The sequence below is a fragment of the Amycolatopsis pithecellobii genome (assembly GCF_009707865.1).
In the GTDB taxonomy this organism is placed as follows: Bacteria; Actinomycetota; Actinomycetes; order Mycobacteriales; family Pseudonocardiaceae; genus Amycolatopsis_E; species Amycolatopsis_E pithecellobii.
On the sequence record NZ_WMBA01000015.1, the window covers coordinates 57,672 to 114,115 of the forward strand.

Annotated in this window: 52 protein-coding genes, 2 tRNA genes and 4 pseudogenes (2 of these 58 cut by a window edge); 36 read left to right on the forward strand and 22 right to left on the reverse strand. The window is 67.0% G+C overall.

All coding sequences use genetic code 11. The features are described 5' to 3' along the window. Positions 1-518: the final stretch of a fatty acyl-AMP ligase gene (locus GKO32_RS12545; protein ID WP_154757011.1), read on the forward strand. Its footprint begins 1,171 nt before the window's first position; 518 of the gene's 1,689 nt are visible here — the last part of the coding sequence; its start codon lies beyond the left edge, outside the window; the stop codon is at positions 516-518. A 36-nt stretch (positions 519-554) separates the two neighbouring features. Here the strand turns inward: GKO32_RS12545 and GKO32_RS12550 are convergent, their stop codons facing one another. The 3 genes from GKO32_RS12550 to GKO32_RS12560 all read right to left on the reverse strand — a co-directional run bounded on the left by GKO32_RS12550 (position 555) and on the right by GKO32_RS12560 (position 2,243). Beyond that, complete coding sequence (locus GKO32_RS12550) at positions 555-917, reverse strand: DivIVA domain-containing protein (protein ID WP_154757012.1); 363 nt, start codon at positions 915-917, stop codon at positions 555-557. A gap of 127 nt (positions 918-1,044) precedes the next feature. Beyond that, positions 1,045-1,638 (reverse strand): aminoacyl-tRNA hydrolase, encoded by a 594-nt coding sequence (gene pth / locus GKO32_RS12555; RefSeq protein WP_312867831.1) that lies wholly within the window; start codon positions 1,636-1,638, stop codon positions 1,045-1,047. Then, positions 1,635-2,243: a 50S ribosomal protein L25/general stress protein Ctc gene (locus GKO32_RS12560; RefSeq protein WP_312867832.1), complete on the reverse strand. Its 609-nt coding sequence runs from the start codon at positions 2,241-2,243 to the stop codon at positions 1,635-1,637. Before GKO32_RS12560 ends, pth begins: the two co-directional genes overlap by 4 nt. 235 nt (positions 2,244-2,478) lie before the next feature. Between GKO32_RS12560 and GKO32_RS12565 the strand changes: the two genes are divergently transcribed. After that, a complete protein-coding gene (locus GKO32_RS12565) occupies positions 2,479-3,501 on the forward strand; it encodes a hypothetical protein (protein WP_246243573.1) in 1,023 nt (340 codons plus the stop codon). A gap of 27 nt (positions 3,502-3,528) precedes the next feature. Here GKO32_RS12565 and GKO32_RS12570 read toward each other — a convergent pair whose 3' ends face one another. The 4 genes from GKO32_RS12570 to GKO32_RS12585 form a co-directional block, all read right to left on the reverse strand. Then, positions 3,529-4,509 (reverse strand): ribose-phosphate diphosphokinase, encoded by a 981-nt coding sequence (locus GKO32_RS12570; protein WP_154757013.1) that lies wholly within the window; start codon positions 4,507-4,509, stop codon positions 3,529-3,531. After that, positions 4,499-5,977, reverse strand: coding sequence for a bifunctional UDP-N-acetylglucosamine diphosphorylase/glucosamine-1-phosphate N-acetyltransferase GlmU (gene glmU, locus GKO32_RS12575; protein WP_312867833.1), 1,479 nt, complete (start codon positions 5,975-5,977; stop codon positions 4,499-4,501). The genes GKO32_RS12570 and glmU overlap by 11 nt, the downstream gene beginning before the upstream one ends. A gap of 46 nt (positions 5,978-6,023) precedes the next feature. Beyond that, on the reverse strand, positions 6,024-7,706 hold the full coding sequence (locus GKO32_RS12580) for a GGDEF domain-containing protein (RefSeq protein WP_154757015.1): 1,683 nt from the start codon (positions 7,704-7,706) through the stop codon (positions 6,024-6,026). Positions 7,707-7,785: 79 nt separating this feature from the next. Beyond that, positions 7,786-7,857 (reverse strand) — tRNA-Gln (locus GKO32_RS12585). Between the two features lie 161 nt (positions 7,858-8,018). Between GKO32_RS12585 and GKO32_RS12590 the strand changes: the two genes are divergently transcribed. Together GKO32_RS12590 and GKO32_RS12595 are read left to right on the forward strand one after the other, a co-directional pair. Beyond that, positions 8,019-8,957 (forward strand): acyl-CoA desaturase, encoded by a 939-nt coding sequence (locus GKO32_RS12590; protein WP_154757016.1) that lies wholly within the window; start codon positions 8,019-8,021, stop codon positions 8,955-8,957. 84 nt (positions 8,958-9,041) lie between these two features. Then, positions 9,042-9,635, forward strand: coding sequence for a TetR/AcrR family transcriptional regulator (locus GKO32_RS12595; RefSeq protein ID WP_154757070.1), 594 nt, complete (start codon positions 9,042-9,044; stop codon positions 9,633-9,635). Positions 9,636-9,780: 145 nt separating this feature from the next. On the opposite strand, the gene GKO32_RS12600 is transcribed toward GKO32_RS12595, so the two are convergent. Continuing rightward, complete coding sequence (locus GKO32_RS12600; protein ID WP_154757017.1) at positions 9,781-10,929, reverse strand: PQQ-dependent sugar dehydrogenase; 1,149 nt, start codon at positions 10,927-10,929, stop codon at positions 9,781-9,783. A 136-nt stretch (positions 10,930-11,065) separates the two neighbouring features. On the opposite strand from GKO32_RS12600, the gene mfd reads away from it, so the two are divergent. The 3 genes from mfd to GKO32_RS12615 all read left to right on the forward strand — a co-directional run bounded on the left by mfd (position 11,066) and on the right by GKO32_RS12615 (position 17,103). Beyond that, positions 11,066-14,614, forward strand: coding sequence for a transcription-repair coupling factor (mfd, locus tag GKO32_RS12605; RefSeq protein ID WP_154757071.1), 3,549 nt, complete (start codon positions 11,066-11,068; stop codon positions 14,612-14,614). Positions 14,615-15,151: 537 nt separating this feature from the next. Continuing rightward, on the forward strand, positions 15,152-16,132 hold the full coding sequence (locus GKO32_RS12610; protein WP_154757072.1) for a hypothetical protein: 981 nt from the start codon (positions 15,152-15,154) through the stop codon (positions 16,130-16,132). Further along, positions 16,129-17,103 carry a nucleoside triphosphate pyrophosphohydrolase gene (locus GKO32_RS12615; protein WP_154757018.1) on the forward strand — a complete coding sequence of 325 codons (975 nt, stop codon included), beginning with the start codon at positions 16,129-16,131 and terminating at the stop codon, positions 17,101-17,103. The genes GKO32_RS12610 and GKO32_RS12615 overlap by 4 nt, the downstream gene beginning before the upstream one ends. Here GKO32_RS12615 and efeB read toward each other — a convergent pair. The 3 genes from efeB to efeU are packed head-to-tail and all read right to left on the reverse strand — an operon-like array spanning position 17,100 to position 20,310. Next, positions 17,100-18,347 (reverse strand): iron uptake transporter deferrochelatase/peroxidase subunit, encoded by a 1,248-nt coding sequence (gene efeB / locus GKO32_RS12620; protein WP_154757019.1) that lies wholly within the window; start codon positions 18,345-18,347, stop codon positions 17,100-17,102. The genes GKO32_RS12615 and efeB overlap by 4 nt on opposite strands. Beyond that, positions 18,344-19,480, reverse strand: a complete 1,137-nt coding sequence (efeO, locus tag GKO32_RS12625; RefSeq protein ID WP_376765951.1) for an iron uptake system protein EfeO — start codon at positions 19,478-19,480, stop codon at positions 18,344-18,346. Before efeO ends, efeB begins: the two co-directional genes overlap by 4 nt. Continuing rightward, positions 19,477-20,310: an iron uptake transporter permease EfeU gene (gene efeU / locus GKO32_RS12630; protein WP_154757021.1), complete on the reverse strand. Its 834-nt coding sequence runs from the start codon at positions 20,308-20,310 to the stop codon at positions 19,477-19,479. The genes efeO and efeU overlap by 4 nt, the downstream gene beginning before the upstream one ends. Positions 20,311-20,569: 259 nt before the next feature. Between efeU and GKO32_RS12635 the strand changes: the two genes are divergently transcribed. After that, positions 20,570-21,226, forward strand: a complete 657-nt coding sequence (locus GKO32_RS12635) for a lysozyme family protein (protein ID WP_154757022.1) — start codon at positions 20,570-20,572, stop codon at positions 21,224-21,226. Here the strand turns inward: GKO32_RS12635 and GKO32_RS12640 are convergent. Then, the gene (locus tag GKO32_RS12640) at positions 21,223-21,627 is read right to left on the reverse strand and encodes a tetratricopeptide repeat protein (RefSeq protein WP_154757023.1); all 405 of its coding nucleotides are present in this window, start codon (positions 21,625-21,627) and stop codon (positions 21,223-21,225) included. The genes GKO32_RS12635 and GKO32_RS12640 overlap by 4 nt on opposite strands. Before the next feature lie 86 nt (positions 21,628-21,713). On the opposite strand from GKO32_RS12640, the gene GKO32_RS12645 reads away from it, so the two are divergent. The 7 genes from GKO32_RS12645 to GKO32_RS12675 all read left to right on the forward strand — a co-directional run bounded on the left by GKO32_RS12645 (position 21,714) and on the right by GKO32_RS12675 (position 28,060). Further along, complete coding sequence (locus GKO32_RS12645; protein WP_154757024.1) at positions 21,714-22,193, forward strand: VOC family protein; 480 nt, start codon at positions 21,714-21,716, stop codon at positions 22,191-22,193. Between the two features lie 37 nt (positions 22,194-22,230). Then, positions 22,231-23,517: a phosphopyruvate hydratase gene (gene eno, locus GKO32_RS12650; protein WP_312867834.1), complete on the forward strand. Its 1,287-nt coding sequence runs from the start codon at positions 22,231-22,233 to the stop codon at positions 23,515-23,517. A gap of 10 nt (positions 23,518-23,527) precedes the next feature. After that, on the forward strand, positions 23,528-24,088 hold the full coding sequence (locus GKO32_RS37955; protein WP_166459512.1) for an FtsB family cell division protein: 561 nt from the start codon (positions 23,528-23,530) through the stop codon (positions 24,086-24,088). Positions 24,089-24,104: 16 nt separating this feature from the next. Continuing rightward, on the forward strand, positions 24,105-24,605 hold the full coding sequence (locus GKO32_RS12660) for a DUF501 domain-containing protein (RefSeq protein ID WP_154757025.1): 501 nt from the start codon (positions 24,105-24,107) through the stop codon (positions 24,603-24,605). A gap of 65 nt (positions 24,606-24,670) precedes the next feature. Next, the gene (locus tag GKO32_RS12665; RefSeq protein WP_154757026.1) at positions 24,671-25,627 is read left to right on the forward strand and encodes a Ppx/GppA phosphatase family protein; all 957 of its coding nucleotides are present in this window, start codon (positions 24,671-24,673) and stop codon (positions 25,625-25,627) included. A 309-nt stretch (positions 25,628-25,936) separates the two neighbouring features. Then, entirely contained in the window at positions 25,937-27,571 is a 1,635-nt protein-coding gene (locus GKO32_RS12670) for a S8 family serine peptidase (protein ID WP_246243598.1), read from the forward strand. A gap of 183 nt (positions 27,572-27,754) precedes the next feature. Further along, positions 27,755-28,060, forward strand: coding sequence for a hypothetical protein (locus GKO32_RS12675; RefSeq protein ID WP_154757028.1), 306 nt, complete (start codon positions 27,755-27,757; stop codon positions 28,058-28,060). Here the strand turns inward: GKO32_RS12675 and GKO32_RS12680 are convergent. Further along, on the reverse strand, positions 28,057-29,529 hold the full coding sequence (locus tag GKO32_RS12680) for a S10 family peptidase (protein ID WP_154757029.1): 1,473 nt from the start codon (positions 29,527-29,529) through the stop codon (positions 28,057-28,059). The genes GKO32_RS12675 and GKO32_RS12680 overlap by 4 nt on opposite strands. A 31-nt stretch (positions 29,530-29,560) precedes the next feature. Between GKO32_RS12680 and GKO32_RS12685 the strand changes: the two genes are divergently transcribed. The 7 genes from GKO32_RS12685 to GKO32_RS12715 all read left to right on the forward strand — a co-directional run bounded on the left by GKO32_RS12685 (position 29,561) and on the right by GKO32_RS12715 (position 37,791). Beyond that, on the forward strand, positions 29,561-30,259 hold the full coding sequence (locus tag GKO32_RS12685; protein WP_154757075.1) for a uracil-DNA glycosylase: 699 nt from the start codon (positions 29,561-29,563) through the stop codon (positions 30,257-30,259). A gap of 85 nt (positions 30,260-30,344) precedes the next feature. Then, the gene (locus GKO32_RS12690; RefSeq protein WP_154757030.1) at positions 30,345-31,670 is read left to right on the forward strand and encodes an NAD(P)/FAD-dependent oxidoreductase; all 1,326 of its coding nucleotides are present in this window, start codon (positions 30,345-30,347) and stop codon (positions 31,668-31,670) included. A gap of 30 nt (positions 31,671-31,700) precedes the next feature. Further along, positions 31,701-31,774: transfer RNA gene (locus tag GKO32_RS12695), tRNA-Leu, on the forward strand. Positions 31,775-32,055: 281 nt separating this feature from the next. Then, positions 32,056-32,382 (forward strand): DUF6247 family protein, encoded by a 327-nt coding sequence (locus GKO32_RS12700; protein ID WP_312867835.1) that lies wholly within the window; start codon positions 32,056-32,058, stop codon positions 32,380-32,382. 77 nt (positions 32,383-32,459) lie between these two features. Continuing rightward, complete coding sequence (locus tag GKO32_RS12705; RefSeq protein ID WP_246243575.1) at positions 32,460-32,642, forward strand: hypothetical protein; 183 nt, start codon at positions 32,460-32,462, stop codon at positions 32,640-32,642. A gap of 328 nt (positions 32,643-32,970) precedes the next feature. Beyond that, positions 32,971-33,735 carry a hypothetical protein gene (locus tag GKO32_RS12710; protein WP_312867841.1) on the forward strand — a complete coding sequence of 255 codons (765 nt, stop codon included), beginning with the start codon at positions 32,971-32,973 and terminating at the stop codon, positions 33,733-33,735. 285 nt (positions 33,736-34,020) lie between these two features. Next, positions 34,021-37,791, forward strand: a complete 3,771-nt coding sequence (locus GKO32_RS12715; RefSeq protein ID WP_154757032.1) for a hypothetical protein — start codon at positions 34,021-34,023, stop codon at positions 37,789-37,791. A gap of 436 nt (positions 37,792-38,227) precedes the next feature. Here GKO32_RS12715 and GKO32_RS38950 read toward each other — a convergent pair whose 3' ends face one another. The 3 genes and pseudogenes from GKO32_RS38950 to GKO32_RS38960 form a co-directional block, all read right to left on the reverse strand. Beyond that, positions 38,228-38,818 carry a hypothetical protein gene (locus GKO32_RS38950; RefSeq protein ID WP_246243611.1) on the reverse strand — a complete coding sequence of 197 codons (591 nt, stop codon included), beginning with the start codon at positions 38,816-38,818 and terminating at the stop codon, positions 38,228-38,230. A gap of 26 nt (positions 38,819-38,844) precedes the next feature. Further along, positions 38,845-38,976 (reverse strand): annotated as a pseudogene (locus GKO32_RS39765) (epoxide hydrolase N-terminal domain-containing protein); the annotation flags it as partial. A 560-nt stretch (positions 38,977-39,536) separates the two neighbouring features. Beyond that, a pseudogene (locus GKO32_RS38960) lies at positions 39,537-39,761 on the reverse strand (DDE-type integrase/transposase/recombinase); the annotation flags it as partial. Positions 39,762-39,812: 51 nt separating this feature from the next. Here GKO32_RS38960 and GKO32_RS38965 point away from each other — a divergent pair. Next, positions 39,813-39,956 (forward strand): annotated as a pseudogene (locus GKO32_RS38965) (IS256 family transposase); the annotation flags it as partial. 73 nt (positions 39,957-40,029) lie between these two features. Here the strand turns inward: GKO32_RS38965 and GKO32_RS40505 are convergent. Next, positions 40,030-40,173: pseudogene (locus GKO32_RS40505) on the reverse strand (IS5/IS1182 family transposase); the annotation flags it as partial. Positions 40,174-40,403: 230 nt separating this feature from the next. Between GKO32_RS40505 and GKO32_RS12740 the strand changes: the two are divergent. Beyond that, on the forward strand, positions 40,404-40,862 hold the full coding sequence (locus GKO32_RS12740) for a carboxymuconolactone decarboxylase family protein (protein ID WP_154757034.1): 459 nt from the start codon (positions 40,404-40,406) through the stop codon (positions 40,860-40,862). Next, positions 40,859-42,427, forward strand: a complete 1,569-nt coding sequence (locus GKO32_RS12745) for a phytoene desaturase family protein (RefSeq protein ID WP_166459513.1) — start codon at positions 40,859-40,861, stop codon at positions 42,425-42,427. Before GKO32_RS12740 ends, GKO32_RS12745 begins: the two co-directional genes overlap by 4 nt. A gap of 43 nt (positions 42,428-42,470) precedes the next feature. Here GKO32_RS12745 and GKO32_RS12750 read toward each other — a convergent pair whose 3' ends face one another. Continuing rightward, positions 42,471-43,400, reverse strand: a complete 930-nt coding sequence (locus tag GKO32_RS12750) for an IclR family transcriptional regulator (protein ID WP_166459514.1) — start codon at positions 43,398-43,400, stop codon at positions 42,471-42,473. Between the two features lie 146 nt (positions 43,401-43,546). Here GKO32_RS12750 and GKO32_RS12755 point away from each other — a divergent pair, with 146 nt between their 5' ends. The 7 genes from GKO32_RS12755 (at position 43,547) to GKO32_RS12785 (ending at position 51,453) form a co-directional block, all read left to right on the forward strand. Beyond that, the gene (locus GKO32_RS12755; RefSeq protein ID WP_166459515.1) at positions 43,547-44,437 is read left to right on the forward strand and encodes an alpha/beta fold hydrolase; all 891 of its coding nucleotides are present in this window, start codon (positions 43,547-43,549) and stop codon (positions 44,435-44,437) included. Further along, entirely contained in the window at positions 44,434-45,573 is a 1,140-nt protein-coding gene (locus GKO32_RS12760) for an FAD-dependent monooxygenase (protein ID WP_154757038.1), read from the forward strand. Before GKO32_RS12755 ends, GKO32_RS12760 begins: the two co-directional genes overlap by 4 nt. Before the next feature lie 22 nt (positions 45,574-45,595). Next, positions 45,596-47,134, forward strand: a complete 1,539-nt coding sequence (locus GKO32_RS12765; protein ID WP_154757039.1) for an NAD-dependent succinate-semialdehyde dehydrogenase — start codon at positions 45,596-45,598, stop codon at positions 47,132-47,134. 39 nt (positions 47,135-47,173) lie between these two features. Beyond that, the gene (locus tag GKO32_RS12770; protein ID WP_154757040.1) at positions 47,174-48,529 is read left to right on the forward strand and encodes an aminotransferase family protein; all 1,356 of its coding nucleotides are present in this window, start codon (positions 47,174-47,176) and stop codon (positions 48,527-48,529) included. A 62-nt stretch (positions 48,530-48,591) separates the two neighbouring features. Continuing rightward, a complete protein-coding gene (locus GKO32_RS12775) occupies positions 48,592-50,001 on the forward strand; it encodes a pyridoxal phosphate-dependent decarboxylase family protein (RefSeq protein WP_154757041.1) in 1,410 nt (469 codons plus the stop codon). A 17-nt stretch (positions 50,002-50,018) separates the two neighbouring features. Beyond that, complete coding sequence (ald, locus tag GKO32_RS12780; protein WP_154757042.1) at positions 50,019-51,134, forward strand: alanine dehydrogenase; 1,116 nt, start codon at positions 50,019-50,021, stop codon at positions 51,132-51,134. Positions 51,135-51,231: 97 nt separating this feature from the next. After that, a complete protein-coding gene (locus GKO32_RS12785) occupies positions 51,232-51,453 on the forward strand; it encodes a hypothetical protein (protein ID WP_154757043.1) in 222 nt (73 codons plus the stop codon). Positions 51,454-51,707: 254 nt separating this feature from the next. On the opposite strand, the gene GKO32_RS12790 is transcribed toward GKO32_RS12785, so the two are convergent. Further along, complete coding sequence (locus tag GKO32_RS12790; RefSeq protein ID WP_154757044.1) at positions 51,708-51,911, reverse strand: hypothetical protein; 204 nt, start codon at positions 51,909-51,911, stop codon at positions 51,708-51,710. Between the two features lie 362 nt (positions 51,912-52,273). Between GKO32_RS12790 and GKO32_RS12795 the strand changes: the two genes are divergently transcribed. Then, positions 52,274-54,421 (forward strand): recombinase family protein, encoded by a 2,148-nt coding sequence (locus GKO32_RS12795; RefSeq protein WP_154757045.1) that lies wholly within the window; start codon positions 52,274-52,276, stop codon positions 54,419-54,421. Here GKO32_RS12795 and GKO32_RS12800 read toward each other — a convergent pair. Next, entirely contained in the window at positions 54,404-54,544 is a 141-nt protein-coding gene (locus GKO32_RS12800; protein WP_154757046.1) for a hypothetical protein, read from the reverse strand. The two genes, GKO32_RS12795 and GKO32_RS12800, sit on opposite strands and share 18 nt — an antisense overlap. A gap of 163 nt (positions 54,545-54,707) precedes the next feature. Here GKO32_RS12800 and GKO32_RS12805 point away from each other — a divergent pair, with 163 nt between their 5' ends. Both GKO32_RS12805 and GKO32_RS40510 read left to right on the forward strand, forming a co-directional pair. Then, positions 54,708-54,884 (forward strand): hypothetical protein, encoded by a 177-nt coding sequence (locus tag GKO32_RS12805; RefSeq protein ID WP_154757047.1) that lies wholly within the window; start codon positions 54,708-54,710, stop codon positions 54,882-54,884. Next, on the forward strand, positions 54,820-55,083 hold the full coding sequence (locus GKO32_RS40510; protein WP_376765952.1) for a cupin domain-containing protein: 264 nt from the start codon (positions 54,820-54,822) through the stop codon (positions 55,081-55,083). Before GKO32_RS12805 ends, GKO32_RS40510 begins: the two co-directional genes overlap by 65 nt. Before the next feature lie 33 nt (positions 55,084-55,116). On the opposite strand, the gene GKO32_RS12815 is transcribed toward GKO32_RS40510, so the two are convergent. Continuing rightward, complete coding sequence (locus tag GKO32_RS12815; RefSeq protein WP_312867836.1) at positions 55,117-55,524, reverse strand: MerR family transcriptional regulator; 408 nt, start codon at positions 55,522-55,524, stop codon at positions 55,117-55,119. Between the two features lie 86 nt (positions 55,525-55,610). Between GKO32_RS12815 and GKO32_RS12820 the strand changes: the two genes are divergently transcribed. After that, complete coding sequence (locus GKO32_RS12820) at positions 55,611-56,345, forward strand: SDR family oxidoreductase (protein ID WP_312867837.1); 735 nt, start codon at positions 55,611-55,613, stop codon at positions 56,343-56,345. Between the two features lie 68 nt (positions 56,346-56,413). On the opposite strand, the gene GKO32_RS12825 is transcribed toward GKO32_RS12820, so the two are convergent. Then, positions 56,414-56,444: the 3' portion of a copper homeostasis protein CutC gene (locus GKO32_RS12825; RefSeq protein WP_312867842.1), read on the reverse strand. 341 nt of this gene lie beyond the right edge of the window; the window shows 31 of its 372 coding nt (coding positions 342-372); the start codon falls outside the window, past its right edge — the gene reads right to left on this strand; it ends in the stop codon at positions 56,414-56,416.

The window sequence follows — 56,444 nt, forward strand, 5'->3', positions numbered from 1 at the left end:
TCGGCGAGCGCGAAGTCGGCGAAATCCGGTTGCGTGGCGAGGCCGTGACCCCCGGGTACTTGACCGTCGACGGCCCGGTGCCGACGCAGGACGCCGACGGCTGGCTCGCGACGGGCGATCTCGGCTACCTGGTCGACGGCCAGATCATCATCTGCGGCCGGCAGAAGGACGTCATCATCATGGGCGGCCGCAACATCTACCCGACGGATATCGAACGCGCCGCGTCGTCGGTCGACGGGGTGCGGGCCGGTAACGCGGTGGCCGTCCGGATCGACGCGGGCACCCGCCGGGAGCGGTTCGCGGTGGTGCTGGAGTCGAAGCTCGCGGGCGACTCCGAGGCGGAGCGGACGCTGACGAAGGAGGTCGCGGCCCGGGTACGCGACGCCGTGGACCTGCGGCCCTTCGCGGTGGTCGTGCTGCCGAGCGGCAGCCTGCCGAAAACCCCGTCCGGCAAGGTCAAACGCGCCGCGACGGCCACCCAGTTCGCCGACCGGATCGAGCAGTCGGCGAGCAGTTGAGCCGGTGGGCACCTCGCGGAGGTGCCCACCCTCAGGTCACGACGTCGGAGTGTCCAGCGGAGCCTGCCGTAGATGGGACGACGGGGCGCGGCCGGCCGTCGCCTGGGCGTCGGTGCGGGCGGTGGGCAGCGGATGTGCCTCGCCGGACCGCTGCGCGAGTGTGTCTTCGGCCTGGTCGAGGAACTTGTCGACCTCGCGCTCGTCGTAGCCGCGCTTGCCCAGCAGCGGTCTGTTGAACTCGACGTGGTGCACTTCGGCGGCGGTCAGATCGTCTTCGTCTCCGAGGGTCTTCGCGATACGCCGGACGAACGCGTCGACCTCCTGCTTGGCGTAGCCACGCCGCCCGATCGGCGCATTGGCGAATTCGACGCGGTTGACGTCGTCAGCGGTCAGGGACATGCGGAGCTCCAGTCGGTCGGGGCCTTTCCCGTATCAGTCCTAGCCGCGGCACAACGCGCCTGGAAGATCCGGGGACAGCATCGAACTCGATGGAGGCTCCCCGCGCATGCCTTCGAGTGAAGATCCGCTACGCAGCGTGGAAGGTGTTCTGGGCCGCCGTCAGCCCTTTGCCGATGAGCGCCTCGATGGCGTCGGCACAGCGATCGACCTCCAGCGGGAGCTCCTTGCGCTCGACCGTGGAGAAATCCTTGAGCACGAAATCGGCCGGATCCATCCGGCCGGGCGGGCGGCCGATACCGAACCGGACCCGGTAGTAGTCCTTCGTGCCCAGCGATTTGGTGATCGACTTCAAGCCGTTGTGCCCGTTGTCCCCGCCGCCGAGTTTCAGCTTGAGGCCGCCGAACGGCAGGTCGAGCTCGTCGTGGACGACGACGATTCCGGACGTGTCGATCTTGTAGAACTTGGCGGTCGCCGACACCGGCCCGCCGGAGAGGTTCATGAACGAGCGCGGTTTGGCCAGTACGACACGGCGGTCGGCGAGACGGCCTTCGAGCACCTCGGCGCCACCGCGGTGGGCCTTGAACTTCCCGCCGATCCGCGCGGCGAGCTCGTCCAGCACCATGAACCCCACGTTGTGCCGGTTACCGGCGTAGCGGGGCCCGGGATTACCGAGGCCGGCGAGCAGCACCTGCTCACCGGCCCCGGGCAGATCAGCGGTCACTCCGCGGCGGCCTCGGCTTCGCCGTTCTCCGCGCCTTCTTCACCCTCGGTCTCCGCGGCCTCGGCCTGCGGCTCGCTGATCGCGACGACCAGGGCCTCCGGGTCGGTCAGCAGGGTGGAGCCGGTGGGCAGGGTGACCTGCGACGCGGTGATCTGGGTGCCGACCTCGGCGCCCTCGATCGACACCTCGACCTGGTCGGGGATGTGCAGCGCCTCGACCTCGATGGACAGCGTGTCCAGGTCCTGGTTGAGCAGGCCGCCGGGGGCCGGGGTGCCGGACACCACGACCGGCACGTCGACGGTGACCTTCTCGCCGCGCTTCACGACAAGCAGGTCGACGTGCTCGATGTAGTTCTTGAGCGGATGCACCGTGATGGTCTTGGTGAGCGCCAGCTCGGTGTTGTTCTCCACGTCGAGGGTGAGCACGGCGTTGCTGCCGTTCTCCCGGACGACGCGGGCGAACTCGATCGCCGGCAACGCGAGGTGCCGGGGGTCGGTGCCGTGGCCGTACAGCACGGCGGGGATCTTTCCGGCGCGACGGGTGCGGCGCGCGGCGCCCTTGCCGAACTCGGTGCGTGGTTCGACGGACAGACGTACCTCGGACACGGTCTTGCACTCCTTCAACACGGTGGAACTTGTTGCGCGGGAATCATGTTGGCGGTGTCTGCGGCGGCGAGCGGCATGTGGACAGCGCGTGGCTACTCAAGCCGCCGCGTCGATCACGTCGGGCTGATGCCCGCCTCGCCGAGACAACCTGTTCAGTGTAAGCAACACGCCGTGGGAAGGGTTGCGGCGGGTCGCTCCGCGCACTAGGAAACCGGGGGAGCCTGGGGGTGCCGGAATGCCGCGTTCGATCATGAATGGCTTTCTTGTGCTGCTGATGGTCCTGGTCGCGAGCGCCTGCGAGGCCGCGCCCGGGACCCGCGGCCCCGATTCACGCGCCGCCATCGACGGTGCGCTGGCCGCGTTGCGCACGGAGCCCGCGGTGGCCTACGACCTGGCCGGGGGCGCGGTGCTGAACGTGACCGGCAAGGGGCTCGCGCAGGGCACGCTGCCGTTGCGGGGTGAGCAGGCTCCGATCGTGCGCGCCGGCGGTGACCTGTATCTGCGGGCGCCCGCAACGTACTGGCAGGCGCAGGGCATGTCGGCCGATCGAGCGGCCGAGTACGGCGCACGCTGGGCGCGATCGACGCCGGGCGTCGATCCCGGCTGGCTACTGACGCCGGCGACGCTCGCGCAGGCGTTGCGGGCCGCGGTGCCGGACACGGTCCGCGCCTCACGGATCACCCTCGCCGGCGGGCTGGACGCGCTGGATGCGGCCGGTCTTCGAGTCACCGCCGTGCCGCCGTTCCGGGTGCTCGATTTCGAGCCCGCGTTGCTCGGCAGCGGTGTTTCCCAGACTCTCGGCGACCCGCGGATCGGAGTGCGCGCGTTCCGTCCGAGCGAACACCCGGCGCTGCGGACGGCCTTCGACAACGCCGTAGACAGCCTCGGTCAGCCCTTCGTCGCCGGGCCGGTGGTCGCGGCCACGGTCACCGGCAACACCTTGGCCTGCACCACGGCCGGTGCCTGCACCGACACCGTGCAGGTCGCGAACCGGCTGCTCGGGGAGGCACCCGAGGCGTCGGCGCGGCTCGTGCTGCGGTCGTCGGTCTCCGCGGACAGGCTCGGCGCGCAGGACTGTGGTCAGGAACTCGTGACGCCATTCGACGCGGCGACCACGATGTCCTGCTCGGTGAAGTTCGCCCTGCCGAAGGTGTCCGGCACCGCGCAGGTCTCCGCCCTGCCGGCGGTCACCGCGGAGCCGGTCGCCGACCTCGACCCGGCCGCCTTCAAACAGGCCGCGGCGGCCGAACTCGGTTGACGACCGGAACGTGGCGCGCCAGGCGGATCAGGCGTGGCCGTCGAACAGGCTCGTCACCGAGCCGTCCTCGAAGACCTGCTGGATCGCCTCGGCGAGCAGCGGAGCGATCGACAGCACCGTCAGCCGCGGGAAGCGCTTCTCCTCCGGGATCGGCAGCGAGTTCGTCACGACGACCTCGCGCGCCTTGCAGTTGGACAGCCGCTCGGTCGCCGGGTCGGACAGGATGCCGTGCGTGGATGCGATGACGACGTCCGCCGCGCCCTCGGCCAGCAGCGCGTCACACGCCTTCACGATCGTGCCACCGGTGTCGATCATGTCGTCGACCAGCACACAGAGCTTGCCCTCGACCTGGCCGACGACGCGGTTCGCCACGGCCTGGTTGGGCTTGTCGGGGTCACGGGTCTTGTGGATGAACGCGATCGGCCGGTCACCCAGCTGCTGCGCCCACTTCTCCGCCAGCCGCACCCGGCCCGAGTCCGGGGAGACCACCGCGATATCGGCGTCGCCGTAGGTCTTCTTGATGTGCTCGGCCAGCAGGTTCTGCGCGAACAGGTGGTCAACAGGGCCGTCGAAGAAGCCCTGGATCTGCGCGGTGTGCAGGTCGACCGTCATGATCCGGTCGGCACCAGCGGTCTTGAACAGGTCCGCGATCAGCCGTGCCGAGATCGGCTCGCGGCCCTTGTGCTTCTTGTCCTGCCGCGCATACGGGTAGAACGGGACGACCACGGTGATCCGCTTGGCGCTCGCGCGTTTGAGCGCGTCCACCATGATCAGCTGCTCCATCACCCACTCGTTGATCGGGTTGGTGTGGCTCTGGATCACGAAGGCATCCGTACCACGCACCGATTCCTCGAACCGCACGAACAGCTCGCCGTTGGCGAAGGTGTGCGCGGTCTGCGGGGTGATCGTCACGTGGAGGTGCTCGGCGACCTCCTCCGCGAGCTCCCGGTGTGCGCGGCCGGAGAAGAGCATCAGGTTCTTCTTCGGCGTCCCGGACTTAGAACTCATTCGACGACTCCCGCTCGGTTTCGTGATCTTGTTCAGCGGCGAGTGCGGCTTCCGCCGCCTCCGCCGCGGGTGTGCCCGCCCTGCGCCGGGCCACCCAGCCTTCAATGTTGCGCTGCGGTCCCGTGGAGACCGCGAGCGCCCCCGGTGGAACGTTGCGCCTGATCACGGTGCCCGCACCACTGTGGGCACCGTCGCCGACCTCGACCGGGGCGACGAATGTCGTGTCCGAGCCGGTGCGCACGTACGACCCGATGGTCGTGTGGTGCTTGCGGACCCCGTCGTAGTTCGCGAAGACGCTCGAGGCGCCGATGTTGCTGTGCTCACCGATCGTCGCATCACCGACGTAGGTCAGATGCGGCACCTTCGACCCTTTGCCGATGTTCGCCTTCTTCGTCTCGACGAACGCGCCGATCTTGCCCTGTTCGCCCAGCACCGTGCCGGGGCGCAGGTACGAGAACGGGCCGACGTTGGCGTGCTCGCCGATCTCCGATTCCGACCCGTGCGTGCGTACCACGTGCGCGCCCGCGCCGACGCGGACGTCGGTGAGCGTGGTGTCCGGCCCGATCAGCGCGCCTTCGCCGACCGAGGTCTCGCCGTGCAGCTGCACGCCGGGCTCGATCCGGACGTCGCGGGCCAGCGTCACGCCCGCGTCGAGCCACGTGGTGGCCGGGTCGACCACGGTGACGCCGGCCAGTTGCCAGCGGCGCACGATCCGGCGGTTGAGCTCGGCACCGAGCGCGGCCAGCTGCACGCGGTCGTTGACGCCTTCGGTGAGCCACGGGTCGTCGGTCACGAGGGCGCCGACCTTGCGGCCGTCGGCGCACGCGTTGGTGAGCACGTCGGTGAGGTACAGCTCGCCCTGGCTGTTATCCGTGGACAGCCGGGTCAGGCCCTCGATGAGGAGCTTCGCGTCGAACGCGTAGACGCCGGAGTTGATCTCGGTGATGGCGAGCTGGTCCTCGGTCCCGTCACGCTGCTCGACGATGCCACGCACGGCGCCGTCGTTGTCGCGGATGATGCGGCCGTAGCCGGTCGGGTCTTCGAGGACCGCGGTCAGCACCGTCACGGCGTTGCCGTGCTCATGATGCTCGGCCAGCAGCGCGGCCAGCGTTTCGGTGTCCAGCAGCGGCACGTCGCCGTAGCTGACGAGGACCGTGCCGGACGGCGCGGCGGGCAGGGCGTCGAGCGCGCACGAAACGGCGTGGCCGGTGCCGTGGCGGACCTCCTGTACCGCGGTGGTGACCGGTCGGCCGAGGGGCTTGCCGAGCTGGTCCAGATGGGCGGAGACGGCTTCGAGACCGTGCCCCACGACGACCACCAGGTCCTGCGGGTGCAGGCCGGCGACAGCACGGACCGCGTGCTCGACCAGTGGTCGGCCGGCGATGGGGTGCAGCACCTTCGGGGTATCGGAACGCATCCGGGTGCCCTCGCCCGCGGCGAGGACCAACGTGCTCAGCGAGCCGGTCACGGCACTCCCAAACTGCAGACGACGGTGTATGTGCGGGGCACCGATCCTACGGAAGCTCTTCCAAGCTTGGCGCCGGGTCGGCCTCCGCCCAGGCCGCCCCCGATTCTCCCGGGATCGCATTCGCGGTGGCCACTTGATCACCACCACCGCGTTTCGCCTGGTACATCGCGGCATCGGCACGCGAAAGCACCTGATCCGCCCGCTCCTGCGGACGGAGCGAAACCAGTCCGACAGACAGTGTCACCCCGTGCGACAGGTGATGTGGCAGGGATGACACGGCGTTCACCGCGCGGCCGAGCGCCTGCTTCGCGGCGGAGACCGGCGCGCCGGGCAGGAGTGCGACGAACTCGTCACCGCCGTACCTGGCGACGATGTCGTCGCCGCGCAAGGCATCACGCAAGGTACTGGCCACGACGCGGAGCACGTCGTCGCCCTCGGCGTGCGAATGCTCGTCGTTGACGCCCTTGAACCCGTCGAGATCGATCAGCGCGACGGCCAGCGGCTGAGCCGTGGTCGAAGCCGACAACGTGCGCAGATGCTCGTCGAGCGCGCGTCGGTTCGGCAGGCCGGTGAGGGGATCCTGGAGTGCCTGCTGGCTGATCGCGCCGTGCTGTGCGGACAGGCGCTCGTGTTCGCGGCGGGTGTTGAGCGTGGCGATCTGCGATTCGCGCAACGACCACAGCTCGATCTCCAGGGCCGTGGCGTACTCGATGGACGAGTTGAGCTGCTCGCTCTGCGGGCTGCCCTCGGCGTCCAGCTTGGCGAGCTCGCGGATCAGGTTGACCCGCATCGACGGCTGCGCGTTGTCCTCGTCGAGGTTCAGCCGCGTCGACTGCAACGCCTTGATCGCTTCGTCGCGGCGGCCCGCGACGTACAGGCAGCGGGAAAGGGCGATGGCCACCAGGACCTGCTCGTGCTGGTAACCCGGCTCGACGAGCAGTCGCTGCAACCGGTCCACGTGCGAAGGATCGGGGGCGGCGAAGGCAAGTGCCGCGGCCAGCACACCGACCTGGTCGATCGCGGAGACCCCGATCCGGCGTGGGAACAGAGATTCGGCGAACGGCGCCTCGACCGCGACGGCCATCGATGCGGCCGTCTCGAACTTCATGGCCGCGTCCCGGTCGCGTTCGACGCGTTCCAGCCGCAGCGCCCAGCCGAGCAGCATCCGGATCCGGTTCATCAACTGCAGGGTGATCTCGTGCGGTCCCGCGGTTTCCCGGATCGCCTGGTGTGCCCGGGCGATGACCTCCTCCGCGGCTTCGTACACGCCGAGCTGGTTGAGGACGAGCCAGCAGTCGATGAACGCGCTGGACTGCGTTTTCGCCCATTCCCGGCGCGGCATCTGCATGTCCGGGCGATCGGAGTCGTCGAGAATCGCCAGTGCGCGGGCGATTTCGGTGAGCGCCGCGTCTTCTTGCGCGGCGAGGACCAGCCGGCGCCCGCGCAGTGCGTGCGCGTCGGCGCGGTAGAGCGAAAGGCCGTGGCGGCGGGTGTGGGCGAGCATTTCGTCCAGCAGTGACTCGGATTCCGCCGCCATCCCGCGGGTCACGAGCCGGGCGAGTGCGGCCGCACGCAACAGTTGCGCGATGAGGATCGGCTCGCCACGGCGCTGGGTCTCGTCGAGAAGTTCGTCAATCGTGCGGACGATCTCGAGTTGCTCGTGGTGCTCCGTGTGCTGCACGGCGGCGATCAGTTCGCGGGCGCGCCCCACCAGCCAGGCGTCGGACAATTCGGCCAGCGCCGGCCTTCGGCTGGTCTCGCTTTCGCCTTGCAGCGGGGCACCCCCTCGCTCGGGTCGGGCACTGCAGCTCCGCCGCCAGGATTCGAACCTGAACTGTCAGAACCAAAATCTGAAGTGCTGCCAATTACACTACGGCGGATCGTGCCTGGTCAGGATACCGACGCCGGAAACCGTCCCTGGCTCGGGGTTCCGAGCACTTTTCGGCTCTGCACAGGGGCCGAAACCTCCTGTACCGTAACTTACGGAAACGTAGGTTAGGTGACCAATCCCAGGTCCACATACAGGAAGAAGTGGTTGCGCATGACGGTTACGTTGGAGCCGGCTCCCACCAAAGGTCCGAAACCGCTGACCAGCGGGCAACGCCCGTTCAGCGTCCATTTCTCGGTGTACCTGGGGGTGCTGTTCCCGCTAGCCGCACTCGCCGTCGCCGTGCCCTTCGCCTGGGGGTGGGGGCTGAGCTGGGTGGATGTAGGGCTGTTCGTAGGTTTCTACGCCCTGAGCGGCCTGGGTATCACAGTGTCTTTTCACCGCTACTTCACACACGGGTCCTTCAAAGCCAAGCGCTGGCTGCGGATCGCGCTCGCACTCGCGGGCAGCTTCGCTGTGCAGGGGCCCGTCATCACGTGGGTTGCCGATCACCGCAGGCATCACGCGTTCTCCGATCGGGACGGCGATCCGCACTCGCCGTGGGCCTTCGGCACTTCACCGCTGGCGATCGCGAAGGGCTTCTGGCACGCGCACATGGGCTGGCTGTTCGAGCGCGATGTCAGCAATGCCGAGCGGTTCGCGCCGGATCTGCTCAGGGACCCGGCGATCAAGAAGATCGACGAGTACTTCTGGCTGTGGACCTTGTTGACCCTGACGCTGCCCGGCCTTCTCGGCGGGCTCATCACGTTGTCGTGGTGGGGCGCGGTGACCGGTTTCTTCTGGGCCGGGTTGGTGCGTGTGTGCGTGCTGCACCATGTGACATGGTCGGTGAACTCGATCTGTCACATGATCGGTGAGCGCCCGTTCAACGCACGGGACAAGTCGGCGAACTTCTGGCCGCTGGCAATCCTTTCGTTCGGCGAGTCGTGGCACAACCTGCACCACGCGGACCCGACCTCGGCGCGGCACGGTGTGAAGCGCGGGCAGATCGATATTTCGGCGCGGGTGATCTGGCTGTTCGAGAAGTTCGGGTGGGTGCACGATGTGCGCTGGCCGACCCCGACGCGCCTGGCCCGGTTGAAGGCCGAATAACCTTTCCAGGTGGCGGGACGACGACGAGCAAAACGCGATGCGGCTACCGGCGCGCGGCCGCCGGAGCCGGTTGCGCGCGTCCGGATGACGGGTGCCGCACGGCGGCAGCAACTGCTGGACGTGGCTCGCTCGTTGTTCGCGGAAAAAGGTTTCGACGGAACTTCGATCGAAGAGATCGCGCACCGGGCGAGCGTTTCGAAGCCCGTGGTGTACGAACATTTCGGCGGTAAAGAAGGCATCTACGCCGTCGTCGTGGACCGGGAAACGCAGTCGTTGCTGGACCGCATGGTGTCCACTTTGCACGGTGGCCACCCGAAGGCGATGCTGGAGCAGGCCGCGAGCGCTTTACTGGGTTACGTTGAAGACTCGCACGATGGTTTCCGCATCCTGGTGCGCGATTCGCCGGTGGCGAGCTCCACGGGCACTTTCTCTACTTTGCTGAACGACATCGCCAGCCAGGTCGAGCACATCCTCGGACAACAGTTCGCCGCGCGTGGCTACGACGAGAAACTCGCGGCGTTGTACGCGCAAGCGCTGGTCGGGATGGTCGCGCTGACCGGGCAGTGGTGGCTGGACGCGCGGAAACCCAAGCGCGACGAGGTCGCCGCACACCTGGTGAACCTGGCGTGGAACGGCCTGTCGAATTTGGAGCACAAACCGAAGCTACGGCTGGGTTAGTGCTGGTGGTCGGTGGCCGGCTCACCCACGAACAAATCGCCGCACCGACCCACCGCCCACTCCCACTTCCGACGAGGCGGCACCCGTCCGGCGAGGACATCTTTTGACGGGCCGGCTCCGGGATGACCACCCAACTCTGGGGGTCTTATGGCTTTATCTTCAGTACTTTGTCGTTGTTGCCGTCTGAGGTGGTTACGTACAGGGCGCCGTCTGGGCCTGTGCGGGCGGCGCGCAGGCGTCCGTAGGTGTCGTTGAATTCTGCCGGCAACGTGACATCCGTGATTGTGCCGGCCTGGTCGAGGCTGAACAGCATCATTTTCTGGCCCTTCAAGGCGACCACGGCAAGGCGCCCTTCCAATGGGCCCCATTGTGAGCCCGTCAGGAAAGTGGCGCCGCAGATGGCTTCGGTGATCTGGCCGGATGTCCACAGTGGACGTACGGCGTCCGGGAAGCGGGTGGTGTCGGTCATCGGGACGCTCTCGTCATAAGACGTGTCCGTGCCGCCTTTTGACGGGTCCCAGCCGTAGTTTCCGCCCGGCCGGATCAGGTTCAGCTCATCGTCGAAAGTCGGGCCGTGCTCCGCGGTGAACACCTGACCCGTGCCCGGCCGCACGGCCACACCCTGCACGTTCCGGTGCCCGAACGACAGTATCCGCCGCTCGTTCGGATCAGTTGAGGAGATGAACGGGTTGTCCGGCAACGGTTCGCCGGTCCGCAGGTCGATTCGTAGCACCTTCCCGCCGAGGCTGTGCCGGTCCTGCGCGATCGACGCACGGGCGGTGTCCCCGGTGCCGACCAGTAACGCCCCATCGGCACCGATCGTCGGGCGGCAGCCGGAGTGGCGGCCACTGGGGTTCAATGGCAGGCCGGTCAGCAGATCATGCACCTTCGTCGCACTGCGTTCGTCTGGCGAGAGTGTCCACGTGGTCAGCCGGATATCGATCGGTTGCCCGCCGGCGCCGTGAGTTTGGCACATCGTGAACTGCCGGGTCTGCGCGAAGTCCGGGTGCACGACGAGGCCCATCAACCCGCCTTCGCCGCGCGCGTATACATCGGACAGGTCGGCGTTGACGTCGTGCGCACCGGTGGAATCCACCAGCGATAAGCGGCCGGGACGTTGCGTCACCAGCAGTTTCCCGTCCGGCAGGAACCCGACGTCCCAGCCGTGTTCGAGGCCGCCGGCGAGCACGTCGACATGCAGGGGCCCCGGCTGGGCGGGCTTCGGGACAGCCGCCGGAGCACCTGAACACGCGGTGAGAAGCAGGGCGAACAGGACGATTCCGATCCGGCGCATGCCGCCATTGTGGCCCGCCGCCCGCCACCGCGCTCTTACCGTAGGCTGGAAAGCGAGAGCTCTCTGCCCGGTCTCGTCCCGGGAAGAGCTCTGTCCGCATGTCCTCACCAGGGGAGTTTTCGTGACCGACGGGGTGTTGTCCGGTCTGCTGTCGTCCGTCCTCGCCGATTCCGCGCTGCGTGGCGTCCTCGAACGGGCCGGCTCGCCGTTGCTCGACCTGCAGGGGCCGACCGCCGCCCGCCAGCTCGTCGTCGCCACGCTCGCGGCCGACGAAGGGGCCGCGCGCCCCGTCCTCGCCGTGACCGCGACCGGCCGCGAGTCCGAGGAACTGACGGCCGCGCTGGCGTCGTTGCTCGGTCCCGACATGGTGGCGGAGTTCCCGTCGTGGGAAACGTTGCCGCACGAACGGCTGTCCCCGCGAGCTGACACCGTCGGCCGCCGCCTCGACGTGCTGCACCGGCTGCGTGGTGGCGAACCACCGCGAGTGGTGGTCGCGACGGTGCGCAGCCTGATCCAGCCGATGGCGCCCGGCCTCGGCGAGCTCAAGCCGATCGACCTGGTGGTCGGCGAGGAGAACGACTTCGAGGGCGTGCTGGACCGGCTGGTGGTGCTCGCGTACACGCGCGTGGACATGGTCGAGAAACGTGGCGAGTTCGCCGTGCGCGGCGGCATCCTCGACGTGTTCCCGCCCACCGCGGACCACCCGTACCGCGTCGAGTTCTGGGGTGACGAGGTCAGCGATATCCGCGCGTTCGCGGTGTCGGATCAGCGGTCGCTGCCAGGGGAGATCCAGGCCGTGCACGCACCGCCGTGCCGCGAGTTGCTGCTCACGCCGCTGGTCAAAGCGCGCGCCGGTGAGCTGGCCGAACAGTATGCGGCCGACGCGCAGCTCGCCGAGATGCTCACCAAGCTCGCCGGTGGCATCCCGTCCGAGGGCATGGAAGCGCTCATTCCCGTGCTGTGCGAGGGAGAGCTGGAGCTGCTGACCGACGCGATGCCCGAGGGCACGCACGTGTTGCTCGCCGATCCCGAGAAGATCCGCGCGCGGGCGCATGATCTGGTGCGCACCGGGCAGGAGTTCCTCGAAGCCTCCTGGCTGGCCGCGGCGGGTGGCGGGCAGGCGCCGATCGACCTCGGCGCGTCCGCGTACCGCGATCTTGCCGAAGTGGCAAGGCATGCCGGGGCGACGAACCGTCCATGGTGGACGATCTCGCAGCTGACCGCCGAGGACGTCTACCAGGTCCCCGTCGAGCCCGCGCCGGCGTACCGCGGCGATCTGGAGCACGCCATCACCGACCTGCGTGCGCATCTCGCGGCGAACGGCACCGGGGTGCTGGTGGTCGCCGGGCACGGCACGGCGAACCGTGCGGTCGAACAACTTTCCGGTGCCGAGGTGGCCGCGAAGCTCGCCGAGGACGGGCTGGCCCAGGAGCCCGCGCCGGGCGTCGTCACCGTCGTGTGCGGTGGGCTGACCGAGGGTTTCGTCGCGCCGGCGCTGGGCCTGGTCGTACTGACCGAGGCCGATCTCACCGGCCGCGGCGCGACGGTGGCATCGTCCACAAAGGACCTCGGCACGAAGATGCCGTCCCGGCGCCGCAACGCGGTCGACCCGCTTGCGTTGAAGAAGGGCGACTACGTCGTGCACGACCAGCACGGCATCGGCCGGTTTGTGGAAATGGTCCAGCGCACTATTTCCGGGGCCACGCGGGAATATCTCGTGCTCGAATACGCGTCGTCGAAGCGTGGCCAGCCGGGTGACCGGCTTTACGTGCCGACCGACCAGCTCGACGAGGTGTCGCGTTACGTCGGTGGTGAACTGCCCACCTTGAACAAGCTGGGCGGCTCGGACTGGAAGAACACGAAAGCCAAGGCGCGCAAGGCGGTCAAGGAGATCGCGGCCGAGCTGGTGCAGTTGTACGCCGCCCGTCAGGCCGCGCCGGGACACCCGTTCGGCACGGACACGCCGTGGCAACGCGAACTGGAAGACGCGTTCCCGTTCGTCGAAACCAACGACCAGCTCGCCGCGATCGACGAGGTCAAGACGGACATGGAACGTGGCGTCCCGATGGACCGGGTGATCTGTGGTGACGTCGGCTACGGCAAGACCGAGATCGCGGTGCGCGCGGCGTTCAAGGCGGTGCAGGACGGTAAGCAGGTCGCCGTGCTGGTGCCCACGACTTTGCTTGCGCAGCAACATCTCAACACGTTCGGCGAGCGCATGCGGTCGTTCCCGGTGGCGATCAAGGGGTTGTCCCGGTTCACCGACAAGTCCGAAGTGGACGGTGTGCTGGCGGGGCTGGCCGAGGGTGACGTCGACATTGTCATCGGGACGCACCGACTGCTGCAGACCGGTGTGCGGTACAAGGATCTCGGCCTCGTCATCGTGGACGAGGAGCAGCGTTTCGGGGTGGAACACAAGGAACACATCAAGGCGTTGCGTACGCACGTCGATGTGCTGACAATGTCGGCGACACCGATCCCGCGAACGCTGGAGATGTCGCTCGCGGGTATCCGTGAGATGTCCACAATCCTCACCCCACCCGAGGACCGGCACCCGATCCTGACCTACGTCGGCGCGTACGACGACAAGCAGGTGGGCGCCGCGATCCGCCGCGAGCTGCTGCGCGACGGCCAGGTTTTCTATGTGCACAACAGGGTTTCCTCGATCGAAAAGGCCGCGCGCCGGTTGCGTGAGCTGGTGCCGGAGGCGCGGGTCGTGACCGCGCACGGGCAGATGAACGAGGAAAAGCTCGAAAAGATCATCCAGGGTTTCTGGGAACGCGAGTACGACGTTCTGGTTTCGACGACGATCGTTGAGACGGGGCTCGATATCTCCAATGCCAACACGTTGATCGTGGAACGCGGTGATCTACTGGGGCTCGCACAATTGCACCAGTTGCGTGGTCGCGTCGGCCGTGGCCGCGAGCGCGGGTATGCCTACTTCTTGTATCCGGGGGAATCGCCGCTGACGGAGACGGCGCATGACCGGCTCGCGACCATCGCGCAGAACACGGAACTCGGGGCGGGGATGGCGGTTGCCATGAAGGACCTGGAGATCCGCGGCGCGGGCAACATCCTTGGTGCGGAACAATCCGGGCATATCGCGGGTGTCGGGTTCGATCTGTACGTTCGGCTGGTCGGCGAGGCGGTGGATGTGTTCCGCCGCGGCGCCGGTGCCGAGCCGGTGGAGGAAGAGGAGCTCGGCGAGGTTCGGGTGGATCTGCCGGTCGATGCCCATATTCCGCACGATTACGTGCCCGGTGAGCGGCTACGGTTGGAGGCGTACCGCAAGATCGCGGCGGCGCCCGACAGTGAGGCACTGGCGGCGGTTGAGGAAGAACTCATCGACCGGTACGGCCAGCCACCCGCGCCGGTGCACCGCCTGCTCGCGGTCGCCCGTTTCCGCCACGCCTGCCGCGCGGCGGGTGTCACCGAGGTAACCATGCAGGGCAACACAATCCGGTTCTCACCGTTGGCACTGCCCGATTCGAAGCAGATCCGGCTCAAACGCCTGTACCCGAAAGCCATGTTCAAGGCGGTGACCAACACGGTCTCGGTCCCCAAACCGACGGAAGGCCCAGCCGGCGGCCGGATCGGCGCACCCCCGTTGCGGGATGAGGCATTGCTGGAGTGGTGCCAGAAACTGCTGACCAACCTGACCAAGGAACCAGCGACGGTGGGCTAGCCGCGGTGTGAGGGAATTCCGCCCAACTCACCTCACTCCCACCAGAAAACCGCCGCCATGCAACGAAAAGCCGGCCATGGGACCCACCGCCCACTCCCACCCCCGGACCAACACGAAGCCTCCTTAGCGGTCCGCACGCCGGGTCAAGGGTGGACGAAGTCCATCGCGAAGCGACGCCGAAGGCGCCCTTGACGCGGTGGGCCGACCGTTAAAGAATCAGGCGAAGTGGGGCGGGGGTGGGTCCCCTCAGCGAGGGCGCCCAGCGCCCGGTCACCTCCGCACGAAAAAGGACCAGGGCATCGCGCGGAGCGCGACTCAAAAAGATTGCCTCGCCGGCGGGCTGGCTCCGGGATAACTAGCCCAACGGGACCTCGCCTTGACAGGGTGGTCGAGCTGGGGCTTTTTCCAAGCGACCGGAACGCGCAACTCGGGCGCTTGGAACGTGCGACTCGCGCGCATCCAACGTGCAACTCGCGCCGCTGTCCCTGGGTCCCGGGGGTCCCGAACTTGGCTGGGTTGTGAGAGGGTACGCGTGTGATGCGGATCATGGGTCGTCGTCGTGCGCTGGTCGCCGCTGTCGTTGCCTGTTTGGCGCTTGCCGGGTGCGGGGCGGGGCCCAGTCAGGTGGGGGCCGCGTTCCTGTTGGGCGACCGCGAAACCACCCAGGCTCAGGTGCAGCAGCTTATCGACAACGCAGTGCGCGAACAGCCCGCCGCACAGCACTTGGCCCAGCAGCACAAGCTTGACTCGCTCGGCAGGGCCATCGTGTCGCAGTTGGTGGTGCACGAACTGCTTACTCAGGTCGCTCAGCGTGAGGGGCTCGCCACCGACGAGAAACTTATCAGCCAGGCGCTGGAACAGGATCCGCTCGCCACGCCGGTATCAGTCAACACCGTCGATCCGTCACAGTTGCCGAACCAGATCGCCTACCGGGCGCGTGACCACCGCGAAGCTATCACCGACCAGGTCCTGCTGCGGACGTTGGCACAAAAGTACTTCGACAAGATGTCGGTCACCTTCGACTACACGTCCGTCGTCTCGGAGGGCGCCGGTAACACCATGCGTGACAAGGCGTTCGCGAAGGCGCAGCAGATGGCCGCGAGCCCGGAAGCCGCCGCGCAGGTGATCCAGGCCGACACCGCAACCGGGCAGCAGACCGGCGTCGGCGAACGGGTGCCCGCCGTGCAGGCACCGGACCTCGCCGCCACCGTCGTCTTTGGCACCCAGCCGGGCACGGTGATCGCCTTTCAGCCCAGCAGTGAGCAAGCCGCCTGGATCATCGCCGTGATCCGCCAGCGCGATCTGAGTACCCCGCAAGCGGCGGACCAGACGACCGAACCCACCGCGAACCAGCTTGTCTCGATCGGGCAGCGGCTGCTGCAGCCTTATGCTGACATGGACAGCCTCAAAATCAACCCGCGTTACGGTGTGTGGGATCCGGTGGCGATGAACCTCGCGCCCAGTGCCGCCGAGACTACCGGCGCCGTCGTCTCCGTGAAGGGATCCGCCCAGCCTTGACCGCCACGGTCGTCCTCCTGCCGTATCCCGACGCCGGTATCCCACCGGCCGCCCTGCCGCACCTTCGTGGCGCGCGAGCCGTGTACGCGAGCGGTTTCGACGCCGATCTGACCGACCTCCTGGGGGCGAAACCGGCGCCATCCCCGGCCGCGCTGGCAGCGGAAGACGGGCCGCTCGTGCTGTTCGCGGCGTCCACACAGGACCCGGCGGTGCAAGCGTTGCCGGACGCACTCATCATCGCGCAACCACAAGGCGCGGGGCTGGTCGAGGCGGCGCAAGTGATGGACGTGCTGCGCTCGCCCGGCGGGTGCCCGTGGGACGCGAAGCAAACCCACGAGTCGTTGCGCCAGTACCTCGTGGAGGAGACCTACGAGTTGCTCGAGGCGATCGAGGACGGCGACCGTCCGGCGCTGCGCGAGGAACTCGGTGACGTGCTGCTGCAGGTGCTCTTCCACGCGAGGGTCGCCGCGGAGGACGCCGGCGATCCCTTCGACATCGACACGGTGGCGGACGGGCTGGTCGCGAAGCTGGTCGGCCGGCACCCGCACGTGTTCGCCGACGGTGACAAGCCGGGTGCGGGTGTCCCGCAATACGCGAGCCATACCGCCGAGCACCAGGAAGTGAAGTGGGAAGAGCTCAAACAGGCCGAGAAGCAACGCGAGTCCATTGTGGACGGAGTGGCGCTCGGCCAGCCGGCCGCCGCGCTCGCCGGGAAGCTCGGTCAGCGCAGCGGCCGCGCCGGTATCCCGCTCGACCTGTTCCCCGCCGGGATGGATGCCCCCGCCCGGCTGTTCACCCTCGCCGCCACAGCGCGCCGCGCCGGGGTGGATCCGGAGGGTGAGCTGCGCGCGGTGGCGAAACACTTCGCCACCCAAGTGCGTGCGGCGGAAGCGAACGCGCGCGCCGCAGGGGTGGATCCGTCCACTTTGGAGGCGGACGGCTGGCGCCGGTACTGGCCGTCCGCCGGCTAGGCCTCGAAGAGCGTGTCGCCCCAGTAACCGGTTTCCGAGACACCCGGCGGTACGGCGAACAGCGCGGAACCCGTGTGCTGCACGTATTCCATCATCGCGTCCTTGCTGGAAAGCGCTTTCTGCATGGGGATGTACTGCTTGCCAGGGTCCCGGTTGAAGCAGATGAAGAACAATCCCGCTTCGAGGTGCCCGACGCCGTCCGACCCGTCGACGAAGTTGTAGCCCCGGCGCAGGATCTTCACGCCGTTCAGGGATTCCGCCGCGGCGAGCCGGATATGCGAGTCCTCGGGCACCATCGGCTCCCCGTCCGCACCGCCGACCTGCAGATCGACCGGGTCGAACTCGGCGGTCTGGCCCAGCGCGGCGCCGTTGCCCTTCGTCCGGCCGATGACCTTCTCCTGCTCGTCGAGCGAAGTCCGGTCCCACGTTTCGATGTGCATCCGGATCCGCCGCGCGACCAGGTACGAACCGCCTGCCAGCCACGGTTTCCCGTCGGCCGCGCTGACCCACACCTGCTCGTCGAGCACGCCCGTGTCCTCGGCCTTGAGATTGTTCGTGCCGTCCTTGAAACCGAAGAGGTTCCGCGGGGTGCTCTGCGTCGTCGAGGTCGACGAGCTGCGCCCGAAACCCAGCTGCGACCACCGCACCTCGGCCTTGCCGAAGCCCAGCCGCACCAGGTTCCGCACCGCGTGCACGGCCACCTGCGGGTCGTTCGCGCATGCCTGGATGCACAGATCGCCGCCGCTGCGCGCCGGGTCGAGCTTGTCCTTGGGGAACGCGGGAAGTTCGGTGAGCGCGTCCGGCCGGTGCGCGGCAAGGCCGAACCGGTCGTCGAACAGCGAAGGCCCGAACCCGATGGTCAGCGTCAGTGCCGACGCCGGCAGTTCGAGCGCTTCCCCGGTGTCGCTGGGCGGCGCCGCCTTGGCCCCGTTCACCGCGCCGGCCGGCCCGACTTCCTGGCCCGCGGTCATCTTCCGGGCGGCGTCGGTCCACGTTTTCAGCAGTGACACCAGTTCCGCACGGTCCTTCGTCGTGACATCGAGCGCCGCGAAATGCAGATTTTCCTGTGCGGGCGTGACAATCCCCGCCTGGTGCGCGCCGGTGAACGGCACGACGTCCGTGGCCGCGCTGGCATTCGACGAGTCGAGCGCGCGGTCGATCCCGGCGCCGGCCGCGCCCGCACCGGCGAGCGCGACACCAGCACCGGCGAAGGCGAACATCCGGCGCCGGGATACTTCCGTCATTTCGCGACAACCTCCGCGACCTTGCTCAGCGGCTCGCTCAGCGCGTCCACCGCCGAAGCGAACTCCTTGATCTGATCCTGGCTCAACTCGGTGTAGAACTTGAACCCGTCACCGTTGCGGGTCGCGTCGAGCAGCTTCTGCACGTTTGCGAACTGAGTATCCACAGTGGACACGAGCTGGGCGTCGCGTGCCTGCAGCACCGGCCGAAGTGCCTGGATCGCACCCTTCGAACCGTCCACATTGGCCTGGAAGTCCCATAGATCGGTGTGCGAGAAGGCTTCTTCTTCGCCGGTGACCTTGCCGGTCGCGACCTCGTCCAGAAGTTCCTTGGCACCGTTGGCCAGATCCAGCGGGGACAGTTGGATCGTCTTGCTCTTGCCGACCAGTTCGTTGACGTCCGTGACGAGCTTGTCCGCGATCTTCGGACTGTCCGGCTGCAACCCGGTCACCCACAGATCCTTCTCCAGCCGGTGGAAACCGGTGAACTGCTGACCTTGTTCGAGATCCGCCTCGCGGACGTCGATCGCCGGGTCCAGGTCACCGAACTTCTCCGCGACCGGCTCGATCCGCTCGTAGTAGACGCGGGTGCTCGCGTAGCGGGCCTTCGCGTCCGCGACGTTGCCGGACTTCACCGCGTCGGCGAACTTCTGCGTTTCCGTTGCCAGCGCGTCGGTCTGGTTCGCCACAAAGGACGCGTAACTCGTCGTCGCGGCTGCCAGTTCGGCATTCGCGTCGGCCTGCTTCGTCGCCCCGCCGGTCACGGTGAACTGGCCGCGGATCCCGTCGCCGGCCATGCCGGGCTTGCACGCGGTCTGGTACTTGCCGCCGTCGGCGACCTCGACGTTGAGCTTGCGAGTCAGCCCCGGCGCGATGTTCTCGACCTCGCCGACGATCCGGTCGCCCTCGGCGTAGAGGTAGAACTCGGTGACCTTGGTGCCCTTGTTGGTCACCTCGAACGTCAGGTTGCCGGCGTTCGCGGTGGCGGTGGAAACCTCGCAGGCGGTGTCCGAAGCCGCGACGGTGATCGGCCCACCGCCGCCACTGCTCGCGGAATCCTGGCCGCTCGAACACGCGGCCAAGGTCAGCAGCGCCGCCGAACCGGCCAGCGCGAACAGTCTCTTCGGCAAGGTCACTCCTTTGCGCCCACGAGGGCTGGTTTCGGGGTGGTGCGCCGCAAGAACAGCGGCAGCACGATGGCGATGTAGGCGACCCACGCGACGGCCTGCAGGACAGTCGTCTGCTGCGAGTAGTTGAAAATCCCCTTGAGCAGCGCGCCGTACCACGAGTCTTCGGGGATCGCACTCGACGCGTCGAACGCGAAAGTGTGCAACCCGGGCAAGAACGCCGCTTCCTGTAGATCGTGCAGGCCGTAGCCGAGGACGCCGGCGGCGACGAAGACGAGCAGCACGCCGGTGATCTTGAAGAACTTGCCGAGGTCGAACCGGACGGCGCCGCGGTAGAGGAGGTAGGCGATGATCACCGCGGCCACGATCCCGATCGCGAACCCGATGAGTGGCTGCGTCGTGCCGCCCTGGGCGCTTTGCACCGTCGCGTAGAAGAAGACCGCGGTTTCCAGGCCTTCCCTGCCGACCGCGAGGAACGACAGCAGGAACACCGCGAGCGGACCGACCGCGATCGCTTCGTCCATCTTCCCGCGCAGCTCGGCGGCGATACTCCGCGAGGCCTTGCGCATCCAGAAGATCATCGCGGTGACGAAGACGACGGCCACGATCGAGAGGCTGCCGCCCAGCAGTTCCTGTTGCTCGAAGGACAGCTGAGCCGTGGTGTAGGTGAGGACCGCGCCGATCCCGATCGACAGCAGGACGGCGATCGTGATGCCGGGCCACACCCAGCGCAGCGCCGCCCGCCGGTCCGTCTTGACGAGGAACGCCACTAGGATGCTGACGACGAGCGCGGCTTCGAGACCCTCGCGCAAGCCGATGAGCAGGCTCGAGAACAACAACTTAGGGCCTCCTCAGTGCGGTCCGTCCTGATGTTTTTAGGTAAGGCTTGCCTGTATGTCTAGTGGCAGTATGCTCTGGCGGCCGTCCGCGCCGGTCAAATCGGACATGGCGACGCGCGTTTGCACTGGTCAGCGCATCGGCGGGCGGCTTCATAACAAATGATGTGATCCCGGCGGCACCACCCGCCGACGGCGGTGATCGGCGGTTTTTCGCAACGTTCGGTCCGCCTGGGCCGCCCGGTGTCTATAACCTGATCCGGTGGTCGAGCCCACCCCATCAGGGGATGTCACCCCGCGCCGGTCCTCATCGTCGCTGTGGCTCGCCATCGGGATCGTCGCGACCGGCATCGTCCTGATCTTCACGCTCGGCACGAACCGGCCGGTCACCACGCCGCCACCGGCTCAAGCCGGACCCGCCCCACCGTCCCCGCCGCCCGCGGCGGCGGCACCGAAACCGGCGGTTGCCCCGCCGGTGGACCGGCCGACGCAGTCCGACGAAGCAGAGCTGGACGCATGGGCCCGCAAGCTCGCCGGGCCGGCCAAGCTCGCCCCCGCCGTGCTGTCCGCCTACGGCCGGGCCGAGATGCGCATGCGCGGCGAGGCGCCCAACTGTCACCTCTCGTGGGCCACGCTCGCCGGACTCGGGCAGGTCGCGGCCGTCGGCGCCGGCCCATTGCCGGTGCCGCAACAGATCTGGGACCGCTGGTCCGCCCGTGCCGTGCACGACGCGAAGCCCGCGGACACGCACAACGCCGCCGACGCCGCGTACACCGTGGCTCGCTACCTGTGCTCGACCGGCGCCGACCTGTCCAGCGCGGGCGGCTGGTGGACGACGATCCTCGGCTACACCCAATCCCTGCCGGACACGCAGGACGCACTGACCGCCGCCGACACCTTCGCGGCGGCGAAACCCTAGTTCTCCTGAAGGCGAAGGCGGGCGTTCACTTCGGACAGCGCGTCCTGGTATTCGGGGACCGGATTCATCGCCCACGCCATCCTTAATTGACCGAGCGCCTCGACCAATCGGCCGAGGCGCTGGAGGGTGCGGCCCAGTACGAACCGGGCGTAGTGATCAGACGGATCGAGCTCCAGTACCCGCGTGAACGCCTGCTCGGCATGGTTGAGCTGCGCGGAATGGAAGTAGGCGCGACCGGCCAGCAGTTGCACGCTTGGCTTGTCCGGTTCCGCGTCCAGCACCGGTTGCAGTGCCTTGAGCGCGTCCAGCGGGCGCCTGTTTTCGATCAGCGCCTCGGCCTGACGGAACGCCTCGAACCGGTTGTCGCCGACATGGTCCAAAGTGAGGTTCTCGTCATCCATAGTCTGATCGACGTTACCCCCGAAAGAGCACTTTCGGCAGGGGTGCGATCACGGGGTGGGACGGCCATCTGGTGCACTACACGCCCATGAGCGAACCTCGGTACCTGGGTCTCTCGCCCTACCTGTACTACACCGACGCGACCGCCGCGCTCGAGTGGCTGATCCGGGTGTTCGGCTTCGCCGAGCGGGTCCGCTACGTCGACGGCTCCGGTCACGTGTTCCAGGCCACGGTGGCGGCCGGTGACACCGAGATCATGCTCGCCGGTGTCGGCGCGGACTACTGGGACAGCAAAGGTGTCGACCGGCCGGTCGGCCAGCTGAACGTCGTCTACGTCGACGACGTGGACGCCCAGTACGAGCGGGTGTGCGCGGCGCTGGGTGAGAACGCCGACGTCACCCCGCCACAGGATCAGCCTTACGGCGCACGGGTGTTCACTGTCGCCGACGTCGGCGGTAACAGCTGGACCTTCTGGCAACGGACTTCCGACACCGCCGAGCTGCCGCCGGGGTGGCAGGAAATCAGGGCGGAGCCTCCACCGAGTGATCACGACCTGCCGTTAGGCTGAACCTGTCAGCCCCCGGCACAAACCATAGGAGCGACGAGTGGCGGTCATCGAGCAGGTAGGCGCTCGCGAAATCCTGGATTCGCGCGGTAATCCGACTGTCGAGGTGGAGGTGGCACTCGACGACGGGACGCTCGCACGGGCCGCCGTCCCGTCGGGTGCGTCCACCGGTGAGCACGAGGCCGTCGAACTGCGTGACGGCGATGCCAAGCGCTACAACGGCAAGGGCGTCGAGCGTGCGGTCGCCGCCGTCCTCGACGAGATCGGCCCGGAGCTGATCGGCATCGAGGCGGTCGAGCAGCGCGTCGTCGACCAGAAGCTCGTCGATCTCGACGGCACTCCCGGCAAGTCCCGTCTCGGCGCGAACGCGCTGCTGGGCGTCTCGCTCGCGGTCGCGAAGGCCGCCGCCGAGTCCGCCGAGCTGGAGCTGTTCCGCTACCTCGGCGGCCCCAACGCGCACGTGCTGCCGGTGCCGATGCTCAACATCCTCAACGGTGGCGCGCACGCCGACACCGATGTGGACATCCAGGAGTTCATGATCGCGCCGATCGGCGCCGAGAACTTCCGCGAGGCACTGCGCTGGGGCGTCGAGGTCTACCACTCGCTCAAGTCGGTGCTCAAGGGCCGTGGCCTGGCCACCGGTCTCGGCGACGAGGGCGGGTTCGCGCCGAGCCTGTCCAGCAACCGTGAGGCGCTGGACCTGATCACCGTTGCGATCGAGAAGGCCGGCTACCGGCCGGGCCGGGATGTGGCGCTGGCGCTCGACGTGGCCGCGACCGAGTTCTTCACCGACGGCACGTACAGCTTCGAAGGCAGCAAGCGCACCGCCGAGCAGCTGGGCGAGTACTACGCCGGGCTGGTGGACGCATACCCGCTGGTGTCCATTGAGGACCCGCTGGCCGAGGACGACTGGGACGGCTGGGTCGAGCTGACCCGCCGGCTCGGTGAGCGCGTGCAACTCGTCGGCGACGACCTGTTCGTCACCAACCCCGACCGCCTCGAACAGGGCATCGACCGCGGTGCCGCGAACGCGCTGCTGGTCAAGGTCAACCAGATCGGCACCCTGTCGGAGACTCTCGACGCGATCGCGCTTGCGACCTCCTGCGGTTACAAGAGCATGATGAGCCACCGTTCCGGCGAGACCGAGGACACCACGATCGCCGATCTCGCGGTCGCCACCGGCGTCGGCCAGATCAAGACCGGGGCGCCCGCCCGCAGCGAGCGCGTCGCGAAGTACAACCAGCTGCTGCGCATCGAGGAAGCCCTCGGCGACGCGGCACGCTATGCCGGTGACCTGGCCTTCCCGCGGTTCAGCACGGAGAGCTGACGGACGGCCGATGAACCAGCGCGGCAGGGAACGCAGCCGGCGTGGCCGCCGCACGGAACGTCGTGCGGACGGCCAGCCGGGGCGCCGCGCCGCGGGTTCGCCGGGCGCGGAGGGCAGACCTCGCCGGGTGCGGCGCGAGCCGGTGAAATCGCGGCTGCGCCGAGGTTTCGGCGGGAAACAGGTCGCCGGGGCGACCCGCGTGCTCGGCATGTCCACCACCCGCCGCGCGGCGGTGATCGCGATTGTGGTGTGCGCGCTGGCGTTCACCCTCGCCGTGCCGCTGCGGACCTACCTGAGCCAGCGGGGCGAGATCTCCCAGCAGGAGCAGCGGCAGGCGCAGCTGCGCGACGAGGTCGAGCAACTGCGTGCCCGGCAGGCGGCGCTCAACGACCCGGCGCAGGTCCAGGCCGAGGCGCGGCGACGGCTGCGGTACGTGATGCCCGGTGAGACGCCGTATCTCGTGCAGCTGCCCGAGGACACCCCGGAGGGTCAGCAGCAGCTCGCCCAGCAGCAGGCCGGCACCGGCGGCGTGGCCTGGTACCAGCGGTTGTGGTCCACGGTCGGGCACTGAACGGCCACTTGCGACAATGACGTCCGTGCAGAAAGCCTTCGAGCCCGTGACCGACGCCGACCGCGAGATCATCGCGGTGCAGCTCGGCCGCCCGCCGCGTGCGCTGCGTGCGATCGCGGCACGCTGCCCCAGCGGGCACCCCGCAGTGGTACAGACCAGTCCGCGGCTCGAGAACGGTACGCCGTTTCCCACGCTCTACTACCTGACCTGCCCGCGGCTGGCTTCGCTTGTCGGGCGGCTCGAAGCGTCGGGCGTGATGAAGGAAATGACCGAGCGGCTCGCGGTCGACGAGGAGCTGGCCGCGGCCTACCAGCGCGCGCACGAGTCGTACCTGGCCGAGCGGGACGCGATCGAATCGCTCGGACACCAGGTCACCGCGGGCGGGATGCCGGGGCGGGTCAAATGCCTGCACGTCCACCTCGCGCACACGCTGGCCTGCGGCCCCGGGGTGAACCCGTTCGGCGACGAGACGCTCGAACTGCTGCGCCCGGACTGGCCGTCCGGCGACTGCGCATAAACGCCAGCCCCTCGCCCACCACCGCCCTCAACGGAGGCGCTGCGCGCCGCAGTACTCTCGCCAGCATGCCCCGAGTTGCCGCGATCGACTGTGGAACGAACTCCATCCGTCTGCTCGTCGCCGAGCTGACGCACCGCCACGACGGCACCGTCGATCTGCGGGATCTGCACCGCGAGATGCGCATCGTGCGGCTCGGGCAGGGGGTGGACGCGACGGGGCAGCTGGCCCCTGAAGCACTCGAGCGCGCCCGCGCCGCGCTCGCCGACTACACGATCGCCGCTCGCCGCAAGGGGGCCGAGCGGGTGCGCATGGTCGCCACTTCCGCCACCCGTGACGCCCGTAACCGCGCCGATTTCTTCGCCATGACAAGGGAAATCCTCGGTGTCGAAGCCGAGGTCATCAGCGGCGACGAAGAGGCGCGACTGTCGTTCACCGGCGCGGTCGGGGAGCAGGATCCCGATGACGGACCGTTTCTCGTGGTCGACATCGGCGGCGGTTCGACGGAACTGGTGCTGGGCGAGTGGGACGGTCAGCGTGCGTCGGTGACCGCGGCGAAGTCGGTCGACATCGGGTGTGTGCGGATCACCGAGCGGGCCCTGAAATCGGACCCGCCGACCCCCGGCGAGGTCGCCGCCGGCCGCGAGTTCGCCACCGGCGTGCTGCGGCAGGCGTTCGACGTGGTCGACGTGGCGAAGGCGAAGACGTGGATCGGCGTCGCCGGCACGGTCACCACACTGTCGGCGGTCGCGCAGAAGCTCCCGGAGTACGACTCCGAGCGGACGCACCTGTCCCGGCTGACGCAGGCGCAACTGTTCGCGCTGTCGGACGAACTGCTCGCCTCGAACCACGAGACCAGGGCGGCGAACCCGGTGATCCATCCCGGCCGGGTCGACGTCATCGGCGGCGGCGCGCTCATCGTGCGGCTGCTCGCCGAGCAACTCGAAGAGCGTGGCGGGCCGACGGACCTGATCGTCAGCGAGCACGACATTCTCGACGGGATCGCATTGTCACTGGCGGATTAGTCCCGCGCGAGTTGCGCGTTCCCGCCGCGCGAGTTGCGCGTTCCCGTTGTGCGTGTTGCGCGTTCCCGGCGCACGCAACGCTCAACTCGCGCGCACGCAACGCTCAACTCGCGCGGGCTTAAGAAAGCGAACCCAGGTTGCCCGAACGAGCACCTGACTTTAGTCGGGATTTCATTCCGCTTTACCGAAACCTTGGGTAGGTTCCTCTCACCTTTGGGTGAGGAGGAGTTGATCTTGAAAAGATCCAGGTTGCTCGTTGCCGCGCTGGCGCTGCCGCTGATCGGCGGAGTCGTCGCCGGACCGTCCGCCATGGCACAACCGCAGCTTTCCGGTGAGACGACGGAATTCACCGTGCTGGCCACAGCCGGGCAGAGTGTCGCCGCCGCCGAGCAGGCCATCCGGAACGCGGGCGGCACCGTGCTGCACAGCAACAGTGCGGTCGGGCTGATCACCGCGAGCGCACCGGCCAACGGATTCACCGAGCGCGTCTCGGCCGACCGCGCGATCTACGGAGCGGCCAAGGCCACCTCGATCGGCCGGGCGCCCAAGGACAGGGCGACCGCGAAACCCGACGCCGTGACCAAGGAACGCGGCGCGGTCAAGAAGAAGGCGCCCGCCGCCGCCGGCACGGACCCGCTCGACGGCCAGTTGTGGGGCCTGAAATCCACGCGCTCGGACCTCGCACGCACGGTGCAGCCCGGTGACAAGCGCGTCAAGGTCGGTGTCATCGACACCGGCATCGACGGCTCACATCCTGATATAGCCCCGAATTTCGACGCCGCCGACTCCCGCAACTTCACCCGCGACATCCCGGCGGACGAGACCGGCGCGGTCGTCGACGGACCGTGTGAATACCGCGGTTGCGTGGACCCGGCCGACCACGACGACAACGGGCACGGCACCCACGTCGCGGGCACGATTGCCGCTGCCGCCAACGGTTTCGGGGTTTCCGGTGTCGCGCCGGGCGTCACCCTCGTCAACCTCCGGGCCGGGCAGGACTCCGGGTTCTTCTTCCTGCAGCCGACCGTGGACGCGCTGACCTACGCCGGGGACGCGGGCATCGACGTGGTGAACATGTCGTTCTATGTGGACCCGTGGCTCTACAACTGCGCGAACAACCCGGCCGACACGCAGGCCGAGCGGCTCGAACAGCGCACCATCACCGAAGCCGTCACGCGGGCGCTGAACTACGCCTACCGCAAGGGCGTCACCGAGGTTGCCGCGCTGGGCAACGAGCACACCGATCTCGGTTCGCCGCAGCCGGACGCGACGAGCCCGGACTACCCGGCCGGTTCGACGCACGACCGCACGATCGACAACGCCGGCTGCCTTTCGATGCCGGTCGAAGGACCGCACACGATCGGCGTCGGCTCGTTCGGCCCCTCAGGTGCCAAGGCCGACTACTCCAACTACGGCACCGAGCAGATCTCGGTTTCCGCGCCTGGCGGGTATTTCCGGGACGGGTTCGGCACGGATTGGTACCGCACCAACGAAAACGAGATCCTGTCGGCCTACCCGAAGAACGTCGGGATCGCCGAGGGGAACATCGACGCGGCGGGCAACGTGACGCCGGACGGGGTCGCGATCGGCGTGCAGAAGGCCACCGCGCCGGACGGCCGGGTGGGCTATTACCAGTTCCTGCAAGGGACTTCGATGGCCACGCCGCATGCGACGGGTGTCGCCGCGCTGATCGTTTCCCAGTACGGCAAGGCAAGCCGTGGCGGGTTCGGGCTGAACCCGGACGCGGTGCAGCGGGTAATCGAAGGGACCGCCGCGCCGATCGCGTGCCCGGTCCCGCGGACGGTGGACTACCTCGACGAAGGCCGGGACGCGTCGTTCACCGCGACCTGTGCCGGCACGCCGGAGTTCAACGGTTTCTACGGTAACGGTGCCGTCGACGCCTACGCCGCCGTGACGCACGGGGCGCCGTACGTCCGAGGTTGACGCAACCGTTCCGGGAGCGCCGGCCGTCCTTCAGTCATGCGGATACTCGTCCTGATGCTGATGGTGGTACTGACGGCCTGTGGGGCTCAGGCCGGCGCTCCCGGGCGGCCATGCCCGGCGATGGGCACGCCAATCGGGATCGGCGTGCGGCTCGCACCCTCCGTTGCCGCGAGGTTTACCGACGTGACGAGTCTGGACGTCTGCTGGAACGGTTCGTGTCACACGTATCCACTGACGTCGAACTCGGAAACGGTGGCGGCCGGCGCAACCTGCACCGGCCCCGCTGATGCGTGCATGGCGCGGATGCGGGAGACCGGCGGGAAGACCGGGTTCGCGATGATCCCCGGTCTTCCCGCCGCGCCGGTGCAGGTGATCTTCGCCGGCCAGACCGCCACTGTCGCGCCGGAAATCCGCTATCCCAACGGTCCCGACTGCGGCGGTGGCGGCCCGCAGGGGCAGCTCACCGTCGACGAAAAGGGAATGCGTTAGCGATTACTGGCCGAGGCGACGAACGCCGCGAGATCCTTCGACTGCTGGACGCGTGAAGGCTCGTGGACGTACATCATATGTCCGGCGGGGTAGTACGCTGATTCGATGTTCTCCCGCAATTCTTCGGGAATCTGCAGGCGTGCCAGCACGTGCTCGGCCGCGAAGTACGGCGTGGCCCCGTCGTAGTAGCCAAGCGCCACATGCACTTTCAGATGCGGATTGGCACGCATCGCGGAGCCGAGTGCGTCCACCGCCGAGACCGCGCGACCCTCGAAATCGGAATACGACCATTCCCGGATGACATCGCTGGAAAGGATTTCGTAGGGCAGGTCGTTCTCGTATTCGAGTTCGGTGCGCACATAATGGTTGAACGTGGCGGAATAGGCACCGATGATCCGGGAAATCGAGGCGTCGTCACTCATCCGCTCGCGGCCGCCGTCCGGTTCCCACGTGGTGAACCGGCCGTCCATGCGGCCCGTCGTCAGACCACGGTCCCGCAGCAACTCGGTGAAGAACCGCAAATGCTCGATACGCAGGTTCACCCTGTCCACATAGGACTCTTCGAGTCCGGTGAGCGACGCGAGCGTCTGCACGGCGGCGGCGCGTTCCTCGTCAGGCAGCCGGGCGCCACGCTCCAGCGCGTACGGCAGCTCGCGCGCCGCGAACTCCTCGGCGTCGGCGAGGACGTCGTCGAGCGGGCGGTCGCCGTGCAACCCGTGGTAGTGCGCGATCGCGGCGTAAGTCGGGACGTAGAACGGGAACGGCTTGTCATTGCCTTCGGTGAACAGGATCGTGCCCATGTCGAGCACGCTGCTGATCAGCATGAGGCCGTTGAGGTACATCCCGTGGCGTTCCTGTAGATGCGCGGCCAGCGCCGCGGCGCGCAGCGTGCCGTAGGACTCCCCGGCGAGGAACTTCGGGGATAGCCAGCGCCCGTTGCGCGAGGTCCACAACCGGATGATCTCGCCGACCGACTCGATATCCGGCGTGAAACCTAAGTATTCCTTGGGTTTCTCGCCCGCCGCGGCACGTGAGTAGCCCGTCGAGACCGGGTCGATGAAGACCAGATCGCTCTGTGCCAGCAGGGTTTCCGGATTGTCGGCCAGCCGATACGGCGGCGGTTCGGGCGCGTCGACGTCACCGGACACCACGCGCCGCGGCCCGAGCAGGCCCATGTGCAGCCACACGCTCGCGGATCCCGGCCCGCCGTTGAACGCGAACGTGACCGGTCGCTCGCCCGGTTCGGCGCCGTCGAGGGTGTAGGCGGTGAGGAACACCTCGGCCTTGGCCTGGTGGCCTTCGAACTTGCCGTCGGTGAGCACCTCCTTGCGCAGCACGATTCGCCCGGTGCGGACGGTGTAGGCGAGCTTGCGGCGTTTGACGGTGAGCGTGTGCTGGGTCGTGACCAGCTCGTCGCTCGGCTCGGGAGCCTTCGTGTCGGAGGTCTCCTCTTCGGGGGTCTCGGGCATGGGGCCAACTTACTGTGGAGAGGTGAGCAGGATGAGATGCGCCACGGTCGCGGAACTCGACGAGGCGGTCAGTGAGTGCCGGCGGTGCCCGCGCCTGGTCGCCTGGCGGGAAGAGGTCGCCAGAACGAAGCGGGCGGCGTATGCGAACGAAACGTACTGGGGCCGACCGGTTCCCGGCATCGGCCCGGCCGACGCGTCGCTGGCGATCGTGGGGCTGGCGCCTGCCGCGCACGGCGGAAACCGGACCGGCCGCATGTTCACCGGCGACCGGTCCGGGGACGTGCTTTTTCAAGCCCTGTATGACGTCGGGCTGGCGTCGCAGCCGAACTCAGTGCGGCGCGGTGACGGACTGGAGCTGTACGGCACCCGGATCACAGCGCCCGTGCACTGCGCTCCGCCCGCCAACAAACCGACCCCGGCCGAACGCGACGCGTGCCGACCGTGGCTGGAACGGGAACTCGAGCTGCTGAAACCGACGTTGCGGGCGATCGTGGTGCTCGGCGCGTTCGGCTGGCAGGCCCTGCTGCCGGTGCTCGCGCACGGCTGGTCGCTGCCGCGGCCGGTGCCGAAGTTCGGTCACGGGGCCGAGTTCATGCTCGGCGAGTTGCACCTGCTGGGCTGCTATCACGTCTCGCAGCAGAACACCTTCACCGGCCGCTTGACGCCGGCGATGCTGCGTGACGTGCTGGCGCGAGCACGGGACGTGGCGGGCCTGCCGCGCCCGATCTGAATCGTTTCGTGCTGGGACGGCGACCCTCGTCACAGCAGGTCGGGGTGCGCGAGCGTCGGGGTGAAGAGGGTGGGAGGATGGTGCTATGGCCGCAGTGAAGTCGGAACCGACCCGGATTTTGATCCTGGGCGGTGGTTACGTCGGGCTCTACACCGCGTTGGGGCTGCAGAAGAAGCTTCGCGCGAACGAAGCGTCCGTCACGATTGTGGACCCCCAGCCACACATGACGTACCAGCCCTTCCTCCCGGAGGCGGCGGCCGGCGCCATCGAGCCGCGGCACGTGGTCGTCCCGCTGCGGCGGGTGCTCAAGCGATGCCATGTGCTCACTGCTCGCGTCAACAAGATCGAGCACGATCGCAAGTCGATCACCGTCGAGGCCGCGGACGGGCATATCGAGCAGCTGAACTACGACGTGCTCGTGGTCGCGCTCGGCGCGGTCCCGCGGCTGCTGCCGATTCCCGGGCTGGCGGAGCAGGGCATCGGGATCAAGACCATCGGTGAGGCCATCTACCTGCGTAACCACGTGCTGACGAAGCTCGACGAGGCGTCCAGCACGCTGGACCCGGAGCTGCGTAAGCGGCTGCTGACGTTCACCGTCGTCGGCGGTGGGTTCGCGGGTATCGAGGCGCTGGCCGAACTCGAGGACATGAGCCGCTTCGCGACGCGGTACTACGAGAACATCGAGCCGGAGGATATCCGGTGGGTGCTCGTCGAGGCAGCCGGCCGGATCCTGCCCGAGGTGCGCGAAACCCTCGGCGTGTGGACGGTCGAGCAGCTGGAGCGGCGCGGGATCGAGGTTTTCCTGTCCACCGCGGCGAAGTCGTTCGAGAACGGGCATGTCGTGCTGTCGGACGGGACGGAGTTCGACAGCGACACGATCATCTGGACCGCCGGGGTGAAGGCCAACCCGGTGCTCGCCAATTCCGATCTGCCGATCGACAAGCGCGGCCGTGTCGAGGCGACGGCGTCGCTGCAGGTCGTGGGGCACCCGGATGTCTGGACCGCCGGTGACAACGCCGCGGTGCCGGACCTGTCGCGCACCGAGCAGGACCCGACGGCCACCACACCGCCGAACGCCCAGCATGCGGTCCGCCAGGCGCGCGTGCTTGCGGCGAACATCATCCGCGTGCTGCGGGGCGGGCAGCCGAAGGACTACTACCACAAGAACCTGGGCGCCGTGGCCGGTCTGGGCCTGCACAAGGGTGTCGCCGACGCGCTGAACTTGAAGATCAAGGGCTTCCCGGCGTGGCTGTTCCACCGCGCCTATCACCTCAAGGCGATGCCCACGGTCAACCGGAAGATCCGCATCCTGCTGGACTGGCTACTCGGCGGCTTGTTCCGGCGCGAAGTCGTGTCGCTCGGGCAGATCAACAATCCGAAGGAAGAGTTCGCCAGGGCGTCGAAGTCCTGAGGCGGCGGGCACCGCATTATGCTCAGCGGTGCCCCCGTAGCCCAACCGGCAGAGGCAGTCGACTTAAAATCGATCAAGTGCGGGTTCGATTCCCGTCGGGGGCACTGTTTCCGCTGGCCAGCGGGTTGTGGCGGATGCTGCTCAAGATCATCGGCCCCATTTACGCCCCACTTTGGCCGGAACCCTCACAAGAGGTCTTCGAGAGCCGCCGCGTTCTCGGCCGAGACGGGGCATGGCAAGTGACGACGATCGACGAGTATCCCAGCCGCAGGTCAGCGGCCATGTGATCGCTCCGTCGCTGATCACCGAACACCCGAATAAGGTCAAGGGGACGCGCGCTCAGCCGATGAGTACGACGTCGTCACGCACGGGCTACCGTGGAGGCGTGACTGCCGCCGCTGCGAACCACGGCCCGGGCCCTTACCGGGAGCGACTCGACTCGCCCCGGGACATCCGCGCTGCTCTGCTGCCCGAGGAGGTCGGGGAGTTCGACGAGGCGTACCAGCGAGCGCTTCGACTGGCGGCGGAGACGCTGAGCCTGGAAGCGCTGCACTCGATGCTGGCCAACTGGCGGCGTATCGCTCGTATGACACTGGTGAACCCTGCGGGGCATCGTCGGATGCTGGAACAGGCGCAGCGGACGATGGAGACCGGTCAGCCGCCCGAGGGGGCCGTGGAGTGGAACCAGCTTCGCGCGGAGCTGGGCATCTGACCCTGTGGCCTACCGCATCCTCACGGACCCCTCAAGTTCATGCTCAGATCGACGCGCTTCCCACTGAGGCGCTGTCCTTGTTGGCCGACGCGATGGGCGTCCTCGAACTGACCCCGTGGAACGGCCCGGCGTACAACGAGGCGAAACCAGACAGCCCGATGCGGCAGTTCGACTTCGGCGAGGGGCGTGGCCTCATCACCTACCTCGTGCTCGACGATCTAGACCGGGTCGACGTACTGGACGTGACCTGGATTGGGTAGGGCAAGTCTCCCGCGCCGACGGTTAACCGTGACGGCGCAGGGAAGATCAACTGCCCCATTTACGCCCCATAATGGTTGTCATGTGACGGTAAGCGACGGAACCGACGAGGCCACTGTTTGCGCTGTTCGCGCAGCTAGTCGTAGGTATCAGCAGGCAACCGCAAAGGCTGTCCAAGATCGCCTGGAAATCGACACAGTGCGGGTTCGATTCCCGTCGGGGGCACTGCACAAACCATCGCCAGCGTCGAACTGCCGCAGGTTTGAATCCTCGGCAGGACTACCAACGGATGGGAACGGGGCTGACCAGGGACTTTTCGTCGGCACGTTGGTGATCGAGGCGAGCTTCGAGCTTCGAGCTTCCGGGCTCAGGCGGGGGCCCGGCATGAGCGCCAGTTCGCAGACGGTTGCCCGGTTTGTTACGGTCACGATGGGTTTGGTCATCGGGCTCACATTCTTCTTCGGGTTTGGGAACGTCCTCAATCTGGCGTTGAAGCTCCAGGTGCCGGTGTTCGTGGCTCCGCTGGTGGCGCCTGCTGTTGACTTGACGGTGCTGGGGTTGCTCGTCGGTACGCGGCACCTGGCGCTGTCCGGGGCCGGCGAGGAGGTGTTGCGGCCGGCGCGACGTCTGCTGTTGGCGGTGAGCGTGGTGACCCTGCTGTTGAACGTCGCCGATCCGGTTTTCGCTGGTCAATGGGGTAAGGCCGCGTTCGACTCTGTTGGCCCACTCCTGCTTGTCGGGGTATGCGAAGCAGGGCCCGGCCTCCTTCGCGCGCTGAGTGCCACGAACACTGATCTCGGGTCAGAGGCGCTGTCCCAATCTTCGTCAGCAGACTCGACGAAGGGCGGTCCGGAAGAGGCAGAGGGGCCCGCGACGCTGTGTCACCAGTATGTTGAAGGGCCGTTTCCAAGCTGGGTTGGTGATCTCGACGAGGAGCTCGTGCAGCGGGCTCGGCAGGCAGACGCCGACCACTGGCGACGTTTTCGTCGTCCGGTCTCTGCGGAGACGCTCCGGAAACAGCTTCGGGTCGGTGCCCGGACATCGCGGGCTCTGGTAGCTCTTGTTCGCTCGGAAAACGTTCCCGCGAGCGCGTGAGGAGCGTGCTGAACGTCTCGCCGGACTCGGCGATGTCTACGACACGGTGGAGTACGCAGACCTCATGGTCTGGGACGTCGATGGTCAAGTCGGGGCCGAGGCGCGACGGTTCGCCGATCTCCGCGCGATCGCATCCGGCTGGTACGAGGCTGATGATGAGTCGCGCGGCGGGCACGCGGGGGCCAACGGCCTAGGATCTCCATCCGGAACGCAGCGAGATCTAGCTGGGACGGTCAAATGGTCGAGGGGGCGGCGCGACGAGGCCAATCCGGCAGGCGTACAGGCGTGGTACCGCGGGGCGGCAGCGTACGTTGGCGTCTGATTGATCGTGTTCTGGCGAACTACGACGCCGAGTCCGTGTTGGCGCTGTTGGGTGCGGCCGTCGACTCTCCGGTCTGTCGTTTGTGGGAGCGCCAGCTGCTGCTGTTGTGGGCGCGTGCCGTTCGCCTACCACCCCGCGGCAGCGTAGAGGCGACGTCGTCCGATCTCGTCGGCTTTGTGGAGCAGGCGGTTCGGGCGGCGCCCGATCGGGTCTCCCGCGGTTACTTCGCGGCGGTGGACGCGCGGGCGATGGTTCGACATGAGATCGCTGGTCGTCGGCTGCGGGTGCATCCAGGTGACCACGTTCATCCACAGGTGTTTCTCCGGTCAATGTCGATGACTGCAGCGGCGATTGATCCGGTGTTGGTGCCGGTTCGCGGGTTCGGGTTGGCCGATGTGATGGAAGTGGTCCTCGGGCATGCCGACATGCTGATCTCGGCCCTCGCCCCTGCGTGGCCCGAGGCGCGGCCTGACGGGCCTGCTTTCTGGGAAGTGGCCGAGCCGGTCGTCAGCGAGGCGGAAATTGCGGTCGTGCGGGACAGGATGGCCGTTGGTCCGGAGGTGTTGGTTACGGAGTGCGGCTACCCAGCGCGGGCCGCAGCGGCATTGACGTGGTTGACCCGTCCAGCATCCGCGATCAAAGTGGCGTCTCGGCCGACTGAGCCGGCATTGGGGCCGACTCTGGTGGTCGACGGCGGCTCCCGAAGCGTGTCTGTGCCAGCAGCGATGACCATGGCGACGTTGGCGGCGGCGACCCAGGAGTTGGCCGACCAGGCGGCGGAGTCGGCGTTGTCCCATCATCGGCTTAACGCGGTCGTTCAGCGGCGGGCTGTTCGGGTACTTACGGGTCACACGACCGTGGAGTTGACCGAGGAGGCGGTCGATGATGCCGCCTCATCGATCCAGGCCCGGTGGGTGATGCCTCCAGACGAACCGGTATCCGCCGTCGTCCGGGGTGAGGCGCGGCGACGCACTGAGCAGGTTCGCGGTCGGCTGCTGGATCCAGAAGTGGTGCAGGGACCGCGGCACGCGACGGTGATCGTGAGCGGCCTGGGCTCGGGTGATCTGGGACTCGCCCTGTATTGGACGGACTACCGCTGGGCACGGGAATCTGCAGGTCGACCTGAGAAGGTTCGGCCGCCTGTGCGGCTCGTGATCTACGGCGGGCCGGCCGTGCTCGCCGCTCAACAGATCACCGATACGGTCCGGCTGCACGTCGAGGAACTTGTCGAGATCCTTTCGGACGCCCAGGGTGATCAGATTCTGCTCGCCTGCTTCCTGGACGACCTCTATCGGCCAGACTCGAAGGCTCCGCTCTTCCTAGATGACGTCCTGGATGCGTGGTCGGTGTGGCGACAGCGCGGCTACCTCGTCCCACCCGTTGACTTCGATGGCGTCTGGGAGGAGCGATACGACCAACCCGACGATCTGCCGTGGGCGCGAGCCGCGGCTTGGGAACCGATTGAGCAGCTCTTGTCCGACGCGGCCGTACCTGCCTCCGTCGGGTGGCCGGTCGCGCGACTGAGCCAGGACGGCGATGAGGCAGACCTGTTCGATCGCGGAGACGGCATCGCCTTGTTGGTACGCCGAGATCCGGGCATCGTGATCTACGCATTCCTCGGCGAGGCCGAAAAACTTGGCCTGAGCCCGGATGCGCTGTTCGGATTCGCCGACGGGGTACGTGTCACGGTAGGTCGCGCCGCGGCAATCTCGTCGCACCTGAACTTAGGTGACCGCGTTCCGCTCAGCCTGGTACTTCGTCTGCTGCCCGAGGCGGCATCGGAGCACGATCAAGAAATCGCAGGCGTTCCGTATCGCGTCGGGGTGTCTGCGGATCGTGCTGTCATCGAGATCGGCATTGTCCCGGAGGCGATGTCACTGTTTCAGGGCGACGGCCTGGAGGGGCACAGTGCACTCGGCTTTGCACTGTACGAGGCCGTAGCACGGTTGCGGCAAGCCCGCGGCGACGCACCCGGCCTCTCCCGCGAAGAGTTTTCCGCTGCGTGGGACTCCTGCCTGCCAGTAACGACCGTGGCATTCGTCGAGTCCGATACTCCGGCCCTGCCTGAGCCGGATGCGCTGCCACGCGGTCCTCACATGAGGATGCGGGCAATCGAGGCTGTGGCACGGACCGTGCGTCAGCACGGCATACCGTCCGGTAGTTACACCGGCGAATCCGCTGTCCAGGTATGCCGGGAGCACCTGTTGCCGGCGCTGGAAGATGCCCTCGTCGCTCGAACCCGTACCTACCGTCCGAGCCTTGTGGATGAGGTTCTACGCCGGCTCAACGCCGCCTATGCAACGCGATTCGTGGAGCAGACCACTATCGCCCGCTCGCTCGCCGGCCCGTTCGCAGACAACTGGATCGAGCACGCACTCGCAGCCGAGGAAGGCGCGGCAGTGACGCGTCCGCTCGAAGTCCTGCTCGAGTACCTCCTGGCCTACTCCCAAGACGGGGATCGAGACGCAGACGTCCTCGATGTCGCCGACCTTGTAGCGCTGGCTGATCTCGTGCTGAGTACCGCGACACGCATCCGCACTGCCGACCAGCATCTGTCGGACTTCGCGGTTCTCGTCGCCGACGGAGTATTCGCCTTCACCGACGAACCGAATGATGTCGACGCCGATCTCGCCAGCCAGGGCTTCGATCACGACGCGTACTCACGCGCTCGCCGTGACCAGCAGGTTGCCCTGGCGCGTGCCGCAGGCCCCGCCGCCGAGCCGGAACACAGACAGCGGATGCCCATAGACGTGACAGCGCGATCGCCGCAGCCGTTCGCGTCATTTCACGACATCGCCGACGAGATCCTCCGCCAAGCCGACGATGGGTTGCGTGGCGCGACAGGCACCGGCCTGGACGCCATCCGAGCCGTCCTGCACACGGCACAAGCCTGGCCTGTCGGTAACGACGGGCTGGCCCGAGTAGAGCCGGGAGCGTTGGTGGCCGACGCAACGGCCTGGAGTCGGCTACCCGAAACCGAAGTGAACGCCGCTCTCGAAACGCTGACACTTAACCGCGAGACTCTGGAACCCTTGAGCGCTGAGCAGGTCGCTGACCTGGAAGATCGACCTGATCGATTGCCGCTTCGGCCCCTGCCCATGGTCAACGGTGTGGTGTTGGTTGGTCCCTGGATCGCCCATGCGGGCCTTACCGCGTACGTCACCTACCTGATGGACAGTCGCCTTCCTCCCCTGCGCGCATTACCTCAACACCTGCTCAACCTCATGCAGCGCCGACGACAACAGCAGAACAACGAACTCGAGGACGAAGTTCTGTCGGTCGTCAACAACCTCGGACTACCTCGCCGGTTTCGTTTCACCCAGGGAGAATTGGCGAGAGCGGGCATCCCGGCGGATGATGGCGAAATCGATCTGTTGGTGGCCGACGTCGAACATCGCCGCCTGTGGGTGTGCGAGATCAAGGATCCGCAAGCAGCACACTCGCCACCTGCGCTGTTCCGGCACATCAGGAGCTTCGTTAAGGGCGACGGGCACGTCGCCAAACTGCTGTCAAAGGCTGATGTGATCGGCGAGCACGCCCGACAAGCAGCCAAAGCGTGCGGGGTAGAAGACGATCTTCCGTGGCGCGTCGTTCCGCTGCTTGTCACACGCTGGGTTGAGCCCGCAGCCTTCATCGCTCATCCGAAGGTCGCCTTTACCGTGCTTGACCGGCTGGCTGCGGTGCTGGGCAAGGATTCAGACCCTGACCCATTGACCTCAACTTATGATCTGTAGGTCGAACCACGCCCGGTTCTGTCTGTAAATGGCAGTTCTTCGATAATCGACGGTGGTGTACCTGCCGAGGAGCTGGTTTGTGGCGTGATTATGTCCGCGATTCTTGACTGCACTTGTTCGTAGACTCTGAACGCACATGTTGACCGCATTTCATGATCAATATGACTGAGTTAGACGGCATTTTGGCGTTACTCGTGATCAAGTCTGGGCGCTACTAGGCGCACCTTCAGATGGTTCGCCCTCAGCTTCGCTCGAGCCCCTGTTGCTTGCCGGGGTGCGTGGCCATCGCGTTACCAATCGTGGGCTGCCCGCTGCGGCGCGAAAGTGGAACAGGTTATCGTGCTGACGGTTGGCGGCGCTGCGTTCCCGAATGACCGATAATCGGCATGAGTGTACGTCTGACTATCCGGACGTCCGGATGGCTCAATTCGCAGTGCTAATCCGATCCAAGCATTCGGATGTTCCGCCATACATGGGCGTAGCTGCGGTACGCCGCGCGCATCCAGGAAGGAACAGAGTTCCAATCGGTGGCCACCTGGCGCTCGCCCCAAGCCACCTGCATGATCCGGCGATCATCGGCGAAGTCCTCGACAAGATCGCGGCGCAGAAAGAGTAGGTGGCCGCGCCAGGGTTTGTCCGCACGGAAGGTGGCGGAGGCACGTCGGCCGTCCAGGCTCACGAGGTCCACGGTGCCGGGTAACTGGCGTAGTCCGAATCGGGCAGCGAACTCGAACGACGGCACGTCGTAGCCCCCGCCGAGCTCGACCTCCGAAGTGCTGTCGGGGGCGAAATCCACGGCGACCTGGTCGAACCTGATGCCGTCGTCCTGCCAGTCGCGGCACAGAGCGCGGCGCGAGAAGGCGCCCGGGGCATTGTCGTCGAAGATCAGCTCGAACCGGGGGCTCCACGGCATCTCAGCGGCCAGCACGTCGCGGACCATCGGCAGCCGAGGGAAGAAGTCGTTCCCGAGATACTCTTGCTCACTGGCGAGCTGTTGGGCGGGTTCAGCGTCCTCCTGCTCCAGCACGAGGGTTCGGAAGAACCCGAACTCATGAGCAGAGGGACAGCATCCCCGTGCGGTGAGCGGATATGTAGGAAGGTGATGTCCAGGCCGTCGATTTCGGTCTTGGAGTGGTTGTGGGAATTGAGGAGTTTCTCCACCCGCCGCCAGTCATAGCGAGTCTGCCAATGCCGGCACGCCTACAACAACCCATACGGAGGCGACGACCCCTCCGGCTGGCACACCAACCACGTCCACATCAGCATGTACTAATTTTGACAAAAGTTTCATCTGATGATGGATTCGGGCCGTTGTCCAACGGTCGGCAAAGCTGTCACCAGCGGGAACTCTGTCGACGATGAGACCTTACCGTGACGGCTTTGGTCGATGGATCATCTGTGTGTCCACTTAGTATTCTTTCATTAGAAGAAGGATTCCGTCTCCTGATGAAGGGCGTCGTGGTGGCCGTTCGTGTGGTCGATGTCGCAGGTGCGGCGCATCTCGTTCTCGGGGACCGGGGCGCGGTGCGGCACCTGGATCCGGCCGAGGCGATGTTCGCGGCGATGCTGACCGGATGGGACCGCCAGCAGGCGAGCCGACTGCTGGCCGCGTCGACGCGTAAGCAACGGGTAGATGCGGTTCGCCGGTTCGCGCGGTTCGTCGGCTCGTACCCGTGGCAGTGGACGCCGGCTGATGTGGAAGAGTGGTCCGCTGAGCTGCGTGGTGGCCGTTCGCACTCGACTTGGCTGCCGCGGTCGGAGTGGAAGACCGCGCCGGGTCGGGTCAGGCTGCGGTGGTGGGCGAGTTCGATGGCGTCGCAGACGAGTTCGGCGCGCATGTGCTCGGCCATGGCGTGGCCGATGACTTCGCGGTTGAACAGGTCGATGACGGTGGCGAGGTAGAGCCAGCCTTCGGTGGTGGGCAGGGAGGTGATGTCACCGACCAGGCGGTGTCCGGGGGTGGCTGCGGTAGGTAGTACTGGACCAGGCCGCGGTACTCGGCCTGGTACTTCGCGACGATGGCCGCGCTCAAATGCGTCTACCTCGCGCTGATGAGCCTCGACCCCACCGGCACCGGCTGCCGCCGGTGGACCATGCACTGGAAGGCACCTCTGAACGCATTCCAGATCGCCTTCGAAGGCCGGCTGATCCCGGCCACACACTGACTGCCAGCAACCAAGGTCAGTCGTTAACTGGACAGACCCACCCGTGACGGTCGTTGCCGTTGGCGTTGGGTGATCATGTGGTGCGGTCGTGTTCGATGTGCAGGATCAAGAGGACTGCGGCGATGTCCGGCTGATGGTCCAGGGGTAGAGGCTGATGTTGCGCAGGGCTTTGAAGGGTGGTCTTGAGTAGTGAGTTGCCGCGTTTGCAGATGGGGCGGACGGGCGTTGTGGGCTCGGGTGGCGCTTCCCGCCCGCAAGTTGGCACCTCTCTGTGTCAAGCCGTCGGCAACAGAGAGGTCTCCAACTTACTAGGGGCGTTCCATCGCGCCAGTTTATCTAGACATGGACTCCCAATCGCATGTAAGTTTGGATTGTGATTCCAGATACGGCAAGAGGCGGTTGGATCAAGGAGCGAGTTGCTGAGACAGTCTCGAAGGGAACGAGACGATGACCGTTGACCCGGGCGGCGAGTCGCCCGCACAGCTCTACATCGACGACATGGTCCGGGCCCGCGGGTATGTGCTCGACTACCACAAGAAGATGGCCCGAGCGGACTTTGCAGTTCTTGAGGCCGCTAACCACATGGTGTCGGCCGCTTACCTGGATCAGCGCTTGCTCGACCGGCGCACGAAGGAGCTGATCTTCATCGTGAGCCTGACGGTGATGCGGGCGGCGAAGGGCCATATTCAGAGTCACATCCGTGTGGCACTGGACCTGGGGGTGTCCCCGCAGGAGATCCTGGAAGCGATCGAGATCGCGCTGCCCGAAGCCGGCATCGTGGCGTTTCAGGTCGGCTTCGACGCATGGCAGGAGATCGTCGGTGTGGAGCCGCTCGAACCACGGGTGGCCGTCCACCAGGGCGGCTCGCCCTCGGAGTCGGATTTTTCGGAATCGGGGGCTGGGTGAACTCAGCAGCAGCTGCATCGCCGCCGCGGGTGGTCGTGATCGGCAGCGGCCACAACGGGCTGGTCGCCGCGGCATACCTCGCGCGGGCAGGACTGCAGGTCACTGTCCTCGAGCGCGACACCGAGATCGGTGGTGCGTGCCGGACCAGCGAGATCTTCCCCGGCGTCCGCGGATCGACGTACTCCTCGACCTTGTGGGCCTTTGAACCGAAGATCATTGATGATCTTGATCTGCGCCGGCGGGGTGTGAGGTGGTCGATGATCGATCCGACCATCCACTCGGTCGGGGCCGGTGAGGCCGTCGTGAATTGGTCGGACCGGCAGCGCACCGCCAAGGAGATCGCCCGGATTTCCGGGGCGGACGCGCTACGACTGGGGGAGTTCGACGCCTACTGGCAGCGGGCCAGGGCTCTGCTGCGGCCGTTCATGCTGACCGACCCGCCGTCGCCGGAGGGTCTCGCCGCGCATGCCGACATGGTCGGGGATCGCGCCTTGTGGGAGGAACTCACCACGATTTCGCTGTCCGAGGTGTGCGGCAGGTTCTTCACCGATCCACGAGTTCATGCCGCGATGGCCACGTTGAGCGACTTCGGGTTTCCCTGGGCGGCAGGTACTGCGCTCCTGACAGCACATGGCCGGGCCAAGGCCTCGCTGGGCGGTGCAGCTGTCATCGAGGGGGGCATGGGTAAGTTGACCACCGCCCTGGCCGAGGCCGCGCTGCATCATGGAGCCGCCATCCGCACGGCGAAGTGCGTCGATCGAATACTCGTTGACGGCAGTGACGGTGCGGGTGTGTGGGGTGTGCGGCTCGATGACGGCTCGGAGATCCGCTGCGATGTCGTGATCTCCAACGCCGACCCGAAGACCACGATGTCGCGACTCATCGATGCTGCCGACGCTCCGGATGGTGTGCTCGCCGACGTGGAGAGATTGCAGACGTCGGTGTCGACACTGACCCTGCACTGCCTCCTCGATCGCCCGCCGAGCGTGAACGCCATCCTCGAGCCCGACAGAAGACCCGACAGACCGGGCTACATCACGATCGCTTCCTCGCTGGATCAGTACGGCCGGGCCTATGCCGAGGCCTGCGACGGCCATGTCCCACAAATGCCGATACTGCATCTCGAAACACCAACGCTGTATGACCCCACGGCGCAGGGACACGGGCGTCACCTCATGTCGATCTGGGTCCAGTACGCACCTGGCGCTCCCCGTAATGGTTCGTGGGATCAGCTGCGTTCGGCAACGACATCACACTTGCTCGACATCGTCGAGCAGCACCTGCCGGGCACCCTCGACACAGTCCTGGACAGCCGGTTGGTCACGCCGGCGGACCTGGAAAACCGACTCGGGTTGACAGAGGGAAACATCAACCACATCGATCTCGTCCCCACTCAATTGTTCAGCCGCCGGCCCCTGCCCGGGTGGGGATACCGAACCCCCATCCCGTCGCTCTACCTGTGCGGGGCCGGTACACACCCCGGCGGCAGCGTGTCGGGAGCATCGGGCCACAACGCCGCGGCGACAGTACTTGCCGACGTGGGTGGCGCGCCCGGGCGCAATTGATCAGTCCCGGCGCTGGTACCGCACCCCACTCGTACCCTTGCCGCTAGCGCGACGGCTGCTCACTGCTGGTGACGAGGCGGTCGGGGCCACCGAGCAGCATGCTGATCTCCACGGCGGAGGCCACGACCTGCTTGCGCAGCGCGGCGATGTGCTGCGCTGTGAATCGGTGGCTCGGTCCAACGAGGCCGATGCTGGCCACGACGGCGCCGGTGGTGTCGCGGATCGGGGCCGCCACCCCGCACACACCGCGCCGGTAGGTCTCCCGGTTGACCGCGTACCCGTCACGGCGGACCTCGGCCAATATGGCGGCGATCTCATCCGGCTGTTGCGGTGTCTGCTCGGTGTAGGCGGGCAGTGGCCGGGTCAACTGGGCCTTGATTTCCAGCTCGGGCTGGAAGGCCAGCAGGGCCAGCCCCGTCGCCACGATCACCGCCGGAGCCCGGTTGCCGATGTCGGGGCGGACGACCACCTGGTGCAGGCTCTCCAGCTTGTCGACGTAGACGACATCCCCCTGATCGTAGACAGCGAGATGCACCGTCTCCAGCGACGTCTGGTTCAGCGCCTCAAGAACCGGGCGGGCGTGGAACCGCAGATCGAATCCCACCGTCCAGTACTGCCCCAGCTCGTGACACTTGATGCCCAGGGCGTAGTTGCCGTGGTCGTCTTGCAGCACGTAGCCGCGGCGCCGCAGGATCGCCAGCGCGCGGTGCACGCTGGCCTTCGGGTGCTCGACACCAGTCGCGACGTCGGACAGCTGTCGCCCCTGATCGCGCGATGCCTGGGCGAGCCACTCCAGCACGTCGAGAGCCCGGTCGACATGCACCCCACCAGCAAGCCCACTCCCAGCCGGGTCGGTGACACCCGCGCCCGTGCGAACGGCGCCACCGCCAGTGGCGCCAGCGCGAGCGGCACGAGCCGTCACCGGTAGGTCGGCGGCCAATCCGCTCGATTTCTTGGCTCCACGAGGACTCACGAGCACCTCCACACGTTCACCAGGGGTCTCCCACCCTATACAGGGCCCGACACAGCCACTCCAGAACTCCACACCTGGCGACAGGATGATGATCAAAAGAGATTGACTTGGAAAGCCGTTCCAAATATAACTAATATATGGACTGCATGTCTAAGTCTCGATGGAAGTTTGCAGGAGGTGGAGCACGGCTGGCGTACCTCCTCGATCCCGATCCCGGAAACCCGGTCGTGCTGCTGCACAGCCTTGCGACCAGTGCTCGCACCTGGGAGCCTGTCCGTCGTGCCCTAGGGGGCAGGCTGCGGCTGCTCACCCCGGACTGCCGAGGCCACGGCCGCTCGGAGACCGGCCCGATGTCACCGTCCGCCTGGGCCGACGACCTCGCCCGGATCCTCGACGACGCCGACGTCAACCGCTGCGTCGTCGGCGGGGTGTCCTTGGGCGGGATCCAGGCGCTGGCCTTCGCGGCACGACATCCCGACCGCGTAACCGGAGTCGTCGCTGCCGACACCTTCGCCCACCTCGAACCGGCCGTAGCCACCGCGCGCATCGGGTCGCTGGTCGATCAGGCGAGCACCCTGACAATGGTCGATGTCGCTGAGCAGTACGTCGCTGACACATTCACCGACACCCCGCCACCGGCCTCGAACCTGGTCGCCGAAGAGATGGCGGCGATGCCGGCGGCGGTGTTCTGCGATGCCGTTCGCGCCTGCTTCAGCGTCGACATCCGCGCCGATCTCGCACAGGTGCGCTGTCCCGCGGTCGTGGCATGGGGTGAGAACGACACCAAGACCCCCCGTGCCCTGTCCGAGGCCATCACCGACGGGCTGCCCGATGCGGAACTCGTCGTCATCCCCGCCGCGGGGCACCTCTCGCACCTGGACAACGCACCGGCGTTCGCCGGCATCGTCCTGGATTTCCACACCCGGCTCGCCGCAACGACTGGCCAGGCAATCCCGGCCCAGGAAACCACCGCCCGGGCAACGACCGAGCTGGCAATGACCGAGACGGCAACAACCCAACCCGAAGGAGTGGCATGAGACGCAAACCCCTGTCGATCGCCGTCATCGGAGCCGGGATGGGTGGTCTGGCGACCGCGATAGCGCTGCGCTCGGTCGGCATCAAAGTTACCGTCTACGAACAAGCGCCCGCCATCGCCCGTGTTGGCGCCGGGATCCAGGTGGGGTGTAACGCCATGCAGGTGCTGCGCGGATTCGGACTGGAAGACGAGATGCGGGCCCGCGCGTTTTACCCACGGTCCTGGAACAACAAAGACTTCGACACCGGCGAAGTCCGTTTCGACCAGATCTTCGGGGCCGACGCCGAGCAGCGCTACGGCGCACCGTACCTGCTCGCGCACCGCGCCGACCTGCACGAGGCACTCGCGAGCGTGGTCCCACCCTCGCAGTTGAAGCTCGGTCACAAGCTGGTGGGGCTCGATGACAAGGGAGACCGGGTCACGCTCACCTTCGCCAACGGCGAGGTGGCTGAGGCCGACGGTGTTGTCGCCGCGGATGGAGTGCACTCCGTCGCCAGGGAGCTGTTGTTCGGCGATTCCGACGCCGCGAACTTCACCGGCCGGATCGCATATCGCACCACGTTCCCGGCGGCTTTGCTGCAGGGATATGAGATCGATGACTGCACGAAGTGGTGGGGACCGGACCGGCACGTGGTCATTTACTACACCCGCCCGGACCGCAGCGAGGTGTACTTCGTCACCAGCCAGCCCGAGCCCGGGTTCACCGTGGAGTCCTGGAGCGCCAAGGGCGATGTCACGACGCTGCGGAACAGTTTCGCCGACTTCCATCCCCAGGTCCGCCACGTCCTGGCCGCGTGTCCCGAGGTTCACAAGTGGGCGCTGGTGGATCGCGACCCGCTGCCGACGTGGAACCAGGGCAACGTCACCCTCCTCGGCGACGCCTGTCACCCCATGACCCCGTACATGGCACAGGGTGCGGCGATGGCGATCGAGGACGGCGCAGTGCTGTCACGCCTGCTGCGCGACATCGACGACCCGTCGGCCATCAACGACGCGTTCCGCCGGTTCGAGAGCACCCGTAAGGAACGCACATCGAAGGTCCAGGCCATCTCGCGCGCCAACTCCTGGCTGCGAGAGCCGACCGATGTGGACTGGGTGTACGGGTACAACGCCTGGACCACCCCGCTCGGCGACTGACTGATCAGGCAGGAGAGGTCACATGCAGACAGACAGCCCGCACGTTCCGGCCAGCGGATCAGCGCCTGTTGCGGCTCGGCTCAAGGATGCCGACAGGAATGCGGTGCCGCAGGTCGAGACGAGCGCTTACGTCGGCGGGGCGTGGGTAGAGGCGCACAGCGGCGACCGGTTCGCCGTCACCGACCCGGCCACTGGCGAGACGATCGGCCATGTGCCCGACATGTCAGTCGCCGATGTCGACGATGCCGTGTCCGCAGCAGGTGACGCCCTCACCGTATGGCGGCGCATGTCGGTGCTGGACCGCGGAACGATCCTGCGCGACTGGGCCGAGTTGATGCGCGACAGCGCCGAAGGTCTCGCCATCACTCTCGTACGGGAGCAGGGCAAACCGATCCGGGAGGCCGTCGCCGAGATCGGCTACGCCGCGTCGTTCCTGGACTGGTTCGCAGAGGAAGCCCGCCGCAGCGGCGGCACCACCATCCCGAGCGCGTTGCCCGGCCGGCGGATGTTGACCGTCCGGGAGCCATTCGGGATCGGTGCTGCTATCACGCCGTGGAACTTCCCGGCAGCCATGATCACCCGCAAGGTGGCGCCTGCCCTCGCGGCCGGGAACACGCTCGTGGTGAAGCCGGCCGAACAAACCCCGCTGTCAGCGCTGGCTCTGGCCCGCCTGGCCGAGCGTGCCGGACTCCCGCCGGGAGTGCTTAACATCGTGACCAGCAGCCGGGCCAACACCCCGGCGGTCGGGCACGAGCTGTCGACCCGACCCGAGATCCGCAAGCTCAGCTTCACCGGGTCGACCGCGATCGGTGCACTGCTGATGTCGCAGGCCTCGGCCACCATCAAAAGTCTGTCGCTGGAGCTCGGCGGCAACGCTCCCTTCTTGGTCTTCGCCGACGCCAATCTCGACCTCGCTGTCGAGGGACTGATCACGGCCAAGTTCCGCAATGCCGGCCAGACGTGCATCTCTGCCAACCGGATTCTCGTTGCCGATGCGGTCTACACCGAGTTCGCCGAGCGCCTTACCGAGCAGGTCTCCCGACTCGTCGTGGGTGACGGTCTCGACCCCGCCACCTCGATCGGGCCCCTCATCGACGCTGCCGCGGTGGCGAAGTTCGACGCCCACGTCGCAAACGCCCAACAGCGCGGTGCGACTCTCAGGTTTGGCGGCAGCGCGCATCCGCGAGGCGGAAACTTCGTCATCCCCACCGTGCTCACCGACTGCCCCAGCGACGCCGACCTCTGCAATGAGGAAACGTTCGGCCCGCTCGCGGCCATCACCCCGTTCACCGACGAAGCCGAAGCGATCACTCTCGCCAACGCCACGGTCCACGGCCTGGCCGGCTACGCCTACACCCAGAACGCGGACCGGGCCTGGCGCCTGGCCGACGCTCTGGAAACCGGGATGCTTGGCCTCAACACCGCCGAGATCGGATCGGCCGCCGCCCCGTTCGGCGGAGTCAAGCAGTCCGGGATCGGGCGAGAAGGTTCCCACGAAGGCTTCCTGGACTGGACCGAGGAGAAGTACCTGTGCTGGGCGATCAATGACGCCGACGCCTGATCTTCGCCCGGTCACCCAGACGAAACGAGGGATGGACTCATGAACCTGATCGGCTTAGCCCCCGACGAGATGATCCAGGCTGACATCCGAACCCTCATACATCCGCAGCTCTCAGCCGATCATCTCCAGCGCGTGGTCATTGTCGAGGGCCACGGATGCACCCTTACCGGCGCCGACGGCACCACGTACCTCGACGGATCCGGCGGTCTGTGGCTGGCCCAGATCGGACATGGCCGCCGCGACATGGCCGAGGTCGCCGCCGCCCAAATGCAGCGACTCGAATACTCTACCTGCTTCTGGGACTTCACCCACGACCGCGCCGTGGAACTGGCTGATCGGCTTCTGTCGATCGCGCCGGCCAACATGTCGGCGGTGCACTTCACTTCGGGCGGATCCGAGGGCAACGACGCAGCCATCAAGGCCGCCCGCCTCTACCACCACCGCCGCGGCGACCACGACCGCACGTGGATCCTGTCGCGTCGAGGTGCCTACCACGGCCTCACCTACGGCGGCGGCACCGCGACCGGCATCGGCTCGCTGCTCGAGGGTCAAGGGCCGCACCTGCCCCACGTGAGCCACCTGACGGCCCCGCACTCCTACCGGCGGGACCTGTTCGCAGGACAGGACCCCACCGAGTTCTGCATCCGCGAACTCGAGGACCGGATCCAGCAGCTCGGACCGCACAACATCGCTGCCATGATCGGCGAGCCGATCATGGGCGTCGCCGGCCTCATCACACCGCCGCCGGACTACTGGCGGCGGGTCCGAGAGGTACTGACCCGGCACGACATCCTCCTCATCGCCGACGAGGTCGTCACCGGCTTCGGACGCACCGGCGAATGGTTCGCTGCCCCCGATCTCTGCATGCAGCCCGACATCATCGTGACGGCGAAGGGCATCACCAGCGGCTACCTCCCCATGGGTGCGGTGCTGTTCTCCAAGCCGATCGCTGATGTCCTTCGATCCGGGGTCAACGGGTTCCCGGTCGGGTTCACCTACTTCGGACACCCAGTGGCCTGCGCGGTTGCGCTGAAGAACATCGAGATCCTGGAGCAGGAGAACCTGCTTGACGCAGCTCGCGACACCGGACAGCTGCTTCATAACCTCGCTGCTCCGCTGGCCGACCTTTCGATCGTGGGTGAGATCCGGCAGGCCGGTATGACTCTGGCGCTGGAGCTGGTCACCGATCCGGTGTCCCGGACACCGTTCCCTGATGCCGGGGTCGCGGTCGGGCGACGACTGCGTGACGAGTTCGGCGTACTCGTACGGGTCAGCGCCGGCTCCAGCCTCGTGCTCTCCCCACCGTTCGTTCTGACCGAGAACGAGGCGACCCGGCTGATCGACTCGATCGGCTCGCTGTTGCGTCAGATCACCAGGTCGCAACCGACGGTGTGACGCCGACCGCGGACTATCTTGCACTAGCTCCGCACGGTCGAGTTCGAGCAAAGGAGAAGTAGATGGATCACAGCACCGCCGCCGATTCCTCTGATGGGGCATATACCGTTCTTCGGCGGGCAGCGGAATTGGCGATGGAGTACCTGCGGGATCTGCCGGACCGACATGTGGACGCGATCACCGGCTACGACGAGGTCCTGGACCTGCTCAGCGGCCCGGTCCCGGAGCACCCCACGGATGCAGTGGCAGTGGTCCAACGGCTGGCCGCGATCCTCGGCCCGGCCACCATCGCCAGCGCCGGTCCCCGCTACTTCGGGCTCGTCGTCGGCGGGTCCCTTCCCGCCGCGCTGGCTGCCGACTGGTTGGTGTCCACCTGGGACCAGACCGCCTACAGCCGGATGTCCTCGCCGGCAGGCGCCGCGGTCGATGCCGTCACCGAACGGTGGATCCTGCAGGTGCTAGGTCTGCCGGCTGAAGCGACGGTCGGGTTCGTCACCGGCGCCACGGCCGGCAACACCGTCGGTCTACTCGCCGCACGCCACGTCCTACTGCAACGGCAGGGCTGGGACGTTGAGGCCGACGGGCTCACTCAGGCCCCCCGCGTCCGCGTGATCGCCGGCGACGAGGTCCACCCGTCGGTGCTGCAGGCAATCCAGATGATCGGCCTGGGAGCGCGCCTCGTCGAACGCGTCGCCGTCGATGACCAAGGAGCGATGCGGGCCGACGCGCTCGCCGACGCCCTCGCCGCCGACCCAACTCCCGCCATCGTGTGCGCACAAGTCGGCAACGTGAACTCCGGTGCCTGCGACCCCATGGCACAGATCGTCGACCTGACCCGCGAACACGGCGGATGGGTCCACGTCGACGGCGCATTCGGACTGTGGGCACAGGCATCACCACGACTGTCGGAACTCGTCGCCGGGGTCGAGCGAGCCGATTCCTGGTCGACCGACGCCCACAAATGGCTCAACGTCCCATACGACTGCGGCCTGTCCATCGTCAATCACCCCGACGCCGCTCGCGCCGCGCTCGGCGCCACCACCAGCTACCTGCCCACCAGCACCGCCCGCGAACCCGGCGTCCTCGTCCCCGAGATGTCCCGCCGATCTCGCGCCGTGCCCGTGTACGCGGCACTGGCATCGTTGGGCCGCCCCGGCGTCCAGGCTCTGATCGAACGCTGCTGTGATCACGCCCGTCGCCTGGCTGATGCCCTCCGCGATGACGCCGGCTTCATCGTCTGCAACGACGTCGTACTCAACCAGGTCCTCGTCCGGGCCGACGACGACGAGACCACCTGGCAGGTGTGCGAGCACGTACGCCACAGCGGCGAGGCCTGGGTCGCCGGAACCGTATGGCACGGTCGAGCAGCGGTGCGGGTGTCCTTCTCGAACTGGGCCACCACAGACGATGACGTCGATCGACTCGCCACCGTACTGCGAGACGCCGCGAAGGCGCTGCGCACAATCCGATGAAAGGACGGTGTCGACTCATGAAGGTGGGCATTCCGAGTGAAGTCAAGAACAACGAGTTCCGGGTGGCGATCACCCCCGCGGGGGTCTTCGAGCTGAACCGGGCCGGTCACGAGGTGTACGTGCAGGCCGGCGCCGGTGCCGGCTCCTCGATCACCGACGCCGACTACGTCGCCGCCGGGGCCACGATCCTCGACGGCCCGGACGACGTGTGGGCCACCGGCGACCTGATCCTGAAGGTCAAGGAGCCGATCGCCGAGGAGTACGGCCGGATGCGCGAGGGCCAGGTGCTGTTCACGTACCTGCACCTGGCGGCGTCCAAGGAGTGCACGGACGCGCTGATCGACCGCAAGGTGACCGGCATCGCGTGCGAGACGGTCGAGCTGCCCGACCGCTCGCTGCCGCTGCTGGCCCCCATGTCGGAGGTCGCCGGCCGGCTGGCCCCGCAGGTCGGCTCCTACCACCTGATGCGGTCCGGCGGTGGCCGTGGCGTGCTCATGGGCGGCGTCCCGGGCGTGTACGCGGCCAAGGTCGTCGTCATCGGCGCCGGCGTCTCCGGCATGAACGCCGCGGCGATCGCGCTGGGCATGCAGGCCGAGGTGCTGGTGCTGGACAAGAACATTGCCCGGTTGCGCGCGGCCGACGCCGACTATCGCGGTCACCTGCAGACGATCGCGTCGAACGCGTACGAGATCGAGAAGGCCGTGATCGACGCCGACCTGGTCATCGGCGCGGTCCTGGTGCCCGGCACGAAGGCGCCGAACCTGATCTCCAACGAGCTGGTGTCGCGGATGAAGCCGGGCAGCGTGCTCGTCGACATCGCCATCGACCAGGGCGGCTGCTTCGAGGACTCGCGTCCGACCACGCACGCCGACCCGGTCTACCGGGTGCACGAGTCGATGTTCTACTGCGTGGCCAACATGCCCGGCGCGGTCCCGCACACCAGCACCTACGCGCTGACCAACGTCACCCTGCCGTACGCGCTGGAGCTGGCCAACGGCGGCTGGCGCGACGCCGTCAAGTCCGACCCGGCGCTGGCCCTGGGCCTGAACACCCACGCCGGGCACGTCACCTACGGCCCGGTCGCCGAGGCGCACGGCATGCAGGCACTGCCGCTGGCCGAGGTGCTCGGCTGAGACCGAGCCGACCCGCCTCGGACCGGCGGGAGCGGGAAGAACGTCTCCTTACCAGCACTGCCGCTGGCAGCCCTGGCGCCGCTGGATGATCTTCGCGATGCTCGCCTACGCCCTGCTCGCCGTCACCACCGCCGCAGAGGCCCGCACCGCAGCACCTGACGGTCTGATCGCGTTGACCTGCAACGAAATCCGTCGCCTACTCGTCGTCCATGTCATCGAACCCGCACGCCGCATCACCGACCGGGACGCCTGGTCAACCTGGCGTCGACGCCACCAATACCGAGCCAAGGTCAGCTACTACCAGCACCAACGTCCATAACCATCACGACCTATGGCTGGAGTACTAGCTTTCGGGCGGGTTGTCAACGTTGTTGTTGGGCATGCTGGCGCGCACCGGTTGTCAATACCGGTGCTGGGCAGGACGCGCTGGTGTCATGGCGTGGTGGGGCCGCTGTGGTCGGCTGGCTGATCAGTCGCCCTCGTGGGGCAGGCTTTCGTGTTCGCCGTGAGCGGCCCCGAGCGGGCGGGCGGCAAGCTAGGTTGCGCCGTCGAGCGGCATAGCTAACAGGGCCGTCACCGTCCGCTCGGGTGCCTGCCTTGACGGTAGCGCTGTTCGTCGAAGGGCTGTTGGGTGCGCAGCATCCGGTAGGCAAGTCGGCAGGCGTGGCGGGCCAGAGCGACGCGGGCTTGGATCGGGGCCATCCCGCGGGCGCGTAGCTCGGCGTCGCGTTCCACGAACGGTGCGCAGCGCTGAGACAGACCCCAGGCGATACCCATGATTTTGACAAAAGTTTCATCTGATGATGGATTCGGGCCGTTGTCCAACGGTCGGCAAAGCTGTCACCAGCGGGAACTCTGTCGACGATGAGACCTTACCGTGACGGCTTTGGTCGATGGATCATCTGTGTGTCCACTTAGTATTCTTTCATTAGAAGAAGGATTCCGTCTCCTGATGAAGGGCGTCGTGGTGGCCGTTCGTGTGGTCGATGTCGCAGGTGCGGCGCATCTCGTTCTCGGGGACCGGGGCGCGGTGCGGCACCTGGATCCGGCCGAGGCGATGTTCGCGGCGATGCTGACCGGATGGGACCGCCAGCAGGCGAGCCGACTGCTGGCCGCGTCGACGCGTAAGCAACGGGTAGATGCGGTTCGCCGGTTCGCGCGGTTCGTCGGCTCGTACCCGTGGCAGTGGACGCCGGATTCCCCGCCAGTTGCACAACTGCGAGGGCGCTTTGCCGGAGAACGCCGTTATCACCGCTCACTTCTACGACATAGAGTCGGGACGCAAGGAGGCTGCAGCGCGGAGCGAGGGGCGCGCCCATGAGCTGTTCGACATTCCGATTCCGCGCGACGGCGGCATTCAGGAACTCCTCGACGAGGCTGCACGTCCTGATCGTCGATTTGATGTCGTCATCTGCGAAGATATCTCCCGAATCGCGCGCAGGACTTACATTGGCACCAAAATCGAGCACCAGCTCGAACAACACGGAATCCTCCTAGTCGCGGTCGATGAAGGTGTCCGCCTCGCCCAACCGGGGCGACGAACGAAGACCGCCACACAGGTTCTGACTCGGCGTGTCAAGCAAGGTGTCGCCGAGTGGTACGTCACAGAGATGCTGGAGAAGAGCTGGGACGGATTCGAGACACACACCGACCAGGGTTACAACGTCGGCAAGCCCTGTTACGGCTACCGTGCTGAGCACATCAAGCATCCCGTACCCGCGAAGCGGGCCAAGGGAATGAAGAAGACCAGGCTGAAGGTGCACGAGGTCGAAGGCGCGGTCGTACGTAAAGTGTTCAGCTGGCGGGTACGCGAGCGCCTTGGTTACCAGGCCATTGCCGATCGACTCAACACTGATCTCATCACGAATCCGCCGCCCACCCCTGTCGACCCAGCACGGGCGGTCGGCATCTGGACCTACTCCAGTGTCCGCGAGGTCCTGACCAATCCCAAACACACCGGTCACATGGTCTGGAACCGGCGCGCCCGCAAGGGCAACGGTAAGAATAGTGTCAACCCCACCGCTGAATGGGTTTGGTCGCCTGCCCCCGCGCACGAGGCGCTGGTCGACTTGGAAACCTTCGTCATGGCCCAGCAGGTCGCGTCGCACCGTGAACGATCCACAACTGCTCCGGGGAAGCGTAAAGATACCAAGACGAAGCTGGTGTACCCGTTACGTAGCTTCGTCTATTGCGACTTGTGCGGTCGGCGAATGTCTGGCAATACTCCGACCGCCCATCGCTACTATGCGTGTGCTCCGAAGCGGGCGTGGCGACCGGAGGGGCACCCAACGATCTGCCGAGTTCGAGAAGACACATTGCTGGATACCTTGGAAAGCTTTCTATCGACGAGAGTTTTCGGCGCATATCGTCAAGACCTCCTCGCCCTCAACCTCAAAGCAGTCGACGGAGCCGCCCAGCGAGACCGAAACCATCGCATCCACGCACTCGAACGAGCTATTATCGATACCCACACGAAGAGCAGGAACCTACTGCGCACTCTCGAAATCGCCAAGGACGTCAATCAGGACCTGATACGCGACATCAACGAGCGACGCGCAGAGTTGAAAGTCGAACGAACAGCCCTAGAATCGCAGCTCGACGAAGCCAAAGCGGACGCACAAAAGGCCCCGAACGCAGCCCTTTTGCAGCAGCTACCCACCGGTCGCATAAGGTTGGGCGGCTTACCAGATGAGCTGACCCGTCAACTGTTTGAAGCTCTTCGCCTTGAGATCCGTTACAACCATGACACTCGGGTGGCCACCTGCAGGATCACCCTGATCGGGGGGACTCTTCAAGCGGTGTCACAGGCGATCCGCAAGTCGAACGTGATCGCAATACCCATCACGAGCAACACCGTCACTAGAGAGGAGGACCATGCGATGAACGCAAGTCGTGTGTCTCTCAGTAATGATGGTTTGCGTGCCATCCCGTCGGGGGCACTGTTTCCGCTGGCCAGGCGGGTTGTGCTGGGTGCCGTTCATGATCGTCTGCCCCACTTTTGCCGCGACCCTCACAAGAACCGCTGCGAGCCGATCACAACGACGTCCGCAAATGGCTTGACGGCAGGTGCCACGAGATCCCAAGCCCCGGGGCATCGCCGAAGTGTTGTCGGCGAAAGCCGGCGGGAGGATGTGGCACCCCAGATCATTACCGGGTACATGTTTGCCACGCCTGTGGCGCTCACAACGGCCGACGACGTGGTGCCGCTGCCGCCGAACGTATCCGCCCACAGCCCACCTGATGGACACGGACTTCCAATTCGGCGTTGGTCACACGCCGAATGCTGATAGATCGAGGGCGGCCGCGCTGCCCGCCGAGGTGAGGACCGAACCGTCGTCGACGAAGAGCAGGTCGTCCCGCAGCGCCGACAGCGGTGCCGCGCTTCCCACGGTGAACAGGTGCTCGCGCACGGGGATCGAGCGGTGCGCGCGATGACCTGGAGCGTGTAGAGCTCCCGCCCGATCTCGCGCCGGCGGCGGGCTCCGGACACTTCGCACACACAGGCGAACTCGAACGGGTTCGATCCCTCGTCGAGGAGCAGGCCCACCGGAACCGGTTGGTAGGAAAGGGAGGATGATCAGGACCGCGATCGATCTGGCCCGCGAAGCGGCCGAACTCACCGAGTTCTCGTCGCAGCGGCTCCTCACCGAGGCCAACGGCAACCTGTTCAAGGGTCGCGAAGGGCATCGGCTCCACGAACTGGCACCAGCACGACGACCAGGACGAAACGTTCCCGCTGCTCAGCGGTAGGCAGCGGATCCGGCTGCGCACCGGGGACGTCGAGCTGCGCCCTGGCGATCTCTACGTGATCCCGCGCGGGACGGAACACTGCCCGGCGGCGGAGAAAGAGGCCCGCTTCCTGCTGATCCGCCCGTCGATCACGTCCACCGCCGCCGGAGGAAAGCCGTCGTGGAGTTTCGAATGCGGCGGCGGGCCGAGCTCGACGTGAAGGCCGCCGATTGGGCGGCGGCCGGAAGCGACATCATCCGGCGGCGGCGAGTGCGTCGTCACGCTGCCGGGCGAGGTGGTCCGCCGCCCCGGCCATCAGGGCGTCGAGGTGGTCGCGCGTGGTGAGCAGGGCCGAGATCTGCGCGTCGATCCGCTCCCGCTCGCTTCGCATCACCTCCAGCGTCTCCACGGTGATGTCGTCCGAGGGGGTGTCGACGCACGGCAGCAGCGCGGCGATCGTCTCGCTCGACAGGCCGGCGTCGAACATCCGGCGCAGCATGCGCACGCGGTCCACCGCGTCTTCCGGGTAGAGCCGCTGCGCTCCCGTCGTCCGGATGGAGGTCAGCAGGCCGCGCTGCTCGTAGTACCGGAGCGAGCGGATGCTGACGCCCGTGCGGGCGGACAGCTCGCCGATGCGCATCCGCTGGTCTTCTTCGCTCACTGTAACCCCCGCCACTTCTCGTTGAACCTGACATCTATGTCAGATTCTACCCTGCGATCGGAACCACAACAGGAAAGGACACCATCGTGGAGATCGCGGGATCGGTCGCCTTGGTCACTGGGGCCAATCGCGGCCTCGGCCGGGAATTCGTCGAGCAGCTGAGGGAGCGGGGCGCCAAGAAGGTGTACGCCGCCGCGCGCGACACCAGCACCATCACGACGCCGGGCGTCGTGCCCATGGCACTGGACGTGCTCGACCCGGAGAGCATCGAGCGGGCCGCCCAGCAGGCGGGGGACGTGACCCTGCTCGTCAACAACGCCGGGATCGCGACCGGCCAGAACCTCATCCGCGGCGACCTGGCGCAGGTCCGCCGGGAGATGGAGGTCCACTTCTTCGGCACGCTGACGGTCACCCGCGCCTTCGCCGACATCCTCGGCGGCAACGGTGGCGGGGCCATCATCAACGTCCTGTCGGTACTGTCCTGGTTCTCCTGGGACGGGGCCACGTCGTACTCGGCCGCGAAGGCGGCGGAGTGGAGCCTGACCGCCGGCACGCGCGTCGAACTCGCCGGGCAGGGCACGCAGGTGCTGGGCGTGCACCTCGGCTCCGCCGCCACCGACATGACGGGCGACTACGACGGGCCCAAGCTCAAGCCGAGCGAGGTCATCGGGGCCGCGCTCGACGGCCTGGCCGACGGCGCCGTCGAGGTCCTCGCCGACGAGTGGAGCCGGACCACGAAGGCCGGCCTCGCCCAGGACCCGGCGGAGTTCTACGCCGCGGCCGTGCGCCCAATCGTGAGGCGGACGACCGGACCCCGCTGATCGACCCGGTTCGCTCCACACGGGACGGTCGGGGCATGCGTCGCGGCCGTCCCCGGAGTGAGAGCCGCTCAGCTCGGCGGGGATGCCGGGAGATGACAG

What these genes read in the sequence shown, in the direction of transcription:
- GKO32_RS12770 (WP_154757040.1), top strand. Translation starts at nt 47,174, where the DNA reads ATGAACCTGATCGGCTTAGCCCCCGACGAGATGATCCAGGCTGACATC.
- GKO32_RS12595 (WP_154757070.1), top strand. Translation starts at nt 9,042, where the DNA reads ATGACGGGTGCCGCACGGCGGCAGCAACTGCTGGACGTGGCTCGCTCG.
- GKO32_RS12680 (WP_154757029.1), bottom strand. Translation starts at nt 29,529, where the DNA reads ATGCCCGAGACCCCCGAAGAGGAGACCTCCGACACGAAGGCTCCCGAG.
- GKO32_RS12550 (WP_154757012.1), bottom strand. Translation starts at nt 917, where the DNA reads ATGTCCCTGACCGCTGACGACGTCAACCGCGTCGAATTCGCCAATGCG.
- GKO32_RS12765 (WP_154757039.1), top strand. Translation starts at nt 45,596, where the DNA reads ATGCAGACAGACAGCCCGCACGTTCCGGCCAGCGGATCAGCGCCTGTT.
- GKO32_RS12590 (WP_154757016.1), top strand. Translation starts at nt 8,019, where the DNA reads ATGACGGTTACGTTGGAGCCGGCTCCCACCAAAGGTCCGAAACCGCTG.
- GKO32_RS12670 (WP_246243598.1), top strand. Translation starts at nt 25,937, where the DNA reads ATGGCACAACCGCAGCTTTCCGGTGAGACGACGGAATTCACCGTGCTG.
- GKO32_RS37955 (WP_166459512.1), top strand. Translation starts at nt 23,528, where the DNA reads ATGAACCAGCGCGGCAGGGAACGCAGCCGGCGTGGCCGCCGCACGGAA.
- GKO32_RS12570 (WP_154757013.1), bottom strand. Translation starts at nt 4,509, where the DNA reads ATGAGTTCTAAGTCCGGGACGCCGAAGAAGAACCTGATGCTCTTCTCC.
- GKO32_RS12600 (WP_154757017.1), bottom strand. Translation starts at nt 10,929, where the DNA reads ATGCGCCGGATCGGAATCGTCCTGTTCGCCCTGCTTCTCACCGCGTGT.
- GKO32_RS12565 (WP_246243573.1), top strand. Translation starts at nt 2,479, where the DNA reads ATGCCGCGTTCGATCATGAATGGCTTTCTTGTGCTGCTGATGGTCCTG.
- GKO32_RS12775 (WP_154757041.1), top strand. Translation starts at nt 48,592, where the DNA reads ATGGATCACAGCACCGCCGCCGATTCCTCTGATGGGGCATATACCGTT.
- GKO32_RS12740 (WP_154757034.1), top strand. Translation starts at nt 40,404, where the DNA reads ATGACCGTTGACCCGGGCGGCGAGTCGCCCGCACAGCTCTACATCGAC.
- GKO32_RS12760 (WP_154757038.1), top strand. Translation starts at nt 44,434, where the DNA reads ATGAGACGCAAACCCCTGTCGATCGCCGTCATCGGAGCCGGGATGGGT.
- efeB (WP_154757019.1), bottom strand. Translation starts at nt 18,347, where the DNA reads ATGACGGAAGTATCCCGGCGCCGGATGTTCGCCTTCGCCGGTGCTGGT.
- GKO32_RS12790 (WP_154757044.1), bottom strand. Translation starts at nt 51,911, where the DNA reads ATGGGTATCGCCTGGGGTCTGTCTCAGCGCTGCGCACCGTTCGTGGAA.
- GKO32_RS12645 (WP_154757024.1), top strand. Translation starts at nt 21,714, where the DNA reads ATGAGCGAACCTCGGTACCTGGGTCTCTCGCCCTACCTGTACTACACC.
- GKO32_RS12610 (WP_154757072.1), top strand. Translation starts at nt 15,152, where the DNA reads ATGCGGATCATGGGTCGTCGTCGTGCGCTGGTCGCCGCTGTCGTTGCC.
- GKO32_RS12755 (WP_166459515.1), top strand. Translation starts at nt 43,547, where the DNA reads ATGTCTAAGTCTCGATGGAAGTTTGCAGGAGGTGGAGCACGGCTGGCG.
- GKO32_RS12660 (WP_154757025.1), top strand. Translation starts at nt 24,105, where the DNA reads ATGACGTCCGTGCAGAAAGCCTTCGAGCCCGTGACCGACGCCGACCGC.
- GKO32_RS12785 (WP_154757043.1), top strand. Translation starts at nt 51,232, where the DNA reads ATGCTCGCCTACGCCCTGCTCGCCGTCACCACCGCCGCAGAGGCCCGC.
- GKO32_RS12685 (WP_154757075.1), top strand. Translation starts at nt 29,561, where the DNA reads ATGAGATGCGCCACGGTCGCGGAACTCGACGAGGCGGTCAGTGAGTGC.
- GKO32_RS12805 (WP_154757047.1), top strand. Translation starts at nt 54,708, where the DNA reads ATGATCAGGACCGCGATCGATCTGGCCCGCGAAGCGGCCGAACTCACC.
- GKO32_RS12640 (WP_154757023.1), bottom strand. Translation starts at nt 21,627, where the DNA reads ATGGATGACGAGAACCTCACTTTGGACCATGTCGGCGACAACCGGTTC.
- GKO32_RS12665 (WP_154757026.1), top strand. Translation starts at nt 24,671, where the DNA reads ATGCCCCGAGTTGCCGCGATCGACTGTGGAACGAACTCCATCCGTCTG.
- GKO32_RS12795 (WP_154757045.1), top strand. Translation starts at nt 52,274, where the DNA reads ATGCGGTTCGCCGGTTCGCGCGGTTCGTCGGCTCGTACCCGTGGCAGT.
- ald (WP_154757042.1), top strand. Translation starts at nt 50,019, where the DNA reads ATGAAGGTGGGCATTCCGAGTGAAGTCAAGAACAACGAGTTCCGGGTG.
- GKO32_RS12690 (WP_154757030.1), top strand. Translation starts at nt 30,345, where the DNA reads ATGGCCGCAGTGAAGTCGGAACCGACCCGGATTTTGATCCTGGGCGGT.